Here is a 53,478-nt window from a genome sequence, read left to right on the forward strand (position 1 = left end):
GCAGATCAGCGACCCGGTCAACCACCCGATTGAGGTGCTGATCAGCAAAGGCACCATCCTGCAGGCCGGTGACAGCGACGGCACCGGGTTGGCCGTGACCTTCAATGTTCGCGACAACGTCAGCAACTACGCGGAAGACTGGTGCCGGGAAACCCGGATCGTCGTCTCCACCAACACCTCCCTGTTGCTCGCCCCTATCGTCAAGGAGGCGCAAAACAATGTCCTTGACCTCGATGCCCTGGGTGATAACCCGGTCACGCTTCAGGTGTGGGCCCTCGGTAAACCGTTCGAGCTGAACGATGTCATCGCCGTGAAGGCACGCGGAACCACACTGGACGGTGATTCGGTCGAAATCACCGCGCCGACACAGATCATCGACAACTTGCCTCACACCTACGAGTTTTCACTGCCTGCCGAAGATGTCCGCAAGCTGGTGAAGTCCCAGGTCATTTTTTCTTTTGAAGTGCGCCGGGCCGGCAGCCCCGACCCTCTGCGTTCCAAAGGGCAGTTTGTCCAGGTCGTGGGCGAGGCCACCCGTCTGGCCGCGCCGATTGCCGAAGATGAACAACAGGGCAGCCTCGACCCCGACCTGCCCAACACCCGCATCCGGATTCCGTTCGATCCACTGATCGAGGTCGATACGGCGATCGAACTCAAATGGTTCGGCACCCGGCCCAATGGCAGCACCTATGATCCGGATCTGGGTTGGTTTTCGCCGGACCGTGATGAAGCCGCCAATCCGAATGGCTTTCTCATCACGGTCGAAGGCAAACACCTCAAGACCCTCGAAGGTGGCCGCCTGGACCTGTCGTACAACCTGCTCCGTGACGAAGACGGCGACATCGTCAAACGTGGCTCACGGCAGGCCGCCGTGCTGAACGTCGGCGAGCCGCAACTCGAGCTGGTCAAGCCCATCGTCCTCGGTGAAACCGAGGGTGCCCTGGAACCTGACGACCTGCCCAACGGCACCAGCCGCTTGACCGCCCCCCGACCCACGGAAAACCCAAGCAAAAGCGGGGATATAGTGACCTACACCTGGATCGGCGAAGTCAGCGGCCGAACAGAAGACTCGATCACCCTCAATGCCCTGACCGCCAACAGGGATGTGAACTTCACCCTGAATGCCGCATTCGTCGCCACCCACATCGAACCCAACCGCGGACAGAAGGTGACCGCCAGCTATCGCATCCTGCGCAAGGAGACAGGGAAAAACAGTTATTCAGATCCATTGACGTTCCTCATCGGGGAGGCGCAGGAGTTCAAGCTGCCCGTAGCCACCTTCAAGGAAGCCACCGGTGCCGGCAACGACCAACTGAACCCGGACGATGTATTCCCTCTGGGCGCCACCGTCGTGATCGCCCAGACAGCCCTGTTGAAAACCGATGACGACATCACCGTGACGGTGCAAGGCATAAACAGCACCACTTACTCGCACAGGGTCCTGTCGACGGAGGCCGACAAGGAACTGTCGGCCATTAAAGTGCCGCATTCGGTGATCGCCGACAATGAGGGCTTGAGCATCAACCTCAGTTACTCCATCAAGCGCGCCGCCGGGGGGACCGACGGCCCCGCTGACCCGACCGTTTACGATGTGCGCAAGGTGATTGTCTCCGGCAATCTGAAGGTCATGGGCGCGCGCTACTGCCGCAGTCATTACCGAGCGTCCCGTGCTTCGCAAGTGTTGAGTGCCTTCAACAAAACAACCGGTCAGCCGGTGCAGGCGCAATGGAAATACCCCGGCGACAGCAACTGGACAACGGCGGCCATCTGGCGCGACAGCAAGCCTCAGGAACCGCTGCAGGTTCGTTCCGGCGATGATCAGTTCACGCTCAATCCGGCCAACATCATAGGCAACGGAATTGAAACTGAAAGTCTCGGCGAAGCTGCGTTTGTTGCACATCGGGATGTGGGCGATGTCGTCGCGTGGGGGAACGATAGCTACGGTGCAAAGATTCCCGCAAACATCATCACCATGGACGACATTGTCGAGGTGAGCTGTACCCGCAGTGCTTTTGCGGCACGCCGCGAGCATGGCGAGGTCGTGGCCTGGGGGGACCCCGCAGAAGGCGGAAGCATGACTGGCGTCGCACCCTTGGACTTTGTTCAGGTGGTCGGTAACCTCAGGGCATTCGCCGGTATAAAAACCACGGGACAGGTGGTGGCGTGGGGAGTTGCGGATGACGGCGGCACCGTTCCTGCGCCCATCAGCGAGCTGAATGACGTTGTCAAGGTTGTCGCCACCAGGAGTGCGTTCGCCATACAGCGAGCAACCGGCCATGTGCGGGCGTGGGGATTAGCCGCCGAAGGCGGTACGGTGCCGGCGAACATTGCCGGCTTCACCGATATCAAGACCATCCTTGCCGGCAGACATGCGTTTGCAGCACATCGAGCCAATGGCAGGATCGTCGCCTGGGGTCATGCGAGCTACGGCGGCATTGTGCCGGACGACATCGCCGCCATGACCGACATCATCGAGCTGAGTTGCGCCAACGGCAGTGCATTTACCGCACGACGAGCCACGGGCCAGGTCATCGCCTGGGGCGACGCAGAGTCCGGCGGCACGATTGACCCGCTGATCGGAAGGCTGACCGACATCGTGGAAGTCAGCGCCAACTTCGGGGCATTCGCCGCTCGCCGTGGCAATGGCCGCGTCGTGGCCTGGGGGTGGCCACTGGCTGGGGGAACACTACCTGACGACATTGCCGGTCTGGACGATATCGTTCAGGTGTGCGGCTCATCCCAGGCGTTCGCTGCCTTACGTAAAAACGGCACCGTGGTGGCCTGGGGGGATACAAGAGTAGGGGGCGATACTTCAACGGTTGTCGATCAACTGACTGACGTACAGGCGCTTTACAGCAACACCCAAGGTTTTACGGCCCTGACCTCTGACGGGCGTGTCGTGACCTGGGGCCATAAGAAAGGTGGCGGCGACAGCAGTGCGGTGCAAGATCGTCTGCGGGGCAAGGTTTCTTACGTGGCCAACCCGGTGTCCAGGGGGCTGGCATTAAAAGCCAGTCGCTTGGCGGCACTTGACGTGAGCCCGAATATTCAAGCTCGCTAATCGTGCCTCTTCTTGTTCACTGGCGCTCGTGAAAGAGCGCCAGTGAATAAGGATCAACAGGTGAAAACATGTCTGCTACAGCCCCCACGCTCAAAGCCCCCCCTCCGTGGACGAAGCACCGGAAGAAGTACTGGACCCCGTATACCTCCCTGCCAAAGGTGCCGTCGTTCGGATAGTTCCCTACACCGGCATGGCCGTTCGTGATCATGTCCGCCTCTCTGTCGGCACACACTACAAGGACGTCATTCCGATTGACGCAAACGCGGTCGAAAAGGATGTGGAGTTCAGGGTTGCGGCCAAGAACTTTATCGCCAACAGCAGTGCTCCCACATTTGCAAAGTGTCATTTTTTGGAAACCTTACTGACTTAATCTCCCGACACCTCCTTTGGCTCTATAAGGTGCCGGCATGATGCTGCGCGTGTTGTTCCTGTTGATGCTGTACATGGGCTTGCCGCAGGCCGCCTCGGCCGGCGACTTGCCGACACCCGAACACGGCCCGGTGCTGCGCATTCAGGGTTCCAACACCATCGGCGCGGCACTGGGGCCGGCGCTGGTCGAGGGGTTGTTGAGCGCACAGGGCCTGCGCAAGATTCACCGTGAAACCCCGGACACCGCCAACGAACTGCGCATTGTCGGCGAAACCCTTCAGGGCCGCAGGGTCGTGGTGGAGGTGGCGGCCCATGGTTCCAGCACCGGTTTCACCGCGCTGAAAACAGCCAATGCCGACCTGGCCGCCTCATCGCGCCCGATCAAGGACAGCGAACTGGCCAGCCTGCAATCGCTCGGTGACCTGAAAAACCCGAGCGCCGAACAGGTCATCGCCATCGACGGCCTGGCGATCATCCTTCACCCGGACAACCCGCTGAATCAACTGGACACCGTGCAACTGGCGCGCATTTTCAGTGGCGAGGTGAAGACCTGGGAAGACATCGGCGGTCGTGGCGGGCCGATTCATCTGTATGCGCGGGATGATCAATCCGGGACCTATGACACCTTCAAGGAACTGGTCCTCAATGGTCGCGGGAAGACCCTTGGCAGCGCGGCGAAACGCTTCGAGTCCAGCGAACAACTGTCCGATGCAGTCAGCGCCGACCCGCAAGGCATCGGTTTTATCGGCTTGCCCTATGTGCGCCAGGCCAAGGCCGTGGCCATTATCGACGGGCAATCGCAAGCCATGCTGCCGCTCAACAGCCTGATTGCCACGGAAGACTATCCACTGTCCCGTCGCTTGTTCTTCTACCTGCCACCCAACGAAAAAAATCCCTGGGCCAATGCCCTGGTGGCCTTTGCCCAAAGCGCCAACGGTCAAGCCATTGTGGCCGCCAACGGTTTTATCGCCCAAACCGTCCAGGCCATGGCCGTGACGCCCAATGCGTTGATGCCCGAGGGTTATCAGGCGCTGAGCCGTCACGCGCAACGGCTGTCGGTGAACTTCCGTTTCGAGGAAGGCAGCGCCACCCTGGACAACAAGGCCCGACAGGACCTGTGGCGGGTGCTCGACTATATAAAGCAGCATGGCAAGACCGATGGGCAGGTCACGCTGGTGGGGTTTGGCGATGCCAAGAGCGACCCGGCGCGCGCCGATCTATTGTCGAAACTGCGGGCCATGGCGGTACGGCGGGAGCTGGTGAAGAGCGGCGTGGTGTTTCGCGAGATTCGTGGATTCGGTGCCGAAATGCCGGTGGCGGCCAATAGCGCCGATGAGGGGAGGATCAAGAATCGGCGGGTTGAGGTTTGGGTGTATTGAATCTGATGTTGCTGCATTGAAGGGAATGACGCCTTCGCGAGCAAGCCCGCTCCCACAGGTTTAGTGCGACCTATGTGGGAGCGAGCCTGCTCGCGAATGCAGGCGCCGCGGTCTTAATGCCCGCTACGCATCATTTCCTTCGGCACATACTTGCCGATCTCGAACTTGCCGATCGCCGCGCGGTGCACTTCGTCCGGGCCGTCGGCCAGGCGCAGGGTGCGCTGCATCGCATACATGTAGGCCAGCGGGAAATCGTTGGAAACCCCTGCCCCGCCATGGATCTGGATCGCCCGGTCGATTACGCGCAACGCAACGTTTGGCGCGACGACCTTGATTTGCGCGATCTCGCTGCGGGCCACTTTGTTGCCAACCGTGTCCATCATGTACGCCGCCTTCAGTGTCAGCAGGCGTGCCATGTCGATTTCCATCCGCGAATCGGCGATCTTGTCGACGTTACCGCCCAGCCGCGCCAAGGGTTTGCCGAATGCCGTACGGCTCACCGAGCGTTTGCACATCAGTTCCAGTGCACGCTCGGCCATGCCGATCGAACGCATGCAGTGGTGAATCCGCCCCGGGCCAAGGCGACCCTGGGCAATTTCGAAACCACGGCCTTCGCCCAGCAGGACGTTTTCGTACGGCACCCGGACATTTTCAAACAGCACTTCGGCGTGACCGTGGGGAGCGTCGTCGTAGCCGAACACCGGCAGCGGACGCAGGATTTTTACCCCGGGGGTGTCCACCGGCACCAGAATCATCGAGTGCTGGGCGTGACGCGGTCCGTCCGGATTGCTCAGCCCCATGAAAATCAGGATTTTGCAGCGCGGGTCGCAAGCACCCGAGGTCCACCATTTCTTGCCGTTGATCACCCACTCGTCGCCATCGCGCACCGCACGGGCGGCCATGTTGGTGGCATCCGAAGATGCGACATCCGGTTCGGTCATGGCGAATGCCGAGCGGATCTCGCCGCGCAGCAAGGGTTCGAGCCAGCGTTGTTTCTGCTCTTCGTTGGCGTAACGCACCAGCACTTCCATGTTGCCGGTGTCCGGTGCCGAGCAGTTGAACGGCTCTGGCCCCAGCAGCGAGCGGCCCATGATTTCCGCCAGCGGCGCGTATTCGAGGTTGGTCAGGCCGGCACCCAGTTCGGACTCAGGCAGAAACAAATTCCAAAGGCCTTCGGCCTTGGCCTTGGCCTTGAGCTCTTCCATGATCGCGGTCGGCTGCCAGCGATCGCCTTCGGCGACCTGGCGTTCGAACACCGCTTCAGCGGGATAAACGTAGGTGTCCATGAACGCTGTCACGCGCTCGCGCAGTTCCTGAACCTTGGGCGAATAAGCGAAATCCATGAGCGAGATACCTTCTTGGGGGAGGTTGTTTAGATCATGCAATCGATGCTAGAACAGCGTTGATAATTTACCTAGCCTATTCTCGGCGTGTATTAACATTCATCACCGATATATGATCGGCTGATCGTCACGGTCAGTCCGCCCACACAATAAGAGAGCCCGCGTAATGAATCTGAGCAAGGTCGATCTCAACCTTTTCATCGTCTTCGACGCGATCTACACCGAAGCCAACCTGACCCGCGCCGGGCAAATCGTCGGCATCACCCAACCGGCGGTGTCGAATGCGCTGGCGCGTCTGCGCGAGACCTTCAACGACCCTTTGTTCGTGCGCACCGCCCAGGGCATGGTGCCGACCCCCATGGCCCAGAACATCATCGGCCCGGTGCGCAACGCGCTCTCGCTGCTGCGCGTGTCGGTGCAGGAAAGCCGCATTTTCAACCCGCAGCAGGCGGTCAAGACCTACCGCATCAGCATGACCGACCTCACGGAAGCGGTGATCCTGCCGCCGCTGTTCCAGCGTCTGCGCCGCCTGGCGCCGACGGTGATCATCGAAAGCTTCCTGTCCAAACGCCGGGAAACCACCAAGGAACTGGCAGCCGGACGCCTCGACTTCGCGGTCGATGCGCCGCTCAACACCGACCCGCAGGTACGCCACGTCAAGTTGATGGAAGACCGCTACGTGTGCGCCATGCGCAAGGGGCATCCACTGGCGGGCAAAGAGAAACTCACGCTGGACGATTACCTGAGCCTGACCCACATCCATATTTCCAGCCGCCGCAGTGGCCTGGGCTATGTCGACCTGGCACTGGGCAAGATGGGCATCCAGCGCAAGATCGCCCTGCGCTCCCAACACTACCTGATGGCCTCGCAAGTGTTGCAGCAGACGGACATGGTCATGACCGTGCCGGAACGCTTCGCCCGCCGCAACGACCTGCACGCCTTTTATCTGCCGGTCAACGATGTGCCGCCGGTGGAAACCCACCTGTACTGGCACGAAAGCACCGACCAGGACCCGGCGAACCGCTGGATGCGCGAGCAGATGATCGAGTTGTGCCAGCAGGTGACGGCGCAGGAGAAAAAGCTCGAGAAGGTGTAGGGCACTACACCTGGTTATCGTTCTTCGCGAGCAAGCCCGCTCCCACATTTGGAATGCGTTCCCCTGTGGGAGCGGGCTTGCTCGCGAAGGGGCCGGTGAGAACACTGAAAAACCCTGCCCCTTGACGTAAACGTCAACCTGCCATTAGCTTAGCGCCATGACCTTTTGCGAGCGCGCCCATGAGCAGCCAGACCTACAGCATTTCCGATCTCGCCCGCGAGCTCGACATCACCACCCGCGCCATTCGCTTTTATGAAGAGCAAGGCCTGCTCAGCCCCGAGCGTCGTGGCCAGGAACGCATTTACTCGCCTCGCGACAAGGTCAGCCTGAAGCTGATCCTGCGGGGCAAACGCATCGGTTTCTCGCTGGCTGAATGCCGCGAGCTGATCGAGCTCTACGACCCTTCCAGCGGTAACACCAAGCAACTGCACAGCATGCTGGCAAAAATCAGCGAGCGCCGTGAGCAGCTTGAACAGCAGCTGCTGGACATCGAACAGATGAAACTGGAGCTGGATACCGCCGAAGAGCGCTGCGTGCAAGCGCTGGAGCAAACGCTCAAAAGCCAGGAATCGATTCAGTAAATCCACACCGCCCCCTGTAGGAGCCAGCCTGCTCGCGATGGCCGTTAACGATAACGCGTGTCTGCCGGATAAACGCGGTGCATGGAAGTCCATCGCGAGCAGAGCTCGCTCCTACGGGGTTCTCCGAACAATCAGCACAGGTCGAAGCCCATGTCCCTCCCCACCCACGTACGTATTGTCGAAGTCGGCCCGCGCGACGGCCTGCAGAACGAAGCCCAGCCCATCAGCGTCGCCGACAAGGTGCAACTGGTCGACGCGCTCACGGCCGCGGGCCTGGGCTATATAGAGGTCGGCAGTTTCGTTTCGCCCAAGTGGGTGCCGCAGATGGCCGGTTCCGCCGAGGTTTTCGCGCAGATACAGCGCAAACCGGGTGTGGTGTATGGCGCGCTCGCGCCCAACCTGCGCGGTTTTGAAGATGCCCTCGCCGCCGGGGTCAAGGAAGTGGCCGTGTTCGCGGCGGCCTCCGAAGCTTTTTCCCAGCGCAACATCAACTGTTCGATAAGCGAAAGCCTGGAGCGTTTCGGGCCGATCATGGACGCCGCCAGACAACATGGGGTGACCGTGCGCGGTTATGTGTCCTGCGTGCTGGGCTGCCCCTATGAAGGGAACGTCGCCCCGGAGCAAGTCGCCGTGGTCGCTCGCGAGCTCTATGCCATGGGCTGCTATGAGGTCTCGCTGGGGGACACCATCGGCACCGGCACCGCTGGCGCAACCCGCAAGATGTTTGAAGCGGTATCAAAGGCTGTGCCCCGGGAAAAACTCGCAGGGCACTTCCACGACACCTACGGTCAGGCTGTGGCCAACATCTACGCCAGTCTGCTGGAAGGCATCGCGGTGTTCGACAGCTCCATCGCCGGCCTGGGCGGCTGTCCCTATGCCAAGGGCGCCAGCGGTAATGTCGCGACCGAGGACGTGGTTTACCTGCTCAACGGCCTGGGCATCGACACCGGAATCGATCTGGACGCCTTGATGCTCGCCGGACAGCAGATTTGCACCGTACTGGGTCGCCCTACCGGTTCCCGCGTGGCCAAGGCCCGCAGCGCACAGTGAGTACGCTGAGTGTGTCCGGGTGTTACCGCGCGGACACAAACGTGGGCAAATACGAGTAACACGGAAACAAAATGTAGGGTTTTGCCTGAGGCGAAAAACCCTACGAACCTCCAAACCATTGATTTTAAAGGCTTTTAAAAAGTTGGCACGGCTTCTGCTATATCTATCGCATAACAAGAATAAAAAAATTGCGGCAAACCTAATAAAAACAAGACGTAACGACTCTGACATAACAAAAACAACACGGCAGAGACGCAGCTAACAGATTTTTTTGGAGAAGATGTGCTTTTCAGGGTGCTTTTCGGAGTTACCCGCAACCGGGCAGAGAACAATAAAACTACCTTCAGGTAGCTCCCGAACTGGTTGGATCGCTTGGCGAAAAAGTAGATCAGCGCTCAAAAAAATACGTTTGCTCTTGATCCCGAATGGGGATCGCCAAAAACAGCGGTAAAGGGCAACGGTTGCCAAAAACAAAAACAGACCGACCCTCAATAATAAAAAAAGAGCACGCGCAACGACAAATTAAAGGGGAGCCTCGGCTCCCCTTTGTGCTGTCTGGCATTCAGGTTTCCTTCGCCCTCTGTAGGAGCGAGCTTGCTCGCGAAGGTCGCCAACGATAACGCGCACATCCTGAATGAACGCGGCATCCTTGAGTTCTTCGCGAGCACGCTCGCTCCTACAAGAGACCTCGTCAGGCCTTGTTGATGCGCAACTCCTCGATACTGATCTCGCGCATCCGGAATTTCTGGATCTTGCCGGTCACGGTCATTGGAAACTCCTCCACGAACTTGAAGTAGCGCGGCGTCTTGAAGTGCGCGATGCGCTCCTTGCACCAGGTTTGCAACTCTTGCTCGGTGGCGCTGTGGCCGGGGTGGAACTTGATCCAGGCGACGATCTCTTCGCCGTAGCGCGAGCAGGGAATGCCGATCACCTGAACGTCCGCAACGGCCGGATGAGTGAAGAAAAACTCTTCCAGCTCCCGTGGGTAAATATTCTCACCGCCACGGATGATCATGTCCTTGTTGCGCCCGGCAATGCACACGTAACCCTCATCGTTCATGCTCGCCAGGTCGCCGGTGTGCATCCAGCCTGCCTGATCGATGGCTTCTGCCGTGCCTTCAGGGTTGTTCCAGTAGCCCAGCATCACGCTGTAGCCACGGGTACACAGCTCACCGATGGTGCCACGGGGTACCAGGTTGCCCGCCTCGTCAATGATCTTGCTTTCCAGTTGCGGCTGGGTGCGCCCGACCGTGGTAACGCGCAATTCCAGATCGTCCGACGGACCGGTCTGTAACGACACAGGGCTGGTTTCCGTCATGCCGTAGGCAATCTGCACTTCACTCATGTGCATTTCGCTAATGACCCGGCGCATCACTTCGATAGGGCAGGTTGCGCCCGCCATGATCCCGGTGCGCAGGCTCGACAGGTCGAACCCGGCGCGCTGCGGCTGATCGAGCATGGCGATGAACATGGTTGGCACACCATACAACGCCGTGGCCTGTTCTTCGGCAACGGTGTTGAGGGTCAGCAGCGGATCGAACGCGTCATTCGGATAAATCATCGTGCTGCCATGGGTGATGCAGCCGAGGTTGCCCATGACCATGCCGAAGCAGTGATACAGCGGCACCGGGATCACCAGGCGATCGGCCGCCGTCAGGCCCAGGCTTTCGCCGACCATGTAGCCATTGTTCAGAATGTTGTAGTGACTGAGGGTCGCGCCCTTGGGGAAACCGGTGGTGCCGGAGGTGTACTGGATATTCACCGGCTGATCGAAATGCAGGCTGTCCTGGCGCTCATGCAGTTGCTCGAGCGTCACGCTACCCGCCAGAGCGGCCAGTTGCGACCAAGGCAGGAACCCCGATGGCGGCTGCGCATCCAGGCTGATGACGCCACGCAACTCCGGCAACCGTTCGCTGTGCAACTTGCCGATGGATTGCTCGGCCAGCTCCGGCACCAGGCCTTGCAGCATCGCGTGATAGTTCGAGGTCTTGAAGGCCCCGGCACACACCAGCCATTGGCAACCGGATTGCTTGAGTACGTATTCGAGTTCGGAACTGCGATACGCGGGATTGATGTTGACCAGAATCACACCGATTTTCGCGGTGGCAATCTGGCTGATGCACCACTGCGCACAGTTCGGCGCCCAAATGCCGAGGCGGTCCCCGGCTTGCAGCCCCAACGCCAGCAGCGCCCTGGCGTGCAGGTCCGCGGCTTCGGCCAATTGCCGCCAGGTGTAACGCAGCTGTTGATGGCGCACCACCAGCGCCTCCCCGTCCGGGTACTGCGCAACCGTGTTGTCGAATGCCTGGCCGATGGTCATCGCCAGCAAGGCTTTATCCTGGGAACCACGGGTGTAACTGCGTTGCGGGCTTGCACTGGGTTGATCCATGACGACCCCTATTGTCTTTATTAATGGGCTACTCGCGGTCATCTGCAGGAGCGAGCTTGCTCCTACAATATTGGTCCGCGTTCTATCTTGAACTGCCCCTACTCTCGCTCAAGTTGACGTTAACGTAAAGGGTGATTGACAGCCATTCGTCACAGGTTTACGTTAACGTAAAGGTGAGAACTGAATCACGGCCCTCCCCACCCGACAAAAAAGCCAAAAGGTGACCCATGAGCTATCCATCCCTGAACTTTGCCCTCGGTGAAACCATCGACATGCTGCGCGATCAGGTTCAGTCCTTCGTCGCCAAGGAGATCGCCCCGCGCGCCGCTCAGATCGACACCGACAACCTGTTCCCCGCCGACCTGTGGCGCAAATTCGGCGACATGGGCCTGCTGGGCATTACCGTGCCGGAAGAGTACGGCGGTGCCGGCCTGGGTTACCTGGCCCACGTGGTGGCCATGGAAGAAATCAGCCGTGGCTCGGCCTCGGTGGCGTTGTCCTACGGCGCCCACTCCAACCTCTGCGTCAACCAGATCAACCGCAACGGCAATCACGAACAGAAATCCAAATACCTGCCAAAACTCATCAGCGGCGAGCACATCGGCGCACTGGCCATGAGCGAGCCGAATGCCGGCTCCGACGTGGTCTCGATGAAACTGCGTGCCGACAAACGCGGCGACAAGTACGTGCTCAACGGCAGCAAGACCTGGATCACCAACGGTCCGGACGCCAACACCTATGTGATCTACGCCAAGACCGACCTGGAAAAAGGCCCCCACGGCATCACCGCTTTCATCGTCGAGCGCGACTGGAAAGGCTTCAGCCGCAGCAACAAGTTCGACAAGCTCGGCATGCGTGGTTCGAACACCTGCGAGCTGTTTTTCGATGACGTCGAAGTGCCGGAAGAAAACATCCTCGGCGTGCTCAACGGCGGCGTGAAAGTGCTGATGAGCGGCCTCGACTACGAGCGCGTCGTGCTGTCAGGCGGCCCGACCGGGATCATGCAGGCGTGCATGGACCTGATCGTGCCGTACATCCACGACCGCAAGCAGTTCGGCCAGAGCATCGGCGAATTCCAGCTGATCCAGGGCAAGGTCGCCGACATGTACACCCAACTCAACGCCAGCCGCGCCTACCTGTACACCGTGGCCCAGGCTTGCGAGCGCGGCGAAACCACGCGCAAGGACGCTGCCGGGGTAATCCTCTATTCCGCCGAGCGCGCCACGCAAATGGCCCTCGACGCGATCCAGATTCTCGGTGGTAATGGCTACATCAACGAATTCCCGGCTGGCCGTCTGCTGCGTGACGCCAAGCTGTACGAAATCGGCGCCGGCACCAGTGAGATCCGTCGCATGCTGATCGGTCGCGAACTGTTCAACGAAACCCGCTAAACGGAGCTGTCCATGGCTATCCTGCATACCCAGCTCAACCCTCGTTCAGCGGAGTTCGCCGCCAACAGCGCGGCGATGCTCAAACAGGTCGACGCCCTGCACACCCTGCTCGCCAAAGTCGCCCAAGGTGGCGGCCCGAAGGCGCAGGAACGCCACACCTCGCGGGGTAAATTGCTGCCCCGCGAGCGCATCAACCGTTTGCTGGATCCGGGCTCTCCGTTTCTGGAAATCAGCCAACTGGCAGCCTACGAGGTGTATGGCGAAGACGTTCCCGCCGCTGGCGTGATTGCCGGGATTGGCCGTGTGGAAGGCGTCGAATGCATGATCGTCGCCAACGACGCCACGGTAAAAGGCGGCTCGTATTACCCTCTGACAGTAAAAAAACACCTGCGCGCCCAGACCATCGCCCAGCAGAACCGCCTGCCGTGCATCTATCTGGTGGATTCGGGCGGTGCCAACCTGCCGCGTCAGGATGAAGTGTTTCCGGACCGCGAGCACTTCGGGCGGATCTTCTTCAACCAGGCCAACATGAGCGCCATGGGCATTCCGCAGATTGCCGTGGTCATGGGTTCCTGCACCGCTGGCGGCGCGTATGTGCCGGCGATGGCCGACGAAGCGATCATGGTCCGCGAACAGGCGACGATCTTCCTCGCCGGCCCGCCGCTGGTGAAAGCCGCAACCGGTGAAGTGGTCAGTGCCGAAGACCTTGGTGGCGCCGATGTGCACTGCAAGATTTCCGGCGTGGCGGACCATTATGCCGAGAGCGATGAGCACGCCCTGGCGCTGGCACGTCGCAGCGTCGCCAACCTCAACTGGCGCAAGCAAGGTGAGGTTCAGCAGCGTACGCCGATCGCCCCGCTCTACAGCAGTGACGAGCTGTACGGTGTGGTCCCGGCCGACGCCAAGCAGCCGTTTGACGTGCGTGAAGTGATTGCGCGACTGGTGGACGGATCGGTGTTCGACGAGTTCAAGGCGCTGTTCGGGACTACGCTGGTCTGCGGTTTTGCCTACCTGCACGGTTACCCGATCGCGATCCTCGCCAACAACGGCATCCTCTTCGCCGAAGCGGCGCAGAAAGGCGCGCACTTCATTGAGCTGGCCTGTCAGCGCGGCATTCCGTTGCTGTTCCTGCAGAACATCACGGGCTTCATGGTCGGCCAGAAATACGAAGCCGGCGGTATTGCCAAGCACGGCGCGAAACTGGTGACGGCGGTGGCTTGCGCCAAGGTGCCGAAGTTCACGGTGATCATTGGTGGCAGCTTCGGTGCCGGTAACTACGGCATGTGTGGCCGTGCCTACGATCCGCGTTTCCTGTGGATGTGGCCGAATGCGCGCATCGGTGTGATGGGCGCCGAACAGGCCGCCGGTGTCCTGGTGCAGGTCAAGCGCGAACAGGCCGAGCGCGGTGGGCATGGTTTCAGCGCCGAGCAGGAAGCCGAGATCAAGCAACCGATCCTCGACCAGTACGAAGAACAGGGCCACCCCTACTATTCCAGCGCGCGCCTGTGGGACGACGGTGTCATCGACCCGGCCCAGACCCGCGACGTACTGGCCCTGGCCTTGTCCGCGTCGTTGAACGCGCCAATCGAACCGAGCCGCTTCGGCGTATTCCGGATGTGATCCGACCTCTGTAGGAGCGAGCTTGCTCCGGGCGGCGTTCCGACGATGGTCGTCAACGATAACGCTGAAAGTCTGACACCCAGCGGCGTCCTCAAGACCATCGCGAGCAAGCTCGCTCCTACAGAAGAACAGAGTTGTGGAGACGGACAATATGAGCGACTTCAACACCCTCGAACTGCTGAGCGATCCAAGGGGATTTGCGACTCTCTGGCTCAGCCGTGAAGAAAAGAACAACGCCTTCAACGCCGAAATGATCCGCGAACTGATCCTCGCCCTCGACAAGGTCGCCAGCGATGCCAGCCTGCGGTTTCTGATCGTGCGCGGGCGCGGCAAACATTTCAGCGCCGGTGCCGACCTGGCCTGGATGCAGCAGTCGGCCGAACTCGACTACGCCACCAACCTCGATGACGCCCGGGAACTGGCGGAGTTGATGTACAACCTGGCCAAACTGAAAATCCCGACCCTGGCCGTGGTGCAAGGCGCAGCCTTTGGCGGCGCGCTGGGCCTGATCAGTTGCTGCGACATGGCCATCGGTGCCGATGACGCGCAGTTCTGCCTGTCGGAAGTGCGCATCGGCCTGGCGCCGGCGGTGATCAGCCCGTTCGTGGTGCAAGCCATCGGCGAGCGCGCTACCCGTCGCTATGCCTTGACCGCCGAGCGCTTCGGCGGGCAACGGGCACGGGAAATCGGTCTGTTGTCGGAAAGCCATGCTAGTGCCGAGCTGGAACAGAAAGTCGAACAATGGATCGATAACCTGCTGCTCAACAGCCCGGCCGCGATGCGCGCCAGCAAGGAGCTGTTGCGCGAAGTCGGCGATGGCTCACTGAACCCGGCCCTGCGCCGCTACACCGAAAATGCCATCGCCCGCATCCGCGTCAGCCCGGAAGGCCAGGAAGGCCTGCGCGCCTTCCTGCAAAAACGTCCGCCGAGCTGGCAAGCACAAACCACCAAGGAGCCCCGTTGATGAGCGCACCTGTCCTCACCACCCTGCTGGTGGCCAACCGCGGCGAAATCGCTTGCCGGGTAATGCGCACCGCCAGGGCGCTGGGCCTGACGACCGTGGCCGTGCACAGTGCCACCGACCGTGACGCCCGGCACAGCCGCGAAGCCGACATTCGTGTCGACCTCGGTGGCAGCAAAGCCGCCGACAGCTACCTGCAAATCGACAAACTGATCGCCGCCGCCAAGGCCAGTGGCGCCCAGGCGATTCACCCTGGCTATGGCTTTCTGTCGGAAAACGCCGGGTTCGCCCGCGCCATCGAAAACGCGGGCCTGATCTTCCTCGGCCCGCCTGCCTCGGCCATCGACGCCATGGGCAGCAAGTCCGCGGCCAAAGCCTTGATGGAAACCGCCGGCGTGCCGTTGGTGCCCGGTTATCACGGCGAAGCCCAGGACCTGGAAACCTTCCGTGCCGCCTGCGAACGCATCGGCTACCCGGTGCTGCTCAAGGCCACAGCGGGTGGCGGCGGCAAAGGCATGAAAGTGGTCGAGGACGTCAGCCAACTGGCCGAAGCCCTGGCCTCGGCACAGCGTGAAGCACAATCGTCGTTCGGCGATTCGCGGATGCTGGTGGAGAAATACCTGCTCAAGCCACGCCATGTGGAAATCCAGGTATTCGCCGACCAGCACGGCAACTGCCTGTACCTCAACGAACGTGACTGCTCGATTCAGCGCCGGCACCAGAAAGTCGTCGAAGAAGCCCCGGCGCCAGGCCTGAGCCCGGAACTGCGTCGCGCCATGGGCGAGGCCGCCGTGCGTTCAGCCCAGGCCATCGGCTATGTCGGCGCCGGCACCGTCGAGTTTTTGCTGGATGCGCGCGGCGAGTTCTTCTTCATGGAGATGAACACCCGCCTGCAAGTGGAACACCCGGTCACCGAAGCCATCACCGGCCTCGACCTGGTGGCCTGGCAGATTCGCGTGGCACGTGGCGAAGCCTTGCCGATGACCCAGGATCAGGTGCCGCTGGTGGGGCATGCGATCGAAGTGCGGCTGTATGCCGAAGATCCGGGCAATGACTTCCTGCCGGCGACCGGTCGCCTGGAGCTGTATCGCGAATCCGCCCAGGGACCGGGGCGTCGAGTGGACAGCGGCGTTGAAGAAGGCGATGAAATTTCGCCGTTCTACGACCCGATGCTCGGCAAGCTGATTGCCTGGGGCGAAGACCGTGAACAGGCGCGTTTACGCCTGCTGAGCATGCTCGACGAATTCGCCATCGGCGGCCTGAAGACCAACATCAACTTCCTGCGGCGCATTATCGGTCACCCGGCGTTCGCCGCTGCCGAACTGGATACCGGCTTCATTCCGCGCTATCAGGAGCAGTTGCTGCCGGCGCCGACAGAACTCAGCGATGACTTCTGGCAAGCCGCCGCCCAGGCCTTTGCCCAGAGCCAGCCGCCTGTAACCCGCGCCGACGACCCGAGTTCGCCGTGGGCGGTGGGTAATGGTCTGCGTGCCGGTTTGCCAAGAGAAATCACCCTTCACTTGAGTTGTGAAGGCCAGGACCGCGCGCTGACGCTGGGCGACACCGATGCCCACAGCGCTCGCCTCAAGGGTGAGCACCTGCTGACCGAGCATGCTGGCGTGCGCCGTCAACACCGCGCAATACGCCGTGGCGAGTACGTGTATTTGCAGTGGGATGGCGAGTTGCGCCGCATCGAGGCTTACGACCCGATCAGCGCCGTCGAGGCCAGCCACAGCCATCACGGCGGGCTGACCGCGCCGATGAACGGCAGCATCGTGCGCGTGCTGGTGGAGGCCGGGCAAACGGTCGAAGCCGGGGCGCAACTGGTGGTACTTGAGGCGATGAAAATGGAGCACAGCATTCGTGCGCCGCACGCCGGGGTGATCAAGGCGCTGTATTGCCAGGAAGGCGAGATGGTCAGCGAAGGCAGTGCGCTGGTCGAACTGGAGGAAGCGTGAAATGAAGATCGGCCCTGCGCCTCGCGGGGACCGATCTGATCAGAACTTGGTCGTTGCCTGAACCACTACACCGATGATTCGACATTCTTTGGTGTACAAGGCTTTCGGATACGTCGGATTGAGCGGGACCAGGTAACGCTGCCCGCCCTCTTCGATCAACTTGCGGAACGTGGCTTCGGCACTGTCCGGCCACTGGGCAATGACCAGCTTGCCAGGCACGGCTTCCACGGCCGGGTCCACCAGAATCAGCATGCCTTCCGGGATGCTGATGCCATTGGGGGCGGTCATCGCATCGCCTGCCACTCTCAGCCAGAACGCCGGCCCCCGGGCATGGTAGTCGGACAATTCAAAGTGCCCCTTTGCATACACCGCGACGTCGCCGTCGCGCACTTCGGCAGGTTCGCGCCAGTCGCTGATCGGGTAGCGAAAGTACGGGTTGTACTTCTGTGTCAGGGGGATTTCGTCATCGGTTGACGCCTGCGGTTCGCGGATCACCAGAGCCACCTCGAGAAACTCGAGGCCCAGCGCCCGCAGCACACGGTTCATGTCTTCGATGCCCGGTTCACGACGTTTGTTGAGCCAGTGACCAATGCCGCCCTGGGACATCCCGAGGCGCTCGGCGAGTATCTCTTGAGTGATTTTGAGTTCACTCATCTTGGCCTTGACCAATTCAATCCATTTATCCATGTGCGGCACGATACGTGGGTGACTCCGGCCATCAAAACACAAATTGTAGTATTTAAATTATCGTCACAAATACAGTTTGTATTAGGATCGATTCACGGATCTGAATCTGACACGGAGCTTGCCATCATCATGAACCCACCCGCCAATGACCTGCCGGACATGCAAATCGACACCACCCTCACCTCGCCTCAAGGCTCAGCGGCGGCACAACGCGCGCTGGACTATTACTTGAAACCAGCTGTTTCAGAGGAAGTGGCCGAGCCGCGCTTTTTTGATGTGAACCGCAATATCAACGGCGAAGAGGCGCTGGTCCATGCCTTGGACCTGTTGCGCTGTGCTGCTGCCATCGCGTACGAATCGGCCAATCACCTGCAAGGCGCCAACCGCGACCTGGCGTTTTCGACGGTGCACATGATCGACATGGCCAAAGCGATGGTCGATCGATCGCTGGAGAAGTATGAAAACGGATGAGGCAAGCGGGTAAATCGAGAAGACAGGAAAGAATTTTCCTGTCGCGCAGGCAAAAACGCTTGACCTGCAAACGAGAATGATTATTATTGCACCAACTGATCGCGAGATCAGTCGATGGACCAGGTGACCTTAGGTCGGTCTCCTGGACTATCTCCTCATCAGGCTAATCACGGTTTTTGACCCGGCTTTTTGCCGGGTCTTTTTTTTGCCAGTTTTCTGGCTTTTGGCTTCAGGCTAATGAAGTCTTTGGGTGCCGCAAATTCGTTGGCGCGGATGATATCAAAAGAATACCGCCTGGCAAGGGAAGCCCGGCATCACGGGTTCAAACCAGCGACAAATAGCACTTGAGAATCAATCTCGCAGTCTCTAAGCTGCGACAGCGTCAAGGAGGACGCCCCCACCCCTGCACCCCGCAATTTCCCTCGGTTTCACCCCACTCTTGCGTGTAAAGTAGCCGCCATAAAAATCATATTCAGGACCCGATTATGGCCGTGGCTAAATCCTCTTTCGACATCAGTGCCAACTTCGACAGCGGCAACATCCAAGTCATCGACATCAGCGACCCGCTAAAACCACTTCTGGCCATTCGCCCGGACACCCGCAGTGCCCATTTCCAGTGGTTCCACTTCAAGGCCAGCGGCCTGCATGTCGGGCAGGAGCACTGGTTTCGCCTGAACAATGCCAGCCAATCCTCCTATAACAAGGCCTGGACCGGATATCAGGCGGTGGCGTCCTACGATCACGTCAACTGGTTCCGCGTACCGACCATTTTTGAAGGCGACTGCCTGCGTTTCAGCCTCGAAGCCGAGCAGCCCCACGCCTGGTTCGCCTACTTCGAACCCTACAGCCGTGGCCGCCACGACTGGCTGATCGAGCAGGCACTGAGCAAGGCTGGCACTGAATTGCTGGCCACTGGCAAAAGTGTCGAAGGTCGCGACATCCAGCTATTGCGCAAAGGCACCGGGGCTGAAGGTCGACGCAAGGTGTGGATGATTGCCCAGCAACATCCGGGCGAACACATGGCCGAGTGGTTCATGGAAGGCGTGATCGAGCGCCTGGAAAAACACGACGACCCTGTGCTGAATAAACTGCTGGCCAGCGCCGACCTGTACCTGGTGCCGAACATGAACCCGGATGGCGCTTTCCACGGCCACCTGCGCACCAACGCCATGGGCCAGGACCTCAATCGCGCCTGGCAGAGCGCCAGCCAGGAAATCAGCCCGGAGGTCTTTTTCGTACAGCAGCAGATGGAAAAGTACGGCGTCGACATGTTTCTCGACGTCCATGGTGACGAGGAAATCCCCCACGTATTCACCGCCGGCTGCGAGGGCAACCCCGGTTACACACCGCGCCTGGAAAAACTGGAAGAGCACTTCCGCAGCCATCTGAAGCACACCACCAGGGACTTCCAGACCAAGTACGGTTATGTCCGCGATGAACCGGGCAAGGCCAACATGACGCTGGCCTGCAACAGCGTCGGGCAGAAGTACGACTGCCTGTCGCTGACCCTGGAAATGCCGTTCAAGGATCACGATGATCATCCGAACGCGGAAACCGGTTGGTCGGGCAAACGTTCGAAACAGTTGGGCAAAGATGTGCTGACCACGCTGGCCGATATGGTCGACACCTTGCGCTGACCACCTGAGGCGAGGGGCTTGCCCCCTCGCCTCAATGATTGGTGGCCGCTTTCACCCGCGATCCTTACCGCGCAACATGCTGTCCAGCACCTCATCACGACGCACCCAGCCGTGAAACAGCGCCGCCGCCAAATGCAGCAACACGGTCAGGAACAGCAGGTACGCCAGATAGCCGTGCGCCTTGCGCAAAAACGCAAACACCTGCGCGTTCGCCGGCACAATCGACGGTAGTTGCAGCGAACTGTTGAGCATCACCGGTTCGCCCGACGCCGAAATCATCGCCCAGCCCAGCAGCGGCAAAACCAGCATCAATGCATACAACAAGACATGCGAAGCCTTGGCCGCGAGCACTTGCACACCCGGCATGTCCGCCGGCAGCGGTGGCTGCGTGGTGGAAAAGCGCACCACCAGTCGCACGATCACCAACAGCAAGATCGCGACGCCCAGGGGTTTGTGCAGATGAATCAGCCACTCATGGCGCTCGGACACCGAGGCAACCATGCCGGCGCCGATAAACAGCATGGCGATGATCATCAGCGCCATCAGCCAGTGCAGCAGGCGCGCCAGCGGTGCGAAGTGGTTCGGTTGAGTGCTCATTGCTGGGCCTCCTGTTTGGCGGCGGGCAACTGGCTGACTTCGCTGGTGCGACGCAGGTAGGAATTGGCGTAACCGGCGGAACGAGCGGCGAGCAACGGGTCGTCGGATCCTTCGATCCCGGCAGGCAACACCAGCGGGTCGTAGTTGATGTCACGGCATTCGCCGTTGAGTTGCGGCTGAGTCTTTTCCAGCACCAGGGTGCCCGCGTTCAACACCTTGCGTCCTTCGGGCCAGGCCTTGCTGGCGTCGTTCACCGGATCACCCGGATTGGCCAGGGTAATGTTCAACTGCCAGCGCAGCGGGCCGGCGGCGATGCGCTGGACCAGGTCTTTCTCCAGGAAGTCATTGCCCTGCGGTGCCGTCGCGCCCGGTGCGTCTTGCGCCACTGGCGTCATGCTCCAGCGAACCGCTTGTTTTTGACCCGTGGCATTGACCAGATAAAACGCATTGACGCTGTTGTAGGTTTCGGTGACGTAACTGGCCGACGGTTTGGCCGTCTTGATCCAGGCCAGGAACGGCGCGGATTCGGGATGCGAACCGAAGAATGCAGGCACGGCCTTGGGATCGGGCTTGCCGGTGGCCGGGTCTGGCGACTGGGCTTGCTGGAACTGATAGAACGCCTCGGGCGTACCCACCGGGAACACCGGCATGCTGTTCATCCCTGTACGCCACTGCTGGCCGTTGGCCTGAGTGAAGCGCAAGGCCAGGCTGCGGATCGGCACGGCACTGTCCGGTGCGTATGGATTGCCGGCCGGCAAGGCGAAACGCCCGACCACCGGTGTCCGCGCTTCGTTGAACACCTGGGCGGTGGAATAGCTGCGCGCCTCGCCACTGCTCTCGAAATGCCCGATCACGCATACGCCTTTGGCATGGTTGCGACGGAAACCCGGATGTACACCGTTGTTGGTTTCCAGCACGTTGATCAATTTCTTCGGGGTCAAGCGCTGCGGGTCGAAGGTGCCGTTGACGTAGGCAAACGCCCCAGCCACTGCGGCAACGACCACGGCAATGCCAGCCAGGCGCAACGTCAGGCTCGCCGCGCTCAAGGGCGGCCGGGTTGGCGGTGATGATCGATCTACCATGAAAGACTCCAGGGCCATCGGCCACAAGTGAGAAGAATCAAGCAGACGAACCGCACACAGGATTATTCCCACAGGCGGTATTTATTTTTTCAGGCGTGGAATAACCTCCAGCACGGGGCGTCTTCCTAGTCCCAAGCGTAGTGACTTGTCAGAACCTGATGAACGATATCGACGAAAAACTGAGAGAAATCATTCCCGGGATGCGCCGGTTTGCCGTGTCGTTGACGCGCAACCCGAGCAGCGCCGACGACCTGGTACAGGCGAGCCTGGAGCGGGCACTCTCGAGTTGGGGTGGCAAACGCGTCGAGGGCGACCTGCGCGCCTGGCTGTTTTCGATTCTCTATCGGCAGTTTCTCGATGCGCACCGCCGCTCCCGGCGTTATGCACGCATGCTCGAATTCTTCACCGGGCGTGACGATCCCCAGCCCTCGGTAGAACGCACTGTGCTGGCACAATCGACCCTCAGCGCCTTCGATCAACTGCCCACCGAACAGCGCGCGCTGTTGCTGTGGGTGTCGGTAGAGGGCTTGAGCTACAAAGAAGTCGCCGAGATTCTCGACGTCCCCATCGGCACCGTGATGTCCCGCCTGTCCCGGGCTCGCCAGGCCCTGCGCCAACTCAGTGATGGCGAAATCAACCGCCCGTCCCTGCGGAGACTCAAATGATCAGCATGCCCCCCAGCGAGCGTGACCTGCACGCCTATGTCGACCACCAGTTGAGCGACGCCGACCGACGCCTGGTCGAAACTTTTCTGGCGAGCAATCCCGAAATATCCGCGCAAGTGCGCGCCTGGCAACTGGATGCCCAACAACTGCGCGCAGCCCTCGGTGGTGCCTTGCAGCAACCGGCCAACCCGAACCTCGATCCGGCACTGATTCGCCAGCGCCTCAAACGTCAGTCCCGCCGACACCTGGCCAGCGCCGCGGTGCTGCTGATTGCTGTCGGTGTCGGCGGTTTCAGTGGCTGGCAGGCACGGCAAATGACCCTGGTCGGCGCCCCGCCTCCAATGACCGACGCCCTGCAAGCCTATCGCCTGATTGCCCAGCAAGAGATCCTGCCGGCGGACTACAAGGCCAGCGATGACGGCGACATGCAAGGCTGGCTCGACCGCTATTTCAACCGGGCCAATCGCTTGCCCGACCTCGCCGGCGCCGGATTCAAACCGGTCAGCGGACGCTTGCTCAGCACCGATCAAGGGCCTGCGGCGATGGTCGTTTACCAGAACCTGAGGGGACAAAAAATCAGCTTCTATGTGCGCCCACCGGGACCGAAAAACTTCATGCTGCCAAGAGGCAGTCGCAGCGATGGCGGGTTGCAGGCCGAATATTGGTCGGGTGGCGGCTACAACTACGCGATGGTCAGCCCGGCAGATACGCCGACGGCGCAGATGCTCAGGCAGACCACTCAGTTCTGATAGCAACACAAATCAAATGTGGGAGCGGGCTTGCTCGCGAAGGCGGAGTGTCAGTCGACATTCATTTATCTGATACTCCGCTTTCGCGAGCAAGCCCGCTCCCACACTTGGTCTTGTGGTGGTTTCAATTCTGTCCAAACACCTGCGACGGCCTGCGCAACAGCGGATCAAACGGATTGATCCTTGGCCCGATCAACGCCGCTTCGCGCTTGAGCATCTCCACCACCGTCGGCAAACGATCCGGCCCCAGGCGGTCACTCACGGTCGCCACGCTCAACGCCGCCACCGCCCGGCCTTCGCGATCGAGAATCGGCACCGCCACCCCGGCCATGCCCTGCAGCACGCCGGTGTTGCGCCCGGCGTATCCGAGCTTGCGTACGTTCTCGACCTCCGAGCGCAGGAACACCTCGTCATACAGATGGAAATCCTTCAAGCGTGGCAGGTTGTAGTTAATCACCGTGTCGCGTTCCTCTTCCGGCAGGAACGCGAGAATCGCCAGGCTGCCCTGCCCCACACCCAAGGCCACGCGCCCACCGATATCGCCGGTGAAGGTCCGAATCGGAAACGGCCCTTCGCTGCGGTCCAGGCAAATGGCATCGAAGCCGCTGCGTGCCAGCAGAAACAACGAATCGCCCAACGACGCCGATAGCCGCAGCAACGCCGGGCGTACCAGTTCGCGCAGGTTTCCGCTGTTGCCCGCACGGGCGGCCAAGGCAAAAAAATCCAGGCTGAGCCGATAGCGTTTGCTGCGTGCATCCTGCTCGACCATGCCTTCGTCCATCAGGCTGCGCAGCAAGCGGTGAGTGGTCGGTTGCGACAAACCGATGTGTTGCGCCAGTTGCGTCACCCGTTCACCGCCCTCGACGGTATCGCCCAGCGCCCGCAGCACCGCAAACAGTCTTGAGACGGCACCCACGCCGACTTCATTTTTGTTTTCATTCCGCTCAATGGAATCTGACATTAATTTTCTCGACGTTTAATTTACTCAGCGAATGAAACTGAAAATAGTCATCGCCTCAGTGAAATTGGCCATTGAGCCCATCCTAGTCTTCGTCCTAATCTGCGTCCAGACAGGGGCGATTCGAACAACAGCGGCAGCCGACTCAAGTCGAGCGCCAACGCACCCCGGCAACATTTTTCGTATCTGCCCATACAAGAAAGCGCGCCTGCGGGCGACGCATAACAATCTCAGGTGGAGGCGCACTCATGGCTTTTGTGCAACTTGAAAAACTCGGCAAACGCTACGGTGAAATCGACGCCGTGGTCGCCACTGACCTCTCGGTGGAGAAAGGCGAGTTCGTTTCCCTGCTCGGCCCCTCCGGATGCGGCAAAACCACCACCCTGCAAATGATCGCCGGCTTCGTCGAAGTCACCAGCGGGCGCATTGTCCTGGACGGTCGTGACATCACCCATGCCAAGCCCGCCAGCCGTGGCCTGGGCGTGGTGTTCCAGAGTTACGCGCTGTTCCCGCACATGACCGTCAAGGACAACGTCGCCTTCGGCCTGCGCATGCGCAAGGTGCCGAACGCCGAGATCCAGCAGCGGGTCGAGCGGGTGCTCAAGCTGGTGCGCCTGCATCAGCATGCCGAGCGTTATCCTCGGGAGCTGTCCGGCGGCCAGCGCCAGCGCGTCGCCCTGGCCCGGGCATTGGTGATCCAGCCGCCGGTGCTGCTGCTCGATGAACCGCTGTCCAACCTTGATGCCAATCTGCGCGAAGAGATGCAATTCGAGATCCGCCGCATCCAGCGCGAAGTCGGCATTACCACGTTGATGGTCACCCACGACCAGTCCGAAGCCCTGTCGATCAGCGACCGCGTGGTGGTGATGCAGGCCGGGCGCATCACCCAGATCGACGCGCCCTACACCCTCTACGAACACCCGCGTACCGAGTTCATTTCCGGGTTCGTCGGCAAAGCCAACCTGCTGCCCGGTGAACGTGACACGACCGGTGTGGTTCAGGTGTGCGGACGTGGCGATGGCGACCTGACCCTGAGCCTGCGTCCGGAAAAAATCGATCTGCGCGAGGCTGGCGTTGGTCGCCTGCAAGGCAAGGTCAGCAGTCGCTTCTTCCTCGGTAGCCAATGGCTGTACGGCGTGTCGACGACCCTCGGTGAACTCTGCGTGGTGCGCCGCAACGACGGCTCGGCGCCACTGAGCGAAGGCACGGCGGTCGGCCTGGACTGGGACGCGGCACTGTTGCGGGTGCTGAGTGTCGACGAGGTGACGGCATGAGTGCACTCGCCGCCATCCGCCAGGGGCGCCAGGGCTACCTGCTGTCGGCACCCGCCCTGGCGCTCTATGTCAGCCTGCTGGTGATCCCGTTGATGCTGACGCTGCTGTTGTCGTTCAACGTCTTCGACTACGGCTCGGGGATCAAGGGCGACGCCTACACCATCGACCACTACGGCAGCCTGCTGGGCGACCCGTACTTCTACGAGATCTTCCTGCGCACCCTGTGGATCAGCGCGCTGACCACCCTGCTCTGCGTGCTGATCGGCGTGCCCGAGGCGTACATCCTCAGCCGCATGGGCACGCCCTGGCGTTCGATTTTCCTGATCCTGATCCTCACCCCGCTGCTGATTTCGGTGGTGGTGCGCGCCTTCGGCTGGAGCCTGTTGCTCGGCGCCGATGGCCTGGTCAATCAGGTCCTGCAAGCGCTCGGCGGCTCACCGATGAAACTGCTCTACACGCCGTTCGCGGTAGTGATTGCGCTGGTTCACGTGATGCTGCCGTTCATGATCATTCCGGTGTGGACCTCGCTGCAGAAGCTTGACCCGGCCGCCGAGCAAGCCGCGCTGTCGCTGGGCGCCAGCCACTTCACGGTGATTCGCCAGGTGGTGTTGCCGCAGGTCATGCCCGGCATCCTGTCCGGCACCCTGATCGTGTTCGGCCTCGCCGCCAGTTCCTTCGCCATTCCCGGCCTGCTCGGCGGACGCCGCCTGAAGATGGTCGCCACGCTGATCTACGACCAGTACCTGTCGGAGCTCAACTGGCCCATGGGCGCGAGCATCGCCGTGGCCCTGCTGCTCATCAACCTGCTGATCATGCTGTCGTGGAACCGCATGATCGAAGGCCGCTACAAGAAGTCATTGGGATAATTCGTCATGTCCAGGAACGGTCCTTTCGCCCTGCTGTTTCATGCCCTTGTGGTGTTGTTCATGCTCGCACCGCTGGTGGTGGTGTGCCTGGTGGCCTTCACTCCGGAGAACACCCTGAGCCTGCCGACCACCGAGTTTTCCCTACGCTGGTTCCGGGCGGTGTTCGAGCGTGCCGACTTTGTCGACGCGTTCTACAACAGCCTGATCCTGGCGTTCAGCGCGGCCAGCCTGGCGACGCTGATCGCGGTGCCGGCGGCGCTGGCGATCACCCGTTTCGAATTCCCCGGCCGGGATTTTTTCAACGGGCTGTTTCTGTCGCCGATCATCATTCCGCACCTGGTACTGGGTGTGGCGCTGCTGCGCTTGTTTGCGCTGATGGGGGTCAACGGCAGCTTTGCCTGGCTGATCTTCGCCCATGTGCTGGTGATCACCCCGTACGTACTGCGACTGGTGCTGGCCTCGGCCATCGGCCTGGACCGCAGCGCCGAACACGCCGCGCAATCGCTGGGCGCCGGACGTTTCACGCTGTTCCGCCAGATCACCTTGCCGATGATCCTGCCGGGGGTCGCCGGGGGCTGGCTGCTGGCGTTCATCAACAGTTTCGACGAAGTCACCCTGTCGATCTTCGTCACCTCGCCGGCCACGCAGACCCTGCCGGTGCGCATGTACGTCTACGCCACCGAATCCATCGATCCGATGATGGCGGCGGTGTCGGCGCTGGTCATCGCGCTGACCGCGCTGACCATGATTCTGCTCGACCGGGTGTATGGCCTGGATCGGGTCCTGGTGGGCAAACAATGAGGGCGCCATGGCTCTGCTGAAACGACTGGCCGAAGGCGATCGCCCGGTCCTGGACTTTACCCTCGACGGCCAACCGGCCAGCGGTTTGCTCGGCGACACCGTGCTGACCGCGGTGCTGACCTGCAGCGAACACCTGCGCGGCAGCGACTTCAGCGCCGAACCGCGCGCCGGCTTCTGCCTGATGGGCGCCTGCCAGGACTGCTGGGTGCGCCTGGGCGACGGCCGCCGGGTACGCGCCTGCTCGACCTTGCTGGAAGACGGGCAACACATCAACCGCGAGCCGGGGCGATCCGTATGAACGCACATTCCACCTGCAAAAACCCAATCCCCTGTGGGAGCGGCGGTGCGACGATTCGACTTGCTCACGAAAGCGGTCTGTCAGTCAGCCTCTCTGCTGGATGTGCAGCCGTCTTCGCGAGCAAGCCCGCTCCCACAAAAGCACAGCAGCCGAGGTGCGCATGAAACCCGTGGTCATCATCGGCGCCGGCCCTGCCGGTATTCGCGCGGCGCAAACCCTGGTCGCCCACGGTGTTCGCCCGGTGCTGCTGGACGAAGCCGCGCGCGGTGGCGGGCAGATCTATCGGCGCCAGCCGGCCAATTTCAAGCGTTCGCCGGTCAAGCTGTATGGCTTCGAAGCGCGCAAGGCCAGTGCGTTGCACCAGACCATCGACGGGTTGCGCGAGCAGCTCGATTACCGCCCTGAAACCCTGGTATGGAACGCCGAGGATGGCGCCCTCGACACCTTGCGGGACGGACGTGCCGCACGGCTGGAGTTTTCCCGGGTGATCGTCGCCACCGGCGCCACCGACCGGATTCTGCCGGTGCCGGGCTGGACGCTACCCGGGGTCTACAGCCTGGGCGCGGCGCAGATCGCCTTGAAGTTCCAGGGCTGCGCCATCGGCGAGCGCGTGGTGTTTGCCGGCAGCGGTCCGCTGCTGTACCTGGTCGCGTATCAATACGCCAAGGCTGGCGCCAAGGTGGTCGCGGTACTCGACAGCTCTCCCTTCAGTGCCCAGGCTCGCGCCCTGCCCGGACTGCTGTCGCAACCGGCCACATTGGCCAAAGGTATCTATTACCGCGGCTGGCTGACCGCCAACGGCATCCCGGTGCATCAGGGCGCGACCTTGAAACACGTCGAAGGCGAACAACGGGTGCAGGCGCTGATCTGGTCCGACGCAAAAGACCAACATCGACTGCACTGCGATGCCCTCGCCTTCGCCCACGGCCTGCGCAGCGAAACCCAGCTCGCCGACCTGCTCGGCTGCGAATTTGCCTGGAACCCGCTCAACCGCGCCTGGCTGCCACAACGCGATCGCGCCGGGCGCAGCAGCGTCGCCGAGGTGTACCTGGCCGGTGACGGCGCCGGGATCATGGGCGCCGACGCGGCGGAAATGGCCGGCGAGCGCGCCGCATTGGCGCTGCTCGAAGACATCGGTTACGTGATTCCATCACAACGTCCCGCTCAACTGGAACAGGTGCTGGAACGCATCGGCGATTTTCGCCGGGGCCTGGAACGTGCCTTCGCCTTTCCCGAGAACTGGGCCGCCGGCCTCGCCGATGACGTGATGGTCTGCCGCTGCGAAGAAGTCCGCGCCGGCGATATTCGTGAAGTGGTGCGCGAGGGCCACTGGGAATTCAATCGGGTCAAGGCCCATTGCCGGGTCGGCATGGGCCGTTGTCAGGGGCGGATGTGTGGCGCGGCCGCAGCGGAGATCATTGCCTGTGAAAGTGGGCGTGCCCTGTCCGACATCGGCCGGCTGCGGGCCCAGGCCCCGATCAAACCGCTGCCCTTTGGCCTGGAGATTGACGCATGAGCGAAGTCGACGCAGTGATCATCGGCGGTGGCATTGTCGGTGCATCAGCGGCGCTGTTTCTCGGCAAGGCCGGACGTCGTGTGGTGCTGCTGGAGCGCGACTTCTGCGGTTCGCATTCCAGCGGCGTCAACTACGGTGGTGTTCGCCGCCAGGGCCGACCGTTGTCGCAATTGCCGCTGTCGCAATGTGCCCACGCCATCTGGGCGCAGCTGCCGCAATTGATCGGCATCGACGGTGAATATCAACGCAGCGGCCACCTGAAACTCGCCCGCAGTCCAGACGATTTGCGTGCCCTGCAAGACTACGCCGCCAACAGCCAGGGCTTCGGCCTCGACTTGCAGGTGCTTGATCGCACCGAACTGCGCAGGCGTTTTCCATGGGTGGGGGACGTTGCGGTCGGCGCCTCTTATTGCCCGGATGACGGTCACGCCAACCCGCGCCTGGTGTCCCCTGCGTTCGCCCGGGCAGCGCGGCGCCACGGTGTGCAGGTACATGAGCAATGCGCGGTCACTGCCGTGGAACACGACGGCCAGCGCTTTCGCGTGCGCACGCATACCGGCCTGGAACTGCACGCGCCCTGGTTGTTGAACTGCGCCGGGGCCTGGGCCGGCAGCCTGGCCGCGCAGTTCGGCGAGCCGGTGCCGATGCACTCCGGCCACCCGGCAATGCTGGTCACCGAGCCCTTGCCGCTGGTGATGGATGCCAGCACCGGTGTCGAGGGTGGCGGCATTTATGCACGTCAGGTCGCACGCGGCAATTGCGTGTTGGGCGGCGGTCAGGGTTTTGCCCTCGACGACACCCGCGCCCGCCCCGGTCAAGGCGCCGTGCTGGAAATCCTGCGCCAGGCCGTCGAGCTCTACCCGTTTCTGCAAGGCGCCCAGGCGATACGCACCTGGAGCGGCACTGAAGGTTATCTGCCCGATCGCCAACCGGTGATCGGCCACAGCCGTACCCAGCCAGGTCTGTTGCATGCGTTCGGCTTTGCCGGCGCCGGTTTCCAGATCGGCCCGGCGGTGGGCCAGGCGCTCACCGAGATCATCTGTAGCGGCGCGTCAAAGACGTCGCTGGATGCGTTTTCCATCACCCGGTTTCACTCCATCTCCGTAGCTTGATAGAGGAAGGTCGCGCCAATGAAAAACCTCAAACGCAACGCACTGCTCGGTTTGTCCTGCATGAGCGCCCTGCTCACCATCACCCAGGCCCACGCCGAGCCGACGCTTTACCTGGGCATGAACGGCGGGACCATGGAGCGGTTGTACGCCGACAAGGTACTGCCGGCTTTCGAGAAGGCCAACAACGTCAAGGTGGTGATCGTGCCCGGCACCTCAGCCGATATCCTGGCCAAGGTCCAGGCCAGCAAGGGCAACCCGCAGATGCACGTGATGTTCCTCGACGACGGCATCATGTACCGCGCCATTGCCATGGGCCTGTGCGACAAACTCCAGGACAACCCGACCCTCGCGCAAATTCCGGCCAAGGGGCGCATCAAGGATGAAGCGGTGGCCGTCAGCCTCGGCGTCACCGGGCTGGCGTACAACACACGCCTGTTCAAGGAAAAAGGCTGGACTGCGCCGACTTCATGGATGGACATGGCCGATCCTCGATACAAGGACAAGGTTGTGTTCCAGTCGATGGCCTCCTCTACCTTCGGCCTGCACGGTTTCCTGATGTTCAACCGGATTCAGGGCGGTAGCGAAACCAACGTCGATCCGGGCTTCAAGGCCTGGCCAGACACCGTCGGGCGCAACGTGCTGGAATATATTCCGAGCTCGGCAAAGATTTCAGAAATGCTCCAGACCGACGAAGCGGCGCTGTTTCCGCTGACACCGACCCAGGTCACCGCGCTGAAACTCAAAGGCATGCCGGTGGAATACGCACAACCGAAGGAAGGCGCCGTGGTGCTCAACGTCGCCGAATGCGCCATCGCCAACAACACGCAACCGGAACTGGCGCAGAAACTCGCCGCGTTCCTGCTCACCCCCGAAGCCCAGGCCGCCGCGCTTGAAGACGGTGACCAGATTCCTTCCAACCCTAATACCCCGACCTCCGACCGCACCCGCGGCCAGGTCGAAGCGATGAAACAATATCTGCAGACGGCGATCGCGGTGGATTGGGACCAGGTCAACGAACAGCGCCCGGCGTGGAATGCGCGGTGGAACCGGAGTATCGAGCGCTAGAAAGCGATCGCGTAAACGACGCGGCTCCCTGTAGGAGCGAGCCTGCTCGCGATGGACGTCAACAATAACGCGTACTGTCTGAATGAACGCGTTGCCCAGACGTTTTTCGCAAGCAAGCTCGCTCCTGCAGTGCCCCGTCGTATCAGTGGAGATTCGCGCGCTGACACCGCTGGAAGCAAATTCCCTGCTCTGGTTACACTATGCCGCCGCAGCTCGGAGAGCCTGCCCGCAGACCAGAGGTGATATCCCAGTGGCCGTTCGACCACCCAATCGTTCGCGAATCCAGTCGCGCTGGCAATCGTTACGTCGCCTTCTCGGCAAGGCACCGGCTGCCGGCAGCGTCGCGGCAGGCCAGGTCATTCGCGACTACTTTCGCCTCCAGGCGCATTCCCGGGGCTACACACTCAGTCATAGCCAGCAGCGCGTGATCGACTGCATGGCCCTGCAGGCTTGCAAACTGGTGGATGTTGCACCGTCCCCCCTTCCCGGCCTGTACCTGCATGGTGCCGTGGGGCGCGGCAAGAGCTGGCTGCTCGACGGTTTTTTCCGGGCCATTCCCCTCGTGGAAAAACGACGCCTGCACTTCCATCAGTTTTTCGCCCAACTGCACCAGGGCATGTTCGAACACCGCGAGCATGCCGACGCCCTGGAGATGACCCTCGACGCGCTGCTCAGCGATTGCCGGGTGCTGTGTTTCGATGAGTTCCATGTGCACGACATCGGTGATGCGATGCTTATCACCCGGTTGTTCAAGGCACTGTTCCAGCGCGGCATCCTGTTGCTGGTCACCTCCAACTACCCGCCCGAAGGCCTGCTGCCCAATCCGCTGTACCATGCCCGCTTCAAACCGGTGATCGACTTGATCAATGCGCGCATGCAGGTGATGGAAGTCGGCGGTCCGCACGATTATCGCAGTCAGGTCCGCAGCCATGCGCAGCAGCTGTTCACCCAGGGCCATTACGTGTGGCCGGCCAGCGGGGCGCAGCGACGGGCATTGAATCTGCCGGATCGCGGTGCCCCGCCCGTGTCGCTACCGGTGGGCAACCGGTATTTCCAGGCCCGTTTTCGCGATGAGCGACGCATCGGCTTTACCTTCGCCGACCTGTGTGACCAGCCTGTGGCCGTGATGGATTACCTGGAGCTGTGCCGCCGTTTCGATAGCTGGATCATCGATGAACTGCCGCGGCTCGGTGAGTGCTCGATTGCCGCCCAACAGCGCTTCATCAACCTCATCGACGTGCTATACGACCAGGACAAGTACCTGACCCTGCTCGGACAGCACGCCCTGCGTGAAAGCCTGGACGGCGATGCCATCGACCTGGCACGCACCCGCAGTCGATTGGGGCAACTGGTCGAAGTCTGCGAACCGGTCTGATCGATAGCTTTTTGTTGTATTAAAGGGCCTGCTCGCGAAGGCGGCCTGACAGTCGCCACATCTTTCCCGCTATCATGTCGCGCATTTGCGGCGCCACGCGCCTATTCCTTGATCAATGGCGGATCTGTTCATGCATACCCTTGCTCAATTGCGCGCCGGCGAGCTGTCAGGCATCACGCGGCTGGATCTTGTTGAAGGCCTCACCGAATTCCCCCGGGAGATTTTCGACCTGGCGGACTCGCTGGAAGTGCTCAACCTCAGCGGCAATGCCTTGAGCGCCTTGCCGCAGGACTTGCATCGCCTGACCCGTTTGCGCGTGCTGTTCTGTTCCGATAACCGATTCACCGAGTTGCCAGCCTGCCTGGGCCAGTGCGCCGCACTGACGATGATCGGCTTCAAGGCCAACCGCATCGCCCATGTGCCCGCAGCATCGCTTCCGCCGCTGCTGCGCTGGCTGATCCTGACCGACAACTGCATCGAAACCTTGCCGAGCGAACTGGGAGAGCGCCCGTTCCTGCAAAAGCTCATGCTCGCCGGCAACCGTTTGCAAGCGCTGCCGGAGTCGTTGCGCCAGTGCCATCGGCTGGAACTGATCCGTATCGCCGCCAACCAGTTGACCGAGTTGCCGCAATGGCTGCTGGAACTGCCGAGCCTGACCTGGCTGGCGTACGCCGGCAACCCGTTGGAAACCGAAGCCGATGCCGCAGCCCTCGAGGCCACGCCACGCATTGACTGGTCGACATTGCATCTGGAGAAAAAACTCGGGGAAGGTGCGTCGGGGGTGATTCATCAAGCCGCCTGGCAACCGGCCGGCCGGCCATCCGTGGCCGTTGCGGTGAAGCTGTACAAGGGCGAAATGACCAGCGACGGTTCGCCATTGCACGAGATGAACGCCTGCATCACCGCCGGCCTGCACCCGAACCTGATTCGCGTCGAAGGGCGAATTGTCGATCATCCGCAGCAAACCGCCGGGCTGGTGATGCAACTGATCGCACCGAGTTACCGCAACCTTGCCGCGCTGCCGAGCCTGGCGTCGTGCAGCCGCGACATATACCCCGACGACTTGCGCTTCAGTGCTGGCGTGGCGCTGCGCATAGCCTCGGGCATTGCCTCGGTGGCCGAACACCTGCACGGCCATGGCATCACCCATGGCGATCTCTATGGGCACAACATTCTGTGGAATGAACAGGGTGATTGCCTGCTGGGGGACTTTGGCGCGGCGTCGTTCCACGCGATTTCCGACAGCCTTGAAAGCCGTGCCTTGCAGCGGATCGAGGTGCGGGCGTTCGGGGTGTTGCTGGGGGAGTTGCTGGAGCGGATCGACTCGGGGCTGAGCGATGAACTGCGTGGGGCGCTGGAAGACCTGCAACAGCGTTGCTGTCAGCCACAGGTGCTGGCGCGGCCGGGGTTCAGCGAGATCGTTCAGGAGTTGGCTGTTTTCAAGAGTTAATACAAATCTGTGGCGAGGGGGCTTGCCCCCGTTGGACGGCAAAGCCGTCCCAAAAGCGACGGCTGCTGCGCAACCGAACGGGGGGCAAGCCCCCTCGCCACAAGTCAGATCCAGGCCAGTTCGATCAACCCGCCAACCCGACAAACATGTCCTGCACGTCGTCGTGGTTATCAAGGCCTTCGAGGAACGCTTCGACTTCCGCCATCTGCTCGTCGCTCAGGCCGCTGACCGGGTTTTTCGGCTGGTAGCCCAGTTTGGCCGACAGCACGGTGAAGCCTTGTTCCGGCAGGGCTTTCTGTACTGCATCGAGATCGGTCGGCTCGGTCAGGAACAGGGTTGCACCGTCTTCACCCGGTTCAAAATCCTGTGCACCGGCTTCGATGGCGGCCATTTCCGGATCGGCATCCGGGGTGTCCGGCGATGCTTCGATCATGCCGACATGGTTGAAGTCCCAGGCCACCGAACCGGATGCGCCCAGTTGGCCCTTGCGGAATGCCACGCGGATCTCGGCGACGGTACGGTTGATGTTGTCGGTCACGCATTCAACGATCAACGGCACCTGATGCGGGGCGAAGCCTTCATACGTCACGCGATGGTACTGCACGGTTTCGCCCAGCAGGCCTGCACCTTTCTTGATGGCGCGATCCAGCGTTTCCTTGGGCATCGAGGCTTTCTTGGCCTGTTCGACGACCAGACGCAAGTGTGCGTTGGTAGCAACATCAGCACCGTTACGCGCAGCAATGGTGATTTCCTTCACCAGTTTGCCGAAGATCTTGCCCTTGGCATTGGCTGCCGCTTCTTTGTGTTTAACCTTCCACTGTGCGCCCATTTCTCACTCTCTTATCTGTGGCATCTGTGGCGCCGAGACAAGATTGGCCGGCGCTTTGCGCAAGTTTATACGGCCTAAAGTTGGCAATCGACCAAAAAATCCCGACTGGTATCGACATCTTCACCAGCGGTTGTAGGGCGATTCGGAAATGTCACTTCAGGATGCCCGCAATGCGCTGGGGTTTCGTACGCTTTACACCCTATTCCACGGCAGCGGCGTGTTCGATGCACAACGACAAGGAAAGTCCCACAACCCTGACGCTTCTGGATGACGACCTGAGTTTCCAGGTGGTCCGCTTCAGTGGCCAGGAAGCACTCAACCAGCCCTATCGATTCGACATCGAGGTGATCGGGCTGGCACCGGCCCTGAACCTTGGACGGTTGCTGCACCAACCGGCGTTCCTCGAATTTGGCCAGGAGCAGGGCATTCATGGCGTACTGGACAGCGCCAGCTGTGAACATCGAAGCGCGCACCGGGTCGCTTACAAACTGGTGCTGGTGCCCCGTATCCAGGCGCTGGATCGGCAACGGTGCCGGCGGGTTTTCCAGTGCGCCAGCGTGCCCATGATCCTGCGCCAGTTACTGGAGGAACATGGATTACCCGCCAGCAGCTATCGCTTTGAACTGGCAACCGGGCACTATCCCCCGCGACCTTTTTGCATTCAGTACGAAGAAACCGACCTGGCGTTGCTGCAACGACTGTGCGAGGAAGAAGGCATCCACTATCACTTCGAACATCACCGCGACGGCCATGTCCTGGTGTTGGCCGATGACAGCCTGAGTTTCCCCCAGGAGCCGCTGCTCATGCCGTTGCGCAATGACGACCTCGACGACCATCACGAACCCGTGATCAGCGAATTGTTCCAGCGCCATGACGCTCCGCTCTCCCCCGGGCGCCCAAGTGCCAGGAATCCGGGTGCACCGGACATCGGCGACGGCGCAGCCAATCACTCGTTCGCTGCGGCGAGACATTTTCCCGCTCGCGAACAGCACCATCGCGACCAGCTCAGCCGTCGACAACTGGAACGGTTGCGTTGCCAAAACCTGCAGATCCACGGTCAAAGCAACCAGGGCGCATTACGCAGCGGCCGGATCGTACAGGTGGCCGAGCACCCGCTGGCCAATTTCAACGATCAATGGCTGGTCACCGAAATCCGCCATCAGGGGCATCACGCCTCCATTCTGCTCGACGACACTGCGGGCGTGGCCCCGGGCTACCGCAACCAATTCAGCGCCATTCCGTGGTCGACGGTGTTCAGGCCAGCGCTCAAGCAACCCCGGCCGGGCATCCCCGGGTATCAGCCTGCTCAGATGTGCGGCCCGGCCGGGCAACCGGCGACGGTGGATGAGGATGGCCGGGTTCAGGTGATCCTCTGGCCCGCCACACAATCAGCCAACGGGGTGTCCGAAGGCCTGTGGCTACCGCTGGCACTGACCACCGCCGAGGACTGGATCGACCCGGCCCGCCTACCCGTGGCCGGCAGCGAGGTACTGGTGATTTTCCTCGACAGTGACCCCGATCGCCCGGTGCTCTGTACGGCCATGAGTCCAAGGCCACAACCTCGTCAGCCTCACCCGCGTGAGCCTCGCGGCGATACCCGCCTGCTGTTCGACTGGCTGCTCAGCCGCTCGGACCTTGCGCCCTGACGCTCAGCCCTTGTCAGCCTTTGCGGCCGCAATTTCCTCGAGCAGATCCGGCCGGGGCTCGGTGATCGGCATGTCGCTGGAAACGATCGCCACGCTGCGCTCGAACTGCGGGAACGCCCGGGCCATCCAGGCGTTCATCACCAGTACCACGCGGTCGGCGCGAACGGTGCCGTTGGGGGGTTGAATACCCGCCGGTTTACCCTCTTCCAACCCGGTCATCGCAGTGTTTTCGTGAATTCTCACGCCCGGTTACAGGGCAACCCGGCGCAGGTCTCATGAGTGGAATCTCCAGTCAGTGGCCCACACGCCAGCCTGCCGCGGACGCAGCAGGCCGCGAAGAAGAGGATTCAGGTGCGCAGGGGTTTGATGTTCATCGCCCGATTGGGCACGAAGGGGTAGTTGGTTTTCAGGCCACCCGGGCGGCTGTTCCAGTGCGGAATCAACACCAGTGCCGAGAACATGGCGCAACCGGCGAAGACGATAAACACCGTGACCGAGTCGAAGTAGCCCGGCAGCAAGCCGCCGAGCACCGCCCCCACCGAACCGCAGCCGTTGACGAACCCGGCCGCCGTCGCGCCGGCCTTGGCCGTGCCGAAGTCGATGGCTGCCGCGCCGCTGATCATCGAGTCCGGCCCGTAGAGGGTCAGCCCCATGACGAACAGGAGCGCCACCACCAGGACCACGCTACCGGTGTGCAGGGCACCCATGAACAGCGCCAGGGTCACGGTCAGCGCCAGCAGGCTGAGCACGCAAGCGGGCATGCGCCGGGCGCCGAACAGCTTGTCCGAGGCCAGGCCGATCATGATCGGTCCGAGCAACCCGGCCAGTTCGAACGAGGTCGGAATGATCGCTGCGCCGACCTTGCCCACCGAAGGCATCTGTTCAAAGACGATCACCGGTCCCCACAGCAGAATCGCGTAGCGCGCGGGCTTGAGCATGAAGTACGCCAGCCCCAGCACCAGCACCGTACGGTTGCGCAGGATTTCCTTGAGTGGCCCCCAGAGGCTGACCTTGCTCTGGGCAAGGCTTTCTTCGGCCGTCAGTTCCGGCTCCGGCTCCACGGCGGGCAAGCCCACGTCTTCGGGTTTGTTGCGTTGGAAAATAAAAAACAGCACGGCGACCAGCCCAACCACCGCCGCACTGGAAACAAACGCCGCATGCCAGGTGCCGATGAGCGTATAGGCCCACCACCCGGCAAACGGCGACGCCACGAGACCGCCAAAGGCGTAGCACGAACTCCACAGGCCCAGTACCCGCCCGCGCTGCCCGGCGGGAAAGAAACTGCCGAGGTTCTTGCACAGCCCCGACCAACCGGTGGACTGCGCCAGGCCTTGTATCAGCATGCAGGTAGCGAAAATCGGTAAGGTTGCAAAGTTGCCCATCACCAGCGCCGCACAGGCGGAAATCAGCAACCCGCCCAGCACCACCACCCGCGGGCCGAAGCGGTCGGCAAGGATGCCCCAGGTGAATTGACCGACGGCGTAGGCCGTCAGGTAGATGGCGTCGAGGTTGGCCATGGCCATTTTGTCGAGCATGAAGGTCGGGTCTTCGGCGATGCCGAGCTTGGCCACCGAGAACGCTTTGCGGGTGAAGTAGAAAGCGGCGTAGGCAAGCCAGGTGATCGCGAAGATCTGCACGCGCCAACGCTTGATGGTGCCGATGTGCTTGTTCATTGTGGTTCTGACCTCAGGGTGTGAGTGTGCCGGCAGAATTGGAAGAAAACGCCTGTGTTTTTATTGTTGAGCACTGCGATATCGCCCTGTCCCTACGGCGGATACCGGTCAGATGAGTCCTGTTGTTGCACGCCCAGGCTCATGGCTCCCGTTGCTGTTCGACTGACCAGTCAGCGGGGCTGAGGTAGATAAAAACAATTACTGATTAATAAGTGAAATCGATTTATCGTATTTCCAATATAAGGTCAGCTTGTCACTGGAGATTGCCATGTCGGTTTCCCACGCCCAGCTCAAAGCGTTCCACGCCGTGGCGGTCCATGGAAGCTTTACCAAAGCCGCCGAGCGGCTTTTTCTGACGCAACCGGCGATCTCCGACCAGGTGCGCAAGCTCGAAGAACGCTACGGTGTCTTGCTGTTTCACCGTAACAAGCGCTCGGTGCGCCTGACCGATCTGGGCGAGCGCCTGTTGAGCGTTACCCAGCGGCTTTTTGTGATCGAGGCCGAAGCCCAGGAGCTGCTTCAGGAATCCCAGGCCTTGCAGACCGGCAGCCTGATTCTGGCGGTGGACGCACCGGTGCACGTGCTGCCGCAGATTGCCCGGTTCTGTGAACGCTACCCCGGGATCAGCGTGAAGATCGAAACCGGCAACACCGACGAGTCGCTTTTTCGACTGTTCAACTACCAGGCCGACCTGGCGCTGCTGGGCCGTGACGTCAGCGATGATCGCCTGATTTCCCTGCCCCTGCGCAACGACCCGATGGTGGCGTTCGTGTCGCGCCATCACCCGTGGGCCGACCGCGAATCCATCACCCTCGCGGACCTCGACGACACGCCACTGGTGCTGCGGGAAATCGGCTCGGTGACCCGACAGACCCTGGAAGAGGAAATGCAACGCGCCGGGTTCCGCATCCGCCCGGCGATTCAGGTCGAGGGCCGGGAGGCTGCGCGGGAAGCGGTGGTGGTCGGAATCGGGATCGGGGTGGTGTCGGCAGCCGAGTTTGGCGCGGACTCCAGGGTTTGCGCGCTGCCGATTACCGATTGCGAACGGCGGCTGACTGAAACACTGGTGTGCTTGCGCGAGCAGAGTTCGCGGCGGTTGGTGGCGACGTTTCTGGAGATGGTGCGCGAGAGTCTTGTGTAAGCAGGTCCGGCCCCTTCGCGGGCAAGCCCGCTCCCACAGGTTTTTTCGCCATGCACAGAGTCTGTGAACTGGCATAAATCCCTGTGGGAGCGGGCTTGCCCACGATTGCAGACGACTCGGTTTACCTGACCGGTACCAACCCGAAAAACGCCTGGATCAAGCGCAAATCCCTGCGCCGCTCCATGCACCCGATCATGTGCCGGTTCACCAGCCCCTCGCCAATGATCGGCACCGCCGCCACTCGCGGGTCATGGCTGACCTCCACCGACGACACTACCCCCACCCCCAGTTCGGCGGCCACCGCCTCGGTCACCGCTTCGCGGCTGTCCAGTTCCAGCAACACCCGCGGGTTGACCCGGGCCTGGGCGCAAGCCTCATCGAAGGTGCGCCGGGTGATCGAACTCGGTTCGCGCAGCACCATGATCACCTGATCCAGCTCCTTGAGCTGCACGCCTTTGGTCTTCTGCGCCCAGGGATGCCCATCGGGCACCAGCGCGCAAATCCGTGATTCGCTCAGCGCTTGCAGGTGCAAGCCCTTGCGCGGCTCGACCTCGGTCAGCACCGCCACGTCGGCATGCTCGGACAGCAGCGCCGCCAGGGTTTCCTGGGCGTTGCCCAGGCGCAGGTTCACCGTGATCCCCGGATAGCGTGCGCGCAGGCTGGCGAGCATCGGCATGACCATGTGCGGACCGTCCGCCGCCACCTCCAGGCGTCCGGTCAGCAATTGCCGGTTGGCTTCAAGCATCACCTGCGCCTCTTCGGCCAGGCCGAACATCGCCCGGGTGATGGCCGCCAGCTTGGTGCCCTCCTCCGTCAACTCCACTCGGCGGGCGGTGCGGCGCAACAGGGTGATCTGGTAGTGCTCCTCCAGCGCCTTGATGTGCCCGGTAACCGCCGGCTGGCTGATAAACAACCGCGCCGCCGCCCGGGTAAAGCTGCCTTCGCGCGCCACGGCATCGAAGGCGCGGAGCTGAAACAGGTTCATGAATAACCCTCACTGATGGCTGGCATAACAATAAACAATTTGATTGATAACACGGCAAATTGCAATTTAAGCCCCGTAGCTTCATCCCATCGATTGCGAGGACACGAGAATGAGTACTGCCGAGCCCATCCTGCTCACCCCCGGCCCATTGACCACTTCGGCCCGCACCCGTCAGGCGATGATGATCGACTGGGGTTCATGGGATGACCGCTTCAATCAATTGACCGCCAGCCTCTGCGAACAACTGCTGGCAATCGTCAACGGCGCCGCCACGCACCACTGCGTGCCCCTGCAAGGCAGTGGCACCTTCGCCGTCGAGGCAGCGATCGGCACGCTGGTGCCTCGCGATGGCAAGGTTCTGGTGCTGATCAACGGCGCCTACGGCAAACGCCTGGCGAAGATCTGCGAAGTGCTGGGCCGCTCCTTCAGCACCTTCGAAACCGCCGAAGACGAGCCGACCACCGCCGCCGACGTCGACCGCCTGCTGCACGCCGATGGCGGCATCACCCACGTCGCCCTGATTCACTGCGAAACCAGCACCGGCATCCTCAACCCGCTGCCGGAAATCGCCGACGTGATTGCACGGCACGGAAAACGCCTGATCATCGACGCCATGAGTTCCTTCGGCGCGCTACCGGTAGACGCGCAACAGGTTCCGTTCGACGCACTGATCGCAGCCTCGGGCAAATGCCTGGAGGGCGTACCGGGCATGGGCTTTGTCTTCGCCCGCAAGGAGTCCCTGGCCGCTGCCGCCGGCAATTCGCACTCGCTGGCGATGGACCTGCAGGACCAGCACGCTTACATGGCCAAGACCGGCCAGTGGCGCTTCACCCCGCCGACCCATGTGGTCGCCGCGCTGCACGAAGCCTTGCTGCAATACAACGAAGAAGGCGGCTTGCCGGCGCGACACGAACGCTACGCCGCCAACTGCCAGGCATTGATGGACGAGATGGGCAAACTGGGGCTGCGCAGCTTCCTGCCAGCGGCGATCCAGGCGCCGATCATCGCCACCTTCCATGCCCCGAAAGACCCTCGCTACCAGTTCAAGGAGTTCTACGAGCGGGTCAAGGCCAAGGGTTACATCCTCTACCCCGGCAAATTGACCCAGGTCGAAACCTTCCGCGTCGGCTGCATCGGCCATGTCCAACCGGCCGAAATGCGCGAAGCCGTGGCCGCGATCGGCGAAGTGCTGCGCGAGATGGAAGTACTCGACATCTGATCCACCACAGCTCCCCTGTGGGAGCGAGCCCGCTCGCGAAGACGGTCGAACATTCAACACCAATATCGACTGATCCACCGCTTTCGCGAGCAGGCTCGCTCCCACAAAAAAGCAACGCCCCCACCAATAGTTGCCACAGGACTTGATCACCATGAACTACGCCAACCCAACCAGACTGCAAGCCGCCATCCTCGACTGGGCCGGCACCGTGGTCGACTTCGGCTCCTTCGCCCCGACGCAGATTTTTGTCGAGGCCTTCGCCGAGTTCGACGTCCAGGTGTCCATCGAAGAAGCCCGTGGCCCGATGGGCATGGGCAAGTGGGACCACATCCGCACCCTGTGCGATCTGCCGGAAGTTGCCGAGCGTTATCGCAAAGTCTTCGGCCGTACGCCGACCGACGATGACGTCACCGCGATCTACCAACGCTTCATGCCGCTGCAGATCGAAAAAATCGCCGAACACTCGGCACTGATCCCGGGCGCACTGGAGACTATCGCCAACCTGCGCCAGCAAGGGATCAAGATCGGCTCCTGCTCCGGGTACCCGAAACAGGTCATGGACAAAGTGGTCGAACTGGCCGCCACCAACGGCTACGTGGCCGATCACGTGGTCGCCACCGACGAAGTCCCGAATGGTCGCCCGTGGCCTGCCCAGGCGCTGGCCAACGTCATCGCCCTGGGCATCGACGATGTCGCCGCGTGCGTGAAGATCGATGACACCGTGCCGGGCATTCTCGAAGGTCGCCGCGCCGGCATGTGGACCGTGGCGCTGATCTGCTCGGGCAACGCCCTGGGCCTGGACTACGAAGGTTATCGCGCGCTGGGCAGCGACCAGCTGGACAGCGAGCGCAAGCGCATTCACGGGATGTTCGAAGGTTCGCGCCCGCACTACATGATCGACACCATCACCGACCTGCCGCAAGTGATCGCCGACATCAACAAGCGCCTGGCCAACGGCGAAATGCCGCAATCGAGCTAAATAAAGCAACGCCCCCCCGTGTAGGAGCGAGCTTGCTCGCGATGGTGTATCAGTCGACATCAACTAATCTGATACTCCTTCGCGAGCGAGCTAGCTCCTACAAGGTTTTTTCTGTCCGCTACCTGAACCAGAGCATCCAGCGACCAATCGCCTCAGGCAAACCCGGTGAAACAGGATTACAGTTAAAGCACTCCGTCNTCAACTAATCTGATACTCCTTCGCGAGCGAGCTAGCTCCTACAAGGTTTTTTCTGTCCGCTACCTGAACCAGAGCATCCAGCGACCAATCGCCTCAGGCAAACCCGGTGAAACAGGATTACAGTTAAAGCACTCCGTCGAACAAGAACGGTGGCTTTAAACCGGACCTCTGAGGAATACCGTATGCCGTGGAAAAACTCCGCCTCGCGCTACAGCACCGTATCGATCGCGCTGCATTGGTTGATGTTGGTCCTGCTGGCGCTGGTTTACGCCTGTATCGAGTTTCGCGGTCTCTTTCCCAAGGGCAGTGGCGGGCGCACGCTGATCGTCGAATCACACTTCATGCTCGGCCTGACCGTCTTCGTTCTGGTCTGGCTGCGCTTGTTCGCACGCAGTCTCGGCCCGGCGCCGCAGGTCTTCCCGGCTTCACCGCAGTGGCAAACGACGCTGGCCAGGCTGATGCATTGGGCGCTGTACATTTTCATGATCGTCACGCCGATTCTCGGGTGGCTGGTCACCAGCGCCAAAGGCAATCAGGTGATGTTCTATGGGGTCGACCTGCCGATGCCAATCGCGGAAAACAAGGACCTGGCCAAACAACTCCAGGAGTGGCACGAGCTCGGCGGCACTATCGGCTATTGGCTGATCGGCCTGCATGCCGCGGCCGCGCTGTATCACCATTACGTGGTGGGCGATAACACCTTGCTGCGGATGATGCCCAAGAGCGTGAACCGCGATAACTGAGGCCGCATGAGTTTGCAGGCGTGCTTCAGATTTGTGGACTGAACCCCCGGCGCCCCTGCAAGCCACCGGTGTGGACGAAAATCAGCCGCGAGCCTCTGGCAAACGTGCCCGCGGCGACTTGTTGCTCAAGGGCCATGAGCGCTTTGCCGGTGTACAGCGGCTCAAGGGGAATACCGCTGGCCTGGGCGGTCTTTTCGATGAAGTCGAGCAACAGCGGATCGACCTTTGCGAAGCCGCCACGACTGGCCTCGAACAACTCATAATCCACATCGACCACACCGGCTTCCTGCACGATCCGCTCGACCTGCTGCGCCACCCCATGATCATCCGGCACCGCCAGGGCACCGTACACGGGATGATCCCCCGCTTCGGCCAGCACCAGGCCAGCCAGCGTCGTGCCGGTTCCGCAGGCCAGCCACCAGCCGTCGTAATCGCTCCAGCCCAAGCCCTGCAATTGCGCGCACACGGTGGCCCGCAATGGCAGGCAACCCAGGGCGCCAGGCAAACCACCTCCCCCTTCGGGCACCGGATGCAGCGTCGGGTAACGGGTGTGCCAAGGCTGCCAGAAATCCTCTTCATGCCGCGCTCGATAGCCTGCGTAACCCAGCCAGTGCAGCTGCATGCCGAATGCCTGCAAGTCTTTGACCGTCGGGGTTTCCTGAGGATGCCCGCGTAACAGGCCTACAGTGGAAAAGCCGAAACGCTTGCCCGCCGCCGCCAACGCGTGCAGGTGATTGGAGTGTGCGCCACCGAGACTGATGATGCCTTCGGCACCCAAGCGGTCGGCCGTCTTCAGGTGTTCGACGAGCTTGAACCATTTGTTGCCGCTGATCAGCGGGTCGATCAGGTCCAGGCGCAGGATCGCCACTTCGATGCCGGCGTCAGTGAGCCAGTCGAGGTGAAGGGAGTCGAGGGGGGCTTGAAGAAGCCAATTGTCTGGAGGAGAAAGCATGATGCCGGATCTATTGAAAGATCCGGCATCTTAACAGCCGACTTGGGCTGTGAACCCAATCGATGTGAATTACAACTCTGCCGCCAACCGCGAACCCTGATTGATCGCCCGCTTGGCATCCAGCTCTGCCGCGACATCCGCGCCGCCGATCAGGTGTACGTTCTGCCCCGCCGCCACCAGGCTTTCATGCAATTCACGCAGCGGGTCCTGCCCGGCGCAAATCACGATGTTGTCCACTGGCAGCACCTGCGGCTCGCCGGTTTCGCCGATGCGGATGTGCAGGCCTTCGTCGTCGATCTTCAGGTATTCGACGCTGTTGAGCATCTGCACCTGTTTGTTCTTCAGACCGGTGCGATGAATCCAGCCGGTGGTCTTGCCCAGGCCGTCGCCGACCTTGGATTTCTTGCGTTGCAGCAGGAACACCTCGCGTGCCGGCGCATGGGGCGCGGCCTTGATACCGGCAACACCACCGCGTGCCTCAAGGTGCGTATCGATACCCCACTCTTTCCAGAACGCGGCGCGATCCTGACTGGTAGCCACGCCTTGATGAACCAGGAACTCGGAGACGTCGAAACCGATACCACCGGCACCAATCACCGCGACACGCTTGCCGACCGGTTTGCGCTCCAGGATCACATCCAGGTAGCTCAACACCTTGGTGTTTTCCACCCCCGGAATCGCCGGCACGCGCGGCGCAATGCCGGTGGCCAGGATGATCTCGTCGTAACCGCCCTCGACCAGCCGGGCCACGTCGACGCGGGTATTCAGGCACACCTCGACATTGGTGGTCTGCAGCTTGCGCTTGAAGTAGCGAATGGTTTCGTAGAACTCTTCCTTGCCCGGAACGCGCTTGGCGATGTTGAACTGACCACCGATTTCGCTGGCCGAATCGAACAGCGTCACCTGATGGCCACGCTCGGCGGCCACGGTCGCGGCGGACAACCCGGCAGGGCCGGCACCGACCACGGCGATTTTCTTCAGCTGCTGCACCGGCAGGTAGTTCAGCTCGGTTTCGTGGCAGGCACGCGGGTTGACCAGGCAGCTGGTCAGCTTGCCGCCGAAAGTGTGATCGAGGCAGGCCTGGTTGCAACCGATGCAGGTGTTGATTTCATCGGCACGACCTTCAGCGGCCTTGTTGACGAAATCCGGGTCGGCAAGGAACGGCCGTGCCATGGACACCATATCGGCATCGCCCTCGGCCAGGATCTGCTCGGCGACTTCCGGTGTGTTGATGCGGTTGGTGGTGATCAGCGGAATGTTCACAGAACCCCGCAGCTTGGCCGTGACCTTGCTGAACGCCGCACGTGGCACCTTGGTGGCGATGGTTGGAATACGCGCTTCGTGCCAGCCGATACCGGTGTTGATGATGGTCGCACCGGCCTGCTCGATGGCCTTGGCCAGTTGAACGATCTCTTCCCAGGTGCTGCCGCCCTCCACCAGGTCGAGCATCGACAGACGGAAAATGATGATGAAGTTCGGGCCCACCGCGTCACGCACGCGACGCACGATTTCCACCGGCAGGCGCATGCGGTTTTCGTAGCTGCCACCCCAGCGGTCGGTACGGTGGTTGGTGTGGGCGGCGAGGAACTGGTTAATGAAATAACCTTCGGAACCCATGATTTCCACACCGTCGTATTCGGCGGTTTGTGCCAGTACCGAGCAGGAGACGAAGTCGCTGATCTGCTTCTCGATGCCTTCCTCGTCCAGCTCTTTGGGCTTGAACGGGTTGATCGGCGCCTGGATGGCGCTCGGCGCAACCTGCTTCGGGCTGTAGGCATAACGACCGGCATGGAGGATCTGCATGCAGATCTTGCCGCCGGCTTCATGCACGGCACGGGTGACGATGCGGTGCTTGAGCGCCTCTTCTTCGGTCGTCAGCTTGGCCGCACCGGAATACACGCCCCCTTCGTCGTTCGGGCCGATACCGCCGGTGACCATCAGGCCGACACCGCCACGGGCACGCTCGGCAAAGTACGCCGCCATGCGCTCGAAACCACCCGGTTTCTCCTCAAGGCCGGTGTGCATCGATCCCATCAGGGTGCGATTGCGCAGCGTGGTGAAACCCAGGTCCAGCGGAGCCAACAGGTGCGGGTATTGAGCGGCGGTCATCGGTAACTCCACAACGAGCGATCACGGAAAGTGCAGGAGCTCTACGGCCCCCATCAGTCATGTTCGACAGACTAAGAGTCGCGGCCCTGCCACTCAATGACCGTAACTGACAACTTAATGATCGAAATGAGCAGCAGCGTTTGACAAAAGCGGATGCTGGTGTGCTTCGCTGCGCTCAAGACTGATATGTTTATTTTCATTTTGTTGCATATTGATTTTTATTGTGTCATTTATAGTCCCGCCGATCACAGGACTGATCCACCGCGCCAACCCGGATGGCGGGCACCCGTTTCCCCCGAATGCCCTCCAAGGAGTCAACAATATGAACAAGACAGAACTTCTAGGTGCTCTGGCACTGTGCGCTTTCAGCTTCCTGGCACATGCCGACGAAGACAGCCTGCGCATCGGTATCGAAGCCGCCTACCCGCCCTTCTCCTTCAAGACGCCGGAGGGCAATGTCAGCGGGTTCGATTACGACATCGGCAACGCCTTGTGCGAAGAGATGAAGGTCAAGTGCGAGTGGGTCATTCAGGAGTTCGACGGCATGATCCCGTCGCTCAAAGTGCGCAAGATCGATGCCGTGCTGTCGTCGATGTCGATCACCGAAGACCGGATGAAGTCCGTGGACTTCAGCAAAAAGTACTACCACACGCCAGGCAAGTTCGCGATGAAGGCCGGCAACGTGATCAATGACCCGTTGGTGGATCTCAAGGGCAAGAAACTCGGCGTGCAACGCTCCTCGACCTACGACCGTTTTGCCACCGAGCAACTGGAAAAAGCCGGCGTCGTCGTGGTGCGCTACGGCTCACAAAACGAAGCCTTCCTCGATCTCGCCTCGGGTCGCCTGGACGCCACCCTCGCCGACATCGTCAACACCGACGAAAGCTTTATCAAGACAGCGGCCGGCCAGGGTTTTGCGCTGACCGGGCCGGACATCAACGACCCGAAATACTTCGGTCGGGGCGCCGGGATTGCCGTGCGCAAAGGCGACGCCGCCAACGTTGCGCGCCTGAGTGCGGCGATTGATGCGATCCGCGCCAACGGCAAGTACCAGCAAGTGATGGCCAAGTACTTCGCGTTCGATATCTACGGCGAGTAAGCCTTACCCATAGCCCCGGTGCCGGCCCGTTGCAGGCACCGATCCGGGCTTGTCCTGCGCGCCTCGCGGCGCTCGCTTGAGGAACTTCATCATGCTTCACGGCTACGGATCGAGCATTCTCGATGGCGCCTGGCTGACCATAAACCTGGCCTTGACCTCCATGTCCCTGGCGATTGCCCTGGGCCTGATCGGCGCGGCCTTTCGATTGTCGCCACTCAAATGGCTGGCCATGCTCGGGGAAGGCTACACCACCCTGATTCGCGGCATTCCAGACCTGGTGCTGATCCTGCTGATCTTCTACGGCGGCCAGGATCTGGTGAACCGCATGGCCCTGGCGCTCGGTTACACCCGCTACATCGACATCAACCCCTTCATCGCCGGCATCTGCACCATGGGCTTCATTTTTGGCGCCTACCTCTCGGAAACCTTTCGCGGCGCGTTCCTGGCGATTCCCAAAGGTCAGGCCGAAGCCGGCGTGGCCTATGGCATGAGCGGGGCACAGGTGTTCTGGCGAATCCTGGTACCGCAGATGATTCGTTTCGCCATTCCCGGGTTCACCAACAACTGGCTGGTGCTGACCAAATCCACCGCGCTGATCTCGGTGATCGGCTTGCAGGACATGATGTTCAAGGCCAAGAACGCAGCGGATGCCACACACGAGCCGTTCACGTTTTTCCTCACCGTGGCGGCGCTGTACCTGATGCTCACCAGCCTGTCCTTGCTGGTGCTGCGCTATCTGGAAAAACACTACTCGGTCGGCATCAAAGCCGCCGAATTGTGAGTGGGAGCCTGTCATGATTCTCGACTACAACCTGATCTGGGAAAACCTGCCGCTGTACTTCAATGGCGCCTTGTTGACCCTCAAAGTCCTGCTCATTTCCCTGGCCCTGGGCTTGGTCCTGGCGATTCCACTGGCGCTGATGCGGGTGTCGCGATCGCCGCTGATCAACTTCCCGGCCTGGCTCTATACCTACGTGATTCGTGGCACGCCGATGCTGGTGCAATTGTTCCTGATCTATTACGGCCTGGCGCAGTTCGAAGCCGTGCGCCAAAGCGTGCTCTGGCCTTACCTCTCCAGCGCCACCTTTTGCGCCTGCCTGGCCTTCGCGATCAACACCAGTGCCTATAGCGCAGAGCTGTTGGCCGGCAGCCTGAAATCCACCGCCCATGGCGAGATCGAAGCCGCCAGGGCCATGGGCATGTCCCGCCTGACCCTGTATCGCCGCATTCTCCTGCCGTCGGCCTTGCGCCGGGCGTTGCCGCAGTACAGCAACGAAGTGCTGATGATGCTGCAAACCACCAGCCTGGCTTCCATCGTCACGCTCGTCGACATCACCGGCGCGGCACGCACGGTCAGCTCACGGTTCTACCTGCCGTTCGAAGCGTTCATCACCGCCGGCCTCATCTACCTCGCCCTGACCTTCATTCTGGTGCGTCTGTTCAAGCTGGCCGAGCGCCGCTGGCTGGCGTATCTGGCACCGCGCAAGCATTAAGGAGCTGATATGGAACACATTCAATACCTGCTGCCGTGGAGTGCTTCGGGCACTGAACGCACGCTGTCGCTGTTTCGTTTTGGCAGCGGACCACGCAAGGCGTACATCCAGGCGTCCTTGCATGCCGACGAGCTGCCGGGGATGCGTGTCGCCGTCGAACTCAAGCGCCGCCTGCTTGAACTGGAAGCACAAGGCCGCCTGACCGGGGTCGTCGAATTGGTGCCGATGGCCAACCCGATCGGTATCGGCCAGATGTTCCAGGCCACCCATCAGGGTCGCTTCGAGTTCTCCAGCGGCAAGAACTTCAACCGTGACTTTCCGGAGCTGGCCGAAGCCGTCGCACCGTTGCTGGAAGGTCGACTGGGAAATGACGCCGACGCCAACGTCGCACTGATCCGCCGTGCCATGGCCGATGCGCTCGCCGACATGCCGCCACCGGACTCGGAACTCGACGGCCTGCGCCGCCTGCTGCTGCAGCATGCCTGTGACGCCGATGTGGTGCTGGACCTGCACTGCGACTTCGAATCGATCATGTTGCTGTACACGATGCCGCAACACTGGCCACGCTTGCAGTCACTGGCCGCGCGTCTCGGCGCCGGCGTCACGCTGTTGGCCGAAGGTGCGGGTGGCAGTGCCTTCGACGAAGCCTGCGCGATTCCCTGGTTACGCCTGACCGAAATCTTCCCTGAAGCCAATATTCCGCTGTCGTGCGCGGCCACCACCATCGAGTTGCGGGGCATGGCGGACACCGAACGCGAGCAATGCGTCGACAGTGCCCAGGCCATTCTCGGTTATCTCGCAGAGCAAGGCCTGATCAGCGGTGAATGGCCGGCAGCCCCGCCGTCCCGCTGTGAAGCGATGCCCTTCGCCGGTGCGCAGTACGCATGTGCGCCGCATCCGGGGGTGGTGAGTTTTCTGCAACCGCTGGGAGCGCGAGTCAAGGTCGGCGACCCGTTGTTCGAAGTCATTGACCCGCTGAACGACCGCCATAGCGTAGTGCGCGCCAGCACCGACGGCATCCTCTATGCCCGCGAGCGCCTGCGATTTGCCCAGCCCGGTCTGTGGTTGGCCAAAGTCGCAGGCTCCACCCCTATTCGCCAAGGCCGCTTGCTCAGCGACTGATGCCAGAGAGTTCAAACCATGTACAAACTTGAAATTCAGGACCTGCACAAAAGCTACGGCGACCACCAGGTGCTCAAGGGCATATCCCTGCAAGCCCAGGCCGGTGATGTGATCAGCATCATCGGCTCCAGTGGCTCGGGCAAAAGTACCTTCCTGCGCTGCATCAACCTGCTGGAGCAGCCCAACGCCGGCAACATTGTGCTCAACGGCGAACCGCTCAAACTGGTGGCCAACAAACTCGGCGGCCTCAAGGCTGCCGAACCCAGGCAGTTGCAACGCATGCGTTCACGCCTGTCGATGGTGTTCCAGCACTTCAACCTCTGGTCGCACATGAGCGCCCTGGAAAATGTCATGGAGGCCCCGGTGCATGTACTGGGCCTGGGCAAGAAAGAGGCTCGGGAAAAGGCCGAGCACTACCTGAACAAAGTCGGTGTGGCACACCGCAAGGATGCCTGGCCAGCCCATATGTCGGGTGGTGAACAGCAGCGCGTGGCAATTGCCCGCGCACTGGCGATGGAGCCGGAGGTGATGTTGTTCGATGAGCCAACCTCGGCCCTCGACCCCGAACTGGTGGGTGAGGTGCTCAAGGTCATGCAGGACCTGGCACTGGAGGGTCGCACCATGGTGGTCGTGACCCACGAAATGGGCTTTGCCCGCGAGGTCTCCAACCAACTGGTGTTCCTGCACAAGGGCCTGGTCGAAGAACGCGGCGACCCGCGTGAAGTGCTGGTCAATCCACAGTCCGAGCGCCTGCGGCAGTTTCTGGCCGGGAGCCTGAAGTAGTCCTTCTGCTCAGCGATCGATTGCGCCGCGCTTGCCCTGACCGGGTTGGCTTCAGATACACTCCAGCCACCTTGTCAGGGCATCAGGCACAGCCCTTCTCCCACCTTCAGGAACCGTTGAGCCGGATATGCCAAGCCCTTCAAAAGACACCACGGTCTACGCCGCGCCGGTCATGCGCAAACTGACGGAAATCGTTTCCGAGCTACCGCCGTCACTGCGCAAGGTGGCGGACTTTATCCTGCGTCACCCGTTGAAAGCCGCGACGCTGACCATCGAGGAAATGGCTCACGAAACGTCGACCTCACCCGCCGCCGTCAACCGTTTGGCCAAGGCGTTGGACCTCGGTGGCTACACCGGCATGAAGGCCGAACTGGTCGCGACGCTGCAGCAAATGGTGTCGCCGGTCGACAAGCTGCGCAACGAACTGGCCCATCGCCCGGGCGGCGCGTTTGGCCTGCATGAGCAGATCCAGAGCGCCAGCAGCAACCTCGCCACGGCGGCGACCAACAACCACGCCGACACCTTTGAAGCGTTCGTCACTCGCCTGACCACCGCGCGCAAGATTTATATCCTGGGGTTCGGCAACAGTGTCTACTTCGCCGGCCTCGCCGCCTCGACCCTGATGCCCTTCTGCGCCGACGCCACCGCCATCAGCATGGAAGGCGGCAACGAAAACGCCGCGTACCGACTGGCCGCGATCACTGATCAGGACGTGTTGCTGGCGATCTCCCTGCCGCGCTACTCCCTCGACACCCTGCAACTGGCACGTTTTGCCAATGAACGTGGCGCCTCGGTGCTGGCCATTACCGACTCACCCGCCTCGCCGCTGACCGGCATCGCTGAGCACGTGCTGTTTGCGCCTTGCGATCATCCGGTGTTGACCAGTTCCAACATCGCCATGCTCGCGTTGATCGAAGGGTTGGTCGCCGGTGTGATGGCGCGCAACAAAGAGGCGGTCAAACTGGCAACCGAACTGACAGAAAGCGTGATGTCGTACCTGCACATCCCAACCAGCGGAAAACCAGCGAAAAAGTGACGCTGTTTCTGTTTGGCGATGCCTTGAAAGCGAAACGGGCCGGCTGACAAGTGTCAGCCGGCCCGTTTCTCAAATCAGATCAACGCTGAGAGAGAGGCTGATCGTTGGAAATCAGAGCCGCCTGTCCTGCCGCCGGTTTGACCCACGTCAGGTAGGCCAGCACCAGCAACACGATCCAGACCACGCCGACGATCAATGCAGCCTGCGTGTCAGGGAAATAGCCCAGCACACCGAAGACGAACAGCATGAAGGCAATCGCCGCCATCGGCGCGTAGGGCCAGAACGGCACCGGGAATTTCAGTTGCGCAACCTGCTCGGCACTCATGGAGCGACGCATGGCCACCTGAGTGAACAGAATCATCAGCCACACCCACACCGTGGCAAAGGTCGCGATGGAGGCGATCAGCAGAAAGACGTTTTCCGGGATCAGGTAGTTCAGCAACACGCCCAGCAGCAGCGCACAGCTCATCACAACCACCGTCAGCCACGGCACGCCATTGCGCGACAAGCGGGCGAAGCCTTTCGGGGCGTGCCCTTGCTGGGCCAGGCCATACATCATGCGACCCGCACCGAAGATGTCACTGTTGATGGCCGACACTGCCGCCGAGATCACCACGATGTTGAGGATGGTGGCCGCCGAGCTGATGCCCAGGTTGTCGAAAATCTGCACGAACGGGCTGCCCTGGCTGCCGATCTGCTGCCACGGAAAGATCGACATCAGCACCAGCATCGTCAGCACGTAGAACAGCAGAATGCGCAACGGTACGGCATTGATTGCCCTTGGCAGCACATGTTGCGGATCCTTGGCTTCACCGGCGGTAACGCCGATGATTTCAATGCCGCCAAAGGCAAACATCACCACCGCAAACGAGGCGATCAGACCGCCCACGCCATTGGGCATGAAGCCGCCCTGGGTCCAGAGGTTGCTGATGTCGGTCGCCTGGGTACCCGGTGCACTGCTGATGCCGAACAGCATGATGCCGAAGCCGCCGAGGATCATCGCGACGATGGCCCCGACCTTGAGCAACGACAGCCAGAACTCCATTTCGCCGAAGACCTTGACGTTGCACAGGTTCAGGCCGCCGACCACCGAGACGATGCCCAGCACCCAGATCCAGCGCGAGACTTCCGGGAACCAGAACCCCATGTAAATGCCGAACGCCGTCACGTCGGCCATACCGACGATGACCATTTCAAACGCGTAGGTCCATCCGAGAATGAAGCCCGCCATTGGCCCCAGATAGGTGCTGGCGTACTGGCCGAACGAACCGGCCACCGGATTGTGCACCGCCATCTCACCGAGGGCGCGCATGACCATGAACACCGCCGCGCCACCGATCAGGTAAGCGAGCAGGACCGCAGGACCGGCCATTTGAATGGCCGAGGCAGAACCGTAGAACAGCCCGGTGCCGATCGCCGACCCCAGTGCCATGAAGCGAATATGTCGGGCAGAGAGCCCGCGTTTCAAACCTTTTGCTGGCTGTTGCATTGCTCGTCCTTATTTATTCTTGTCCGACGCAAAATCGATTCGCGAGCAAGCCCGCTCCCACAGGAGCTACACCGTCCAATGTGGGAGCGGGCTTGCCCGCGAAGGGGCCCTTACAGGCTCGGCAGCAACTTCGCCGTCACCAGCTCATTCAGGCAGCGCGACGCCAGCAACTCGGTCGCCG

At 61.4% G+C, this 53,478-nt stretch carries 46 protein-coding genes and 1 pseudogene; 34 read left to right on the plus strand and 13 right to left on the minus strand.

Features of this window, described 5'->3' with window-relative positions; all coding sequences use genetic code 11:
• Positions 1-34 precede the first annotated feature (34 nt).
• From ACLD1X_RS25990 to ACLD1X_RS26000, 3 genes are all read left to right on the plus strand, one after another.
• Positions 35-3,061 (plus strand): RCC1 domain-containing protein, encoded by a 3,027-nt coding sequence (locus ACLD1X_RS25990; protein WP_429372652.1) that lies wholly within the window; start codon positions 35-37, stop codon positions 3,059-3,061.
• A 106-nt stretch (positions 3,062-3,167) separates the two neighbouring features.
• Positions 3,168-3,431 carry a hypothetical protein gene (locus tag ACLD1X_RS25995; RefSeq protein WP_429372654.1) on the plus strand — a complete coding sequence of 88 codons (264 nt, stop codon included), beginning with the start codon at positions 3,168-3,170 and terminating at the stop codon, positions 3,429-3,431.
• Positions 3,432-3,468: 37 nt separating this feature from the next.
• A complete protein-coding gene (locus tag ACLD1X_RS26000) occupies positions 3,469-4,809 on the plus strand; it encodes a substrate-binding domain-containing protein (protein WP_429372656.1) in 1,341 nt (446 codons plus the stop codon).
• Positions 4,810-4,922: 113 nt separating this feature from the next.
• Here the strand turns inward: ACLD1X_RS26000 and ACLD1X_RS26005 are convergent, their stop codons facing one another.
• A complete protein-coding gene (locus ACLD1X_RS26005) occupies positions 4,923-6,152 on the minus strand; it encodes an acyl-CoA dehydrogenase (protein WP_413427502.1) in 1,230 nt (409 codons plus the stop codon).
• Positions 6,153-6,318: 166 nt separating this feature from the next.
• Here ACLD1X_RS26005 and ACLD1X_RS26010 point away from each other — a divergent pair, with 166 nt between their 5' ends.
• The 3 genes from ACLD1X_RS26010 to ACLD1X_RS26020 all read left to right on the plus strand — a co-directional run bounded on the left by ACLD1X_RS26010 (position 6,319) and on the right by ACLD1X_RS26020 (position 8,879).
• Positions 6,319-7,248, plus strand: a complete 930-nt coding sequence (locus tag ACLD1X_RS26010) for a LysR family transcriptional regulator (protein WP_007970503.1) — start codon at positions 6,319-6,321, stop codon at positions 7,246-7,248.
• Between the two features lie 179 nt (positions 7,249-7,427).
• A complete protein-coding gene (locus tag ACLD1X_RS26015) occupies positions 7,428-7,829 on the plus strand; it encodes a MerR family transcriptional regulator (protein WP_007980992.1) in 402 nt (133 codons plus the stop codon).
• A gap of 150 nt (positions 7,830-7,979) precedes the next feature.
• Positions 7,980-8,879: a hydroxymethylglutaryl-CoA lyase gene (locus tag ACLD1X_RS26020; RefSeq protein WP_429372659.1), complete on the plus strand. Its 900-nt coding sequence runs from the start codon at positions 7,980-7,982 to the stop codon at positions 8,877-8,879.
• A 691-nt stretch (positions 8,880-9,570) separates the two neighbouring features.
• On the opposite strand, the gene ACLD1X_RS26025 is transcribed toward ACLD1X_RS26020, so the two are convergent.
• Complete coding sequence (locus ACLD1X_RS26025) at positions 9,571-11,268, minus strand: AMP-binding protein (protein WP_429372661.1); 1,698 nt, start codon at positions 11,266-11,268, stop codon at positions 9,571-9,573.
• A gap of 227 nt (positions 11,269-11,495) precedes the next feature.
• Here ACLD1X_RS26025 and ACLD1X_RS26030 point away from each other — a divergent pair, with 227 nt between their 5' ends.
• The 4 genes from ACLD1X_RS26030 to ACLD1X_RS26045 all read left to right on the plus strand — a co-directional run bounded on the left by ACLD1X_RS26030 (position 11,496) and on the right by ACLD1X_RS26045 (position 17,198).
• Positions 11,496-12,659, plus strand: coding sequence for an isovaleryl-CoA dehydrogenase (locus ACLD1X_RS26030; RefSeq protein WP_429372663.1), 1,164 nt, complete (start codon positions 11,496-11,498; stop codon positions 12,657-12,659).
• A gap of 12 nt (positions 12,660-12,671) precedes the next feature.
• Complete coding sequence (locus tag ACLD1X_RS26035; RefSeq protein ID WP_429372665.1) at positions 12,672-14,279, plus strand: carboxyl transferase domain-containing protein; 1,608 nt, start codon at positions 12,672-12,674, stop codon at positions 14,277-14,279.
• Between the two features lie 151 nt (positions 14,280-14,430).
• Complete coding sequence (locus ACLD1X_RS26040; protein ID WP_429372667.1) at positions 14,431-15,243, plus strand: gamma-carboxygeranoyl-CoA hydratase; 813 nt, start codon at positions 14,431-14,433, stop codon at positions 15,241-15,243.
• Positions 15,243-17,198, plus strand: a complete 1,956-nt coding sequence (locus ACLD1X_RS26045; RefSeq protein WP_429372669.1) for an acetyl/propionyl/methylcrotonyl-CoA carboxylase subunit alpha — start codon at positions 15,243-15,245, stop codon at positions 17,196-17,198. The genes ACLD1X_RS26040 and ACLD1X_RS26045 overlap by 1 nt, the downstream gene beginning before the upstream one ends.
• A 39-nt stretch (positions 17,199-17,237) precedes the next feature.
• Here the strand turns inward: ACLD1X_RS26045 and ACLD1X_RS26050 are convergent, their stop codons facing one another.
• Positions 17,238-17,885 (minus strand): LexA family protein, encoded by a 648-nt coding sequence (locus ACLD1X_RS26050; protein WP_429372671.1) that lies wholly within the window; start codon positions 17,883-17,885, stop codon positions 17,238-17,240.
• A gap of 129 nt (positions 17,886-18,014) precedes the next feature.
• On the opposite strand from ACLD1X_RS26050, the gene ACLD1X_RS26055 reads away from it, so the two are divergent.
• Together ACLD1X_RS26055 and ACLD1X_RS26060 are read left to right on the plus strand one after the other, a co-directional pair.
• Positions 18,015-18,356: a DUF6124 family protein gene (locus tag ACLD1X_RS26055; protein ID WP_429372731.1), complete on the plus strand. Its 342-nt coding sequence runs from the start codon at positions 18,015-18,017 to the stop codon at positions 18,354-18,356.
• Positions 18,357-18,841: 485 nt separating this feature from the next.
• Positions 18,842-19,993 (plus strand): M14 family metallopeptidase, encoded by a 1,152-nt coding sequence (locus tag ACLD1X_RS26060; protein WP_429372673.1) that lies wholly within the window; start codon positions 18,842-18,844, stop codon positions 19,991-19,993.
• A 51-nt stretch (positions 19,994-20,044) separates the two neighbouring features.
• Here ACLD1X_RS26060 and ACLD1X_RS26065 read toward each other — a convergent pair whose 3' ends face one another.
• Both ACLD1X_RS26065 and ACLD1X_RS26070 read right to left on the minus strand, forming a co-directional pair.
• Complete coding sequence (locus tag ACLD1X_RS26065) at positions 20,045-20,590, minus strand: cytochrome b (protein WP_429372675.1); 546 nt, start codon at positions 20,588-20,590, stop codon at positions 20,045-20,047.
• Positions 20,587-21,672: a catalase family peroxidase gene (locus tag ACLD1X_RS26070; RefSeq protein WP_429372677.1), complete on the minus strand. Its 1,086-nt coding sequence runs from the start codon at positions 21,670-21,672 to the stop codon at positions 20,587-20,589. Before ACLD1X_RS26070 ends, ACLD1X_RS26065 begins: the two co-directional genes overlap by 4 nt.
• 158 nt (positions 21,673-21,830) lie before the next feature.
• Between ACLD1X_RS26070 and ACLD1X_RS26075 the strand changes: the two genes are divergently transcribed.
• A complete protein-coding gene (locus ACLD1X_RS26075; RefSeq protein WP_429372679.1) occupies positions 21,831-22,337 on the plus strand; it encodes a sigma-70 family RNA polymerase sigma factor in 507 nt (168 codons plus the stop codon).
• On the plus strand, positions 22,334-23,086 hold the full coding sequence (locus ACLD1X_RS26080) for an anti-sigma factor family protein (RefSeq protein WP_429372681.1): 753 nt from the start codon (positions 22,334-22,336) through the stop codon (positions 23,084-23,086). The genes ACLD1X_RS26075 and ACLD1X_RS26080 overlap by 4 nt, the downstream gene beginning before the upstream one ends.
• 124 nt (positions 23,087-23,210) lie before the next feature.
• Here ACLD1X_RS26080 and ACLD1X_RS26085 read toward each other — a convergent pair whose 3' ends face one another.
• A complete protein-coding gene (locus ACLD1X_RS26085) occupies positions 23,211-24,047 on the minus strand; it encodes an IclR family transcriptional regulator (protein WP_429372683.1) in 837 nt (278 codons plus the stop codon).
• A 245-nt stretch (positions 24,048-24,292) separates the two neighbouring features.
• Here ACLD1X_RS26085 and ACLD1X_RS26090 point away from each other — a divergent pair, with 245 nt between their 5' ends.
• The 9 genes from ACLD1X_RS26090 (at position 24,293) to ACLD1X_RS26130 (ending at position 33,801) form a co-directional block, all read left to right on the plus strand.
• Positions 24,293-25,318: an ABC transporter ATP-binding protein gene (locus ACLD1X_RS26090; RefSeq protein WP_429372685.1), complete on the plus strand. Its 1,026-nt coding sequence runs from the start codon at positions 24,293-24,295 to the stop codon at positions 25,316-25,318.
• The gene (locus ACLD1X_RS26095; RefSeq protein ID WP_429372688.1) at positions 25,315-26,184 is read left to right on the plus strand and encodes an ABC transporter permease; all 870 of its coding nucleotides are present in this window, start codon (positions 25,315-25,317) and stop codon (positions 26,182-26,184) included. Before ACLD1X_RS26090 ends, ACLD1X_RS26095 begins: the two co-directional genes overlap by 4 nt.
• Before the next feature lie 6 nt (positions 26,185-26,190).
• Positions 26,191-26,985, plus strand: coding sequence for an ABC transporter permease (locus ACLD1X_RS26100; protein ID WP_205887700.1), 795 nt, complete (start codon positions 26,191-26,193; stop codon positions 26,983-26,985).
• Positions 26,986-26,992: 7 nt separating this feature from the next.
• Positions 26,993-27,283, plus strand: coding sequence for a (2Fe-2S)-binding protein (locus ACLD1X_RS26105; protein WP_429372690.1), 291 nt, complete (start codon positions 26,993-26,995; stop codon positions 27,281-27,283).
• Between the two features lie 160 nt (positions 27,284-27,443).
• Positions 27,444-28,799 (plus strand): FAD-dependent oxidoreductase, encoded by a 1,356-nt coding sequence (locus ACLD1X_RS26110; RefSeq protein WP_429372692.1) that lies wholly within the window; start codon positions 27,444-27,446, stop codon positions 28,797-28,799.
• On the plus strand, positions 28,796-29,911 hold the full coding sequence (locus ACLD1X_RS26115) for an NAD(P)/FAD-dependent oxidoreductase (RefSeq protein ID WP_429372694.1): 1,116 nt from the start codon (positions 28,796-28,798) through the stop codon (positions 29,909-29,911). Before ACLD1X_RS26110 ends, ACLD1X_RS26115 begins: the two co-directional genes overlap by 4 nt.
• 18 nt (positions 29,912-29,929) lie before the next feature.
• Positions 29,930-30,976 carry an ABC transporter substrate-binding protein gene (locus ACLD1X_RS26120; protein ID WP_429372696.1) on the plus strand — a complete coding sequence of 349 codons (1,047 nt, stop codon included), beginning with the start codon at positions 29,930-29,932 and terminating at the stop codon, positions 30,974-30,976.
• Positions 30,977-31,226: 250 nt separating this feature from the next.
• Entirely contained in the window at positions 31,227-32,351 is a 1,125-nt protein-coding gene (zapE, locus tag ACLD1X_RS26125; protein WP_429372698.1) for a cell division protein ZapE, read from the plus strand.
• 130 nt (positions 32,352-32,481) lie between these two features.
• Entirely contained in the window at positions 32,482-33,801 is a 1,320-nt protein-coding gene (locus ACLD1X_RS26130; RefSeq protein WP_429372700.1) for a leucine-rich repeat-containing protein kinase family protein, read from the plus strand.
• Between the two features lie 124 nt (positions 33,802-33,925).
• Here the strand turns inward: ACLD1X_RS26130 and ACLD1X_RS26135 are convergent, their stop codons facing one another.
• A complete protein-coding gene (locus ACLD1X_RS26135; RefSeq protein ID WP_008020881.1) occupies positions 33,926-34,630 on the minus strand; it encodes a YebC/PmpR family DNA-binding transcriptional regulator in 705 nt (234 codons plus the stop codon).
• 224 nt (positions 34,631-34,854) lie between these two features.
• Between ACLD1X_RS26135 and ACLD1X_RS26140 the strand changes: the two genes are divergently transcribed.
• Positions 34,855-36,276, plus strand: coding sequence for a type VI secretion system Vgr family protein (locus ACLD1X_RS26140; RefSeq protein WP_429372733.1), 1,422 nt, complete (start codon positions 34,855-34,857; stop codon positions 36,274-36,276).
• Positions 36,277-36,306: 30 nt separating this feature from the next.
• Here ACLD1X_RS26140 and ACLD1X_RS26145 read toward each other — a convergent pair.
• Together ACLD1X_RS26145 and ACLD1X_RS26150 are read right to left on the minus strand one after the other, a co-directional pair.
• Positions 36,307-36,522 (minus strand): annotated as a pseudogene (locus ACLD1X_RS26145) (FAD-dependent oxidoreductase); the annotation flags it as partial.
• 101 nt (positions 36,523-36,623) lie between these two features.
• Positions 36,624-37,949: an MFS transporter gene (locus tag ACLD1X_RS26150; RefSeq protein ID WP_429372703.1), complete on the minus strand. Its 1,326-nt coding sequence runs from the start codon at positions 37,947-37,949 to the stop codon at positions 36,624-36,626.
• A 268-nt stretch (positions 37,950-38,217) separates the two neighbouring features.
• On the opposite strand from ACLD1X_RS26150, the gene ACLD1X_RS26155 reads away from it, so the two are divergent.
• Positions 38,218-39,090, plus strand: coding sequence for a LysR family transcriptional regulator (locus ACLD1X_RS26155; RefSeq protein WP_429372705.1), 873 nt, complete (start codon positions 38,218-38,220; stop codon positions 39,088-39,090).
• 121 nt (positions 39,091-39,211) lie between these two features.
• Here the strand turns inward: ACLD1X_RS26155 and ACLD1X_RS26160 are convergent, their stop codons facing one another.
• On the minus strand, positions 39,212-40,075 hold the full coding sequence (locus ACLD1X_RS26160; RefSeq protein WP_429372706.1) for a LysR substrate-binding domain-containing protein: 864 nt from the start codon (positions 40,073-40,075) through the stop codon (positions 39,212-39,214).
• Between the two features lie 109 nt (positions 40,076-40,184).
• Between ACLD1X_RS26160 and ACLD1X_RS26165 the strand changes: the two genes are divergently transcribed.
• The 3 genes from ACLD1X_RS26165 (at position 40,185) to ACLD1X_RS26175 (ending at position 43,214) form a co-directional block, all read left to right on the plus strand.
• Positions 40,185-41,294 carry a 2-aminoethylphosphonate--pyruvate transaminase gene (locus tag ACLD1X_RS26165; RefSeq protein ID WP_429372708.1) on the plus strand — a complete coding sequence of 370 codons (1,110 nt, stop codon included), beginning with the start codon at positions 40,185-40,187 and terminating at the stop codon, positions 41,292-41,294.
• Positions 41,295-41,445: 151 nt separating this feature from the next.
• The gene (gene phnX / locus ACLD1X_RS26170) at positions 41,446-42,273 is read left to right on the plus strand and encodes a phosphonoacetaldehyde hydrolase (protein WP_429372710.1); all 828 of its coding nucleotides are present in this window, start codon (positions 41,446-41,448) and stop codon (positions 42,271-42,273) included.
• Between the two features lie 380 nt (positions 42,274-42,653).
• Positions 42,654-43,214 carry a cytochrome b gene (locus ACLD1X_RS26175; RefSeq protein WP_429372712.1) on the plus strand — a complete coding sequence of 187 codons (561 nt, stop codon included), beginning with the start codon at positions 42,654-42,656 and terminating at the stop codon, positions 43,212-43,214.
• 25 nt (positions 43,215-43,239) lie between these two features.
• Here the strand turns inward: ACLD1X_RS26175 and ACLD1X_RS26180 are convergent, their stop codons facing one another.
• On the minus strand, positions 43,240-44,166 hold the full coding sequence (locus ACLD1X_RS26180; RefSeq protein ID WP_429372714.1) for a 1-aminocyclopropane-1-carboxylate deaminase/D-cysteine desulfhydrase: 927 nt from the start codon (positions 44,164-44,166) through the stop codon (positions 43,240-43,242).
• Positions 44,167-44,235: 69 nt separating this feature from the next.
• Complete coding sequence (locus ACLD1X_RS26185) at positions 44,236-46,275, minus strand: FAD-dependent oxidoreductase (protein WP_429372716.1); 2,040 nt, start codon at positions 46,273-46,275, stop codon at positions 44,236-44,238.
• A gap of 322 nt (positions 46,276-46,597) precedes the next feature.
• On the opposite strand from ACLD1X_RS26185, the gene ACLD1X_RS26190 reads away from it, so the two are divergent.
• The 6 genes from ACLD1X_RS26190 to ACLD1X_RS26215 all read left to right on the plus strand — a co-directional run bounded on the left by ACLD1X_RS26190 (position 46,598) and on the right by ACLD1X_RS26215 (position 51,808).
• Positions 46,598-47,374 (plus strand): ABC transporter substrate-binding protein, encoded by a 777-nt coding sequence (locus ACLD1X_RS26190; RefSeq protein WP_429372718.1) that lies wholly within the window; start codon positions 46,598-46,600, stop codon positions 47,372-47,374.
• Between the two features lie 91 nt (positions 47,375-47,465).
• Positions 47,466-48,155, plus strand: a complete 690-nt coding sequence (locus ACLD1X_RS26195; RefSeq protein ID WP_429372720.1) for an ABC transporter permease — start codon at positions 47,466-47,468, stop codon at positions 48,153-48,155.
• Positions 48,156-48,168: 13 nt separating this feature from the next.
• Complete coding sequence (locus ACLD1X_RS26200) at positions 48,169-48,867, plus strand: ABC transporter permease (RefSeq protein ID WP_008018917.1); 699 nt, start codon at positions 48,169-48,171, stop codon at positions 48,865-48,867.
• A gap of 9 nt (positions 48,868-48,876) precedes the next feature.
• Complete coding sequence (locus ACLD1X_RS26205; RefSeq protein WP_429372723.1) at positions 48,877-49,989, plus strand: succinylglutamate desuccinylase/aspartoacylase family protein; 1,113 nt, start codon at positions 48,877-48,879, stop codon at positions 49,987-49,989.
• A gap of 18 nt (positions 49,990-50,007) precedes the next feature.
• The gene (locus ACLD1X_RS26210; protein WP_429372725.1) at positions 50,008-50,772 is read left to right on the plus strand and encodes an ABC transporter ATP-binding protein; all 765 of its coding nucleotides are present in this window, start codon (positions 50,008-50,010) and stop codon (positions 50,770-50,772) included.
• 127 nt (positions 50,773-50,899) lie between these two features.
• Positions 50,900-51,808: a MurR/RpiR family transcriptional regulator gene (locus tag ACLD1X_RS26215; protein ID WP_429372727.1), complete on the plus strand. Its 909-nt coding sequence runs from the start codon at positions 50,900-50,902 to the stop codon at positions 51,806-51,808.
• 79 nt (positions 51,809-51,887) lie between these two features.
• Here ACLD1X_RS26215 and ACLD1X_RS26220 read toward each other — a convergent pair whose 3' ends face one another.
• Complete coding sequence (locus ACLD1X_RS26220; protein WP_429372729.1) at positions 51,888-53,297, minus strand: amino acid permease; 1,410 nt, start codon at positions 53,295-53,297, stop codon at positions 51,888-51,890.
• Positions 53,298-53,478 lie beyond the last annotated feature (181 nt).

It is taken from the genome of Pseudomonas sp. 18173 (assembly GCF_050432945.1).
Taxonomy (GTDB): domain Bacteria; phylum Pseudomonadota; class Gammaproteobacteria; order Pseudomonadales; family Pseudomonadaceae; genus Aquipseudomonas.

What these genes read in the sequence shown, in the direction of transcription:
- ACLD1X_RS26000 (WP_429372656.1), top strand. Translation starts at nt 3,469, where the DNA reads ATGATGCTGCGCGTGTTGTTCCTGTTGATGCTGTACATGGGCTTGCCG.
- ACLD1X_RS26005 (WP_413427502.1), bottom strand. Translation starts at nt 6,152, where the DNA reads ATGGATTTCGCTTATTCGCCCAAGGTTCAGGAACTGCGCGAGCGCGTG.
- ACLD1X_RS26010 (WP_007970503.1), top strand. Translation starts at nt 6,319, where the DNA reads ATGAATCTGAGCAAGGTCGATCTCAACCTTTTCATCGTCTTCGACGCG.
- ACLD1X_RS26015 (WP_007980992.1), top strand. Translation starts at nt 7,428, where the DNA reads ATGAGCAGCCAGACCTACAGCATTTCCGATCTCGCCCGCGAGCTCGAC.
- ACLD1X_RS26020 (WP_429372659.1), top strand. Translation starts at nt 7,980, where the DNA reads ATGTCCCTCCCCACCCACGTACGTATTGTCGAAGTCGGCCCGCGCGAC.
- ACLD1X_RS26025 (WP_429372661.1), bottom strand. Translation starts at nt 11,268, where the DNA reads ATGGATCAACCCAGTGCAAGCCCGCAACGCAGTTACACCCGTGGTTCC.
- ACLD1X_RS26030 (WP_429372663.1), top strand. Translation starts at nt 11,496, where the DNA reads ATGAGCTATCCATCCCTGAACTTTGCCCTCGGTGAAACCATCGACATG.
- ACLD1X_RS26035 (WP_429372665.1), top strand. Translation starts at nt 12,672, where the DNA reads ATGGCTATCCTGCATACCCAGCTCAACCCTCGTTCAGCGGAGTTCGCC.
- ACLD1X_RS26040 (WP_429372667.1), top strand. Translation starts at nt 14,431, where the DNA reads ATGAGCGACTTCAACACCCTCGAACTGCTGAGCGATCCAAGGGGATTT.
- ACLD1X_RS26045 (WP_429372669.1), top strand. Translation starts at nt 15,243, where the DNA reads ATGAGCGCACCTGTCCTCACCACCCTGCTGGTGGCCAACCGCGGCGAA.
- ACLD1X_RS26050 (WP_429372671.1), bottom strand. Translation starts at nt 17,885, where the DNA reads ATGGATAAATGGATTGAATTGGTCAAGGCCAAGATGAGTGAACTCAAA.
- ACLD1X_RS26055 (WP_429372731.1), top strand. Translation starts at nt 18,015, where the DNA reads ATGAACCCACCCGCCAATGACCTGCCGGACATGCAAATCGACACCACC.
- ACLD1X_RS26060 (WP_429372673.1), top strand. Translation starts at nt 18,842, where the DNA reads ATGGCCGTGGCTAAATCCTCTTTCGACATCAGTGCCAACTTCGACAGC.
- ACLD1X_RS26065 (WP_429372675.1), bottom strand. Translation starts at nt 20,590, where the DNA reads ATGAGCACTCAACCGAACCACTTCGCACCGCTGGCGCGCCTGCTGCAC.
- ACLD1X_RS26070 (WP_429372677.1), bottom strand. Translation starts at nt 21,672, where the DNA reads ATGGTAGATCGATCATCACCGCCAACCCGGCCGCCCTTGAGCGCGGCG.
- ACLD1X_RS26075 (WP_429372679.1), top strand. Translation starts at nt 21,831, where the DNA reads ATGAACGATATCGACGAAAAACTGAGAGAAATCATTCCCGGGATGCGC.
- ACLD1X_RS26080 (WP_429372681.1), top strand. Translation starts at nt 22,334, where the DNA reads ATGATCAGCATGCCCCCCAGCGAGCGTGACCTGCACGCCTATGTCGAC.
- ACLD1X_RS26085 (WP_429372683.1), bottom strand. Translation starts at nt 24,047, where the DNA reads ATGTCAGATTCCATTGAGCGGAATGAAAACAAAAATGAAGTCGGCGTG.
- ACLD1X_RS26090 (WP_429372685.1), top strand. Translation starts at nt 24,293, where the DNA reads ATGGCTTTTGTGCAACTTGAAAAACTCGGCAAACGCTACGGTGAAATC.
- ACLD1X_RS26095 (WP_429372688.1), top strand. Translation starts at nt 25,315, where the DNA reads ATGAGTGCACTCGCCGCCATCCGCCAGGGGCGCCAGGGCTACCTGCTG.
- ACLD1X_RS26100 (WP_205887700.1), top strand. Translation starts at nt 26,191, where the DNA reads ATGTCCAGGAACGGTCCTTTCGCCCTGCTGTTTCATGCCCTTGTGGTG.
- ACLD1X_RS26105 (WP_429372690.1), top strand. Translation starts at nt 26,993, where the DNA reads ATGGCTCTGCTGAAACGACTGGCCGAAGGCGATCGCCCGGTCCTGGAC.
- ACLD1X_RS26110 (WP_429372692.1), top strand. Translation starts at nt 27,444, where the DNA reads ATGAAACCCGTGGTCATCATCGGCGCCGGCCCTGCCGGTATTCGCGCG.
- ACLD1X_RS26115 (WP_429372694.1), top strand. Translation starts at nt 28,796, where the DNA reads ATGAGCGAAGTCGACGCAGTGATCATCGGCGGTGGCATTGTCGGTGCA.
- ACLD1X_RS26120 (WP_429372696.1), top strand. Translation starts at nt 29,930, where the DNA reads ATGAAAAACCTCAAACGCAACGCACTGCTCGGTTTGTCCTGCATGAGC.
- ACLD1X_RS26130 (WP_429372700.1), top strand. Translation starts at nt 32,482, where the DNA reads ATGCATACCCTTGCTCAATTGCGCGCCGGCGAGCTGTCAGGCATCACG.
- ACLD1X_RS26135 (WP_008020881.1), bottom strand. Translation starts at nt 34,630, where the DNA reads ATGGGCGCACAGTGGAAGGTTAAACACAAAGAAGCGGCAGCCAATGCC.
- ACLD1X_RS26140 (WP_429372733.1), top strand. Translation starts at nt 34,855, where the DNA reads ATGCACAACGACAAGGAAAGTCCCACAACCCTGACGCTTCTGGATGAC.
- ACLD1X_RS26150 (WP_429372703.1), bottom strand. Translation starts at nt 37,949, where the DNA reads ATGAACAAGCACATCGGCACCATCAAGCGTTGGCGCGTGCAGATCTTC.
- ACLD1X_RS26155 (WP_429372705.1), top strand. Translation starts at nt 38,218, where the DNA reads ATGTCGGTTTCCCACGCCCAGCTCAAAGCGTTCCACGCCGTGGCGGTC.
- ACLD1X_RS26160 (WP_429372706.1), bottom strand. Translation starts at nt 40,075, where the DNA reads ATGAACCTGTTTCAGCTCCGCGCCTTCGATGCCGTGGCGCGCGAAGGC.
- ACLD1X_RS26165 (WP_429372708.1), top strand. Translation starts at nt 40,185, where the DNA reads ATGAGTACTGCCGAGCCCATCCTGCTCACCCCCGGCCCATTGACCACT.
- phnX (WP_429372710.1), top strand. Translation starts at nt 41,446, where the DNA reads ATGAACTACGCCAACCCAACCAGACTGCAAGCCGCCATCCTCGACTGG.
- ACLD1X_RS26175 (WP_429372712.1), top strand. Translation starts at nt 42,654, where the DNA reads ATGCCGTGGAAAAACTCCGCCTCGCGCTACAGCACCGTATCGATCGCG.
- ACLD1X_RS26180 (WP_429372714.1), bottom strand. Translation starts at nt 44,166, where the DNA reads ATGCTTTCTCCTCCAGACAATTGGCTTCTTCAAGCCCCCCTCGACTCC.
- ACLD1X_RS26185 (WP_429372716.1), bottom strand. Translation starts at nt 46,275, where the DNA reads ATGACCGCCGCTCAATACCCGCACCTGTTGGCTCCGCTGGACCTGGGT.
- ACLD1X_RS26190 (WP_429372718.1), top strand. Translation starts at nt 46,598, where the DNA reads ATGAACAAGACAGAACTTCTAGGTGCTCTGGCACTGTGCGCTTTCAGC.
- ACLD1X_RS26195 (WP_429372720.1), top strand. Translation starts at nt 47,466, where the DNA reads ATGCTTCACGGCTACGGATCGAGCATTCTCGATGGCGCCTGGCTGACC.
- ACLD1X_RS26200 (WP_008018917.1), top strand. Translation starts at nt 48,169, where the DNA reads ATGATTCTCGACTACAACCTGATCTGGGAAAACCTGCCGCTGTACTTC.
- ACLD1X_RS26205 (WP_429372723.1), top strand. Translation starts at nt 48,877, where the DNA reads ATGGAACACATTCAATACCTGCTGCCGTGGAGTGCTTCGGGCACTGAA.
- ACLD1X_RS26210 (WP_429372725.1), top strand. Translation starts at nt 50,008, where the DNA reads ATGTACAAACTTGAAATTCAGGACCTGCACAAAAGCTACGGCGACCAC.
- ACLD1X_RS26215 (WP_429372727.1), top strand. Translation starts at nt 50,900, where the DNA reads ATGCCAAGCCCTTCAAAAGACACCACGGTCTACGCCGCGCCGGTCATG.
- ACLD1X_RS26220 (WP_429372729.1), bottom strand. Translation starts at nt 53,297, where the DNA reads ATGCAACAGCCAGCAAAAGGTTTGAAACGCGGGCTCTCTGCCCGACAT.